Annotated in this window: 80 protein-coding genes, 1 tRNA gene and 2 pseudogenes (1 of these 83 cut by a window edge); 10 read left to right on the plus strand and 73 right to left on the minus strand. The window is 63.7% G+C overall.

The window, feature by feature from the left end:
- Positions 1 to 98 (plus strand): hypothetical protein (locus L1892_RS16130; RefSeq protein ID WP_235724760.1); only part of this gene is annotated, 98 nt, incomplete at its 5' end.
- An 89-nt stretch (positions 99 to 187) separates the two neighbouring features.
- On the opposite strand, the pseudogene L1892_RS25125 reads toward L1892_RS16130, so the two are convergent.
- The 59 genes and pseudogenes from L1892_RS25125 to L1892_RS16410 all read right to left on the minus strand — a co-directional run.
- A pseudogene (locus L1892_RS25125) lies at positions 188 to 1,450 on the minus strand (hypothetical protein); the annotation flags it as partial.
- Positions 1,347 to 2,996: a terminase large subunit domain-containing protein gene (locus L1892_RS16135; protein WP_235724631.1), complete on the minus strand. Its 1,650-nt coding sequence runs from the start codon at positions 2,994 to 2,996 to the stop codon at positions 1,347 to 1,349. The gene L1892_RS16135 and the pseudogene L1892_RS25125, both read right to left, overlap by 104 nt.
- Positions 2,997 to 3,001: 5 nt before the next feature.
- Positions 3,002 to 3,439 carry a phage terminase small subunit gene (locus L1892_RS16140; protein WP_235724632.1) on the minus strand — a complete coding sequence of 146 codons (438 nt, stop codon included), beginning with the start codon at positions 3,437 to 3,439 and terminating at the stop codon, positions 3,002 to 3,004.
- Positions 3,440 to 3,592: 153 nt separating this feature from the next.
- Positions 3,593 to 3,916 carry an HNH endonuclease gene (locus L1892_RS25045; RefSeq protein ID WP_372475132.1) on the minus strand — a complete coding sequence of 108 codons (324 nt, stop codon included), beginning with the start codon at positions 3,914 to 3,916 and terminating at the stop codon, positions 3,593 to 3,595.
- A complete protein-coding gene (locus tag L1892_RS16145) occupies positions 3,909 to 4,106 on the minus strand; it encodes a hypothetical protein (RefSeq protein ID WP_235724633.1) in 198 nt (65 codons plus the stop codon). Before L1892_RS16145 ends, L1892_RS25045 begins: the two co-directional genes overlap by 8 nt.
- Positions 4,106 to 4,651, minus strand: coding sequence for a class I SAM-dependent methyltransferase (locus L1892_RS16150; protein WP_235724634.1), 546 nt, complete (start codon positions 4,649 to 4,651; stop codon positions 4,106 to 4,108). The genes L1892_RS16145 and L1892_RS16150 overlap by 1 nt, the downstream gene beginning before the upstream one ends.
- Entirely contained in the window at positions 4,651 to 4,875 is a 225-nt protein-coding gene (locus tag L1892_RS16155; RefSeq protein WP_235724635.1) for a hypothetical protein, read from the minus strand. The genes L1892_RS16150 and L1892_RS16155 overlap by 1 nt, the downstream gene beginning before the upstream one ends.
- Positions 4,875 to 5,168: a PHP domain-containing protein gene (locus L1892_RS16160; protein WP_235724636.1), complete on the minus strand. Its 294-nt coding sequence runs from the start codon at positions 5,166 to 5,168 to the stop codon at positions 4,875 to 4,877. Before L1892_RS16160 ends, L1892_RS16155 begins: the two co-directional genes overlap by 1 nt.
- The gene (locus tag L1892_RS16165; protein ID WP_235724637.1) at positions 5,168 to 5,839 is read right to left on the minus strand and encodes a hypothetical protein; all 672 of its coding nucleotides are present in this window, start codon (positions 5,837 to 5,839) and stop codon (positions 5,168 to 5,170) included. The genes L1892_RS16160 and L1892_RS16165 overlap by 1 nt, the downstream gene beginning before the upstream one ends.
- Positions 5,840 to 5,874: 35 nt before the next feature.
- On the minus strand, positions 5,875 to 6,084 hold the full coding sequence (locus L1892_RS16170) for a hypothetical protein (RefSeq protein ID WP_235724638.1): 210 nt from the start codon (positions 6,082 to 6,084) through the stop codon (positions 5,875 to 5,877).
- Between the two features lie 487 nt (positions 6,085 to 6,571).
- Positions 6,572 to 7,318 (minus strand): hypothetical protein, encoded by a 747-nt coding sequence (locus tag L1892_RS16175; RefSeq protein WP_235724639.1) that lies wholly within the window; start codon positions 7,316 to 7,318, stop codon positions 6,572 to 6,574.
- A complete protein-coding gene (locus L1892_RS16180; protein WP_235724640.1) occupies positions 7,315 to 7,896 on the minus strand; it encodes a GIY-YIG nuclease family protein in 582 nt (193 codons plus the stop codon). Before L1892_RS16180 ends, L1892_RS16175 begins: the two co-directional genes overlap by 4 nt.
- A gap of 48 nt (positions 7,897 to 7,944) precedes the next feature.
- Complete coding sequence (locus tag L1892_RS16185; RefSeq protein ID WP_235724641.1) at positions 7,945 to 8,145, minus strand: hypothetical protein; 201 nt, start codon at positions 8,143 to 8,145, stop codon at positions 7,945 to 7,947.
- Positions 8,146 to 8,201: 56 nt separating this feature from the next.
- Positions 8,202 to 8,522, minus strand: coding sequence for a hypothetical protein (locus tag L1892_RS16190; RefSeq protein ID WP_235724642.1), 321 nt, complete (start codon positions 8,520 to 8,522; stop codon positions 8,202 to 8,204).
- Positions 8,516 to 8,674 (minus strand): hypothetical protein, encoded by a 159-nt coding sequence (locus L1892_RS16195; RefSeq protein WP_235724643.1) that lies wholly within the window; start codon positions 8,672 to 8,674, stop codon positions 8,516 to 8,518. The genes L1892_RS16190 and L1892_RS16195 overlap by 7 nt, the downstream gene beginning before the upstream one ends.
- Positions 8,671 to 8,847 (minus strand): hypothetical protein, encoded by a 177-nt coding sequence (locus L1892_RS16200; protein WP_235724644.1) that lies wholly within the window; start codon positions 8,845 to 8,847, stop codon positions 8,671 to 8,673. The genes L1892_RS16195 and L1892_RS16200 overlap by 4 nt, the downstream gene beginning before the upstream one ends.
- A gap of 352 nt (positions 8,848 to 9,199) precedes the next feature.
- Positions 9,200 to 9,505, minus strand: a complete 306-nt coding sequence (locus tag L1892_RS16205) for a hypothetical protein (protein ID WP_235724645.1) — start codon at positions 9,503 to 9,505, stop codon at positions 9,200 to 9,202.
- A complete protein-coding gene (locus tag L1892_RS16210; protein WP_235724646.1) occupies positions 9,502 to 9,939 on the minus strand; it encodes a hypothetical protein in 438 nt (145 codons plus the stop codon). Before L1892_RS16210 ends, L1892_RS16205 begins: the two co-directional genes overlap by 4 nt.
- Positions 9,936 to 10,079 (minus strand): hypothetical protein, encoded by a 144-nt coding sequence (locus L1892_RS16215; RefSeq protein WP_235724647.1) that lies wholly within the window; start codon positions 10,077 to 10,079, stop codon positions 9,936 to 9,938. Before L1892_RS16215 ends, L1892_RS16210 begins: the two co-directional genes overlap by 4 nt.
- Positions 10,076 to 10,354 carry a hypothetical protein gene (locus L1892_RS16220; RefSeq protein WP_235724648.1) on the minus strand — a complete coding sequence of 93 codons (279 nt, stop codon included), beginning with the start codon at positions 10,352 to 10,354 and terminating at the stop codon, positions 10,076 to 10,078. The genes L1892_RS16215 and L1892_RS16220 overlap by 4 nt, the downstream gene beginning before the upstream one ends.
- On the minus strand, positions 10,351 to 10,626 hold the full coding sequence (locus L1892_RS16225; RefSeq protein ID WP_235724649.1) for a hypothetical protein: 276 nt from the start codon (positions 10,624 to 10,626) through the stop codon (positions 10,351 to 10,353). The genes L1892_RS16220 and L1892_RS16225 overlap by 4 nt, the downstream gene beginning before the upstream one ends.
- Positions 10,623 to 10,895, minus strand: a complete 273-nt coding sequence (locus L1892_RS16230) for a hypothetical protein (protein WP_235724650.1) — start codon at positions 10,893 to 10,895, stop codon at positions 10,623 to 10,625. Before L1892_RS16230 ends, L1892_RS16225 begins: the two co-directional genes overlap by 4 nt.
- A complete protein-coding gene (locus L1892_RS16235; protein ID WP_235724651.1) occupies positions 10,882 to 11,133 on the minus strand; it encodes a hypothetical protein in 252 nt (83 codons plus the stop codon). The genes L1892_RS16230 and L1892_RS16235 overlap by 14 nt, the downstream gene beginning before the upstream one ends.
- 142 nt (positions 11,134 to 11,275) lie before the next feature.
- Positions 11,276 to 11,680, minus strand: a complete 405-nt coding sequence (locus L1892_RS16240; protein ID WP_235724652.1) for a hypothetical protein — start codon at positions 11,678 to 11,680, stop codon at positions 11,276 to 11,278.
- Positions 11,681 to 11,801: 121 nt separating this feature from the next.
- A complete protein-coding gene (locus L1892_RS16245) occupies positions 11,802 to 12,137 on the minus strand; it encodes a hypothetical protein (protein WP_235724653.1) in 336 nt (111 codons plus the stop codon).
- Between the two features lie 163 nt (positions 12,138 to 12,300).
- Positions 12,301 to 12,675 (minus strand): hypothetical protein, encoded by a 375-nt coding sequence (locus tag L1892_RS16250; RefSeq protein WP_235724654.1) that lies wholly within the window; start codon positions 12,673 to 12,675, stop codon positions 12,301 to 12,303.
- Complete coding sequence (locus L1892_RS16255; RefSeq protein ID WP_235724655.1) at positions 12,672 to 13,016, minus strand: MBL fold metallo-hydrolase; 345 nt, start codon at positions 13,014 to 13,016, stop codon at positions 12,672 to 12,674. Before L1892_RS16255 ends, L1892_RS16250 begins: the two co-directional genes overlap by 4 nt.
- The gene (locus L1892_RS16260; protein ID WP_235724656.1) at positions 13,013 to 13,861 is read right to left on the minus strand and encodes a hypothetical protein; all 849 of its coding nucleotides are present in this window, start codon (positions 13,859 to 13,861) and stop codon (positions 13,013 to 13,015) included. Before L1892_RS16260 ends, L1892_RS16255 begins: the two co-directional genes overlap by 4 nt.
- Positions 13,862 to 13,881: 20 nt before the next feature.
- Entirely contained in the window at positions 13,882 to 14,727 is an 846-nt protein-coding gene (locus tag L1892_RS16265; protein ID WP_235724657.1) for an HNH endonuclease, read from the minus strand.
- A gap of 408 nt (positions 14,728 to 15,135) precedes the next feature.
- A complete protein-coding gene (locus L1892_RS16270) occupies positions 15,136 to 15,282 on the minus strand; it encodes a hypothetical protein (RefSeq protein WP_235724658.1) in 147 nt (48 codons plus the stop codon).
- 507 nt (positions 15,283 to 15,789) lie between these two features.
- A pseudogene (locus L1892_RS25050) lies at positions 15,790 to 16,215 on the minus strand (DNA cytosine methyltransferase); the annotation flags it as partial.
- 100 nt (positions 16,216 to 16,315) lie between these two features.
- The gene (locus L1892_RS16275) at positions 16,316 to 16,717 is read right to left on the minus strand and encodes a hypothetical protein (protein ID WP_235724659.1); all 402 of its coding nucleotides are present in this window, start codon (positions 16,715 to 16,717) and stop codon (positions 16,316 to 16,318) included.
- On the minus strand, positions 16,714 to 16,953 hold the full coding sequence (locus tag L1892_RS16280) for a hypothetical protein (protein WP_235724660.1): 240 nt from the start codon (positions 16,951 to 16,953) through the stop codon (positions 16,714 to 16,716). The genes L1892_RS16275 and L1892_RS16280 overlap by 4 nt, the downstream gene beginning before the upstream one ends.
- Positions 16,950 to 17,234 carry a hypothetical protein gene (locus tag L1892_RS16285; RefSeq protein WP_235724661.1) on the minus strand — a complete coding sequence of 95 codons (285 nt, stop codon included), beginning with the start codon at positions 17,232 to 17,234 and terminating at the stop codon, positions 16,950 to 16,952. Before L1892_RS16285 ends, L1892_RS16280 begins: the two co-directional genes overlap by 4 nt.
- Positions 17,231 to 17,494 carry a hypothetical protein gene (locus L1892_RS16290; RefSeq protein ID WP_235724662.1) on the minus strand — a complete coding sequence of 88 codons (264 nt, stop codon included), beginning with the start codon at positions 17,492 to 17,494 and terminating at the stop codon, positions 17,231 to 17,233. Before L1892_RS16290 ends, L1892_RS16285 begins: the two co-directional genes overlap by 4 nt.
- Positions 17,495 to 17,687: 193 nt before the next feature.
- Positions 17,688 to 17,990 (minus strand): hypothetical protein, encoded by a 303-nt coding sequence (locus L1892_RS16295; protein ID WP_235724663.1) that lies wholly within the window; start codon positions 17,988 to 17,990, stop codon positions 17,688 to 17,690.
- Entirely contained in the window at positions 17,983 to 18,237 is a 255-nt protein-coding gene (locus tag L1892_RS16300) for a hypothetical protein (protein WP_235724664.1), read from the minus strand. Before L1892_RS16300 ends, L1892_RS16295 begins: the two co-directional genes overlap by 8 nt.
- Positions 18,225 to 18,413 (minus strand): hypothetical protein, encoded by a 189-nt coding sequence (locus L1892_RS16305; RefSeq protein ID WP_235724665.1) that lies wholly within the window; start codon positions 18,411 to 18,413, stop codon positions 18,225 to 18,227. Before L1892_RS16305 ends, L1892_RS16300 begins: the two co-directional genes overlap by 13 nt.
- Positions 18,410 to 18,697, minus strand: a complete 288-nt coding sequence (locus L1892_RS16310; protein WP_235724666.1) for a hypothetical protein — start codon at positions 18,695 to 18,697, stop codon at positions 18,410 to 18,412. The genes L1892_RS16305 and L1892_RS16310 overlap by 4 nt, the downstream gene beginning before the upstream one ends.
- Positions 18,694 to 19,194: a hypothetical protein gene (locus tag L1892_RS16315; protein WP_235724667.1), complete on the minus strand. Its 501-nt coding sequence runs from the start codon at positions 19,192 to 19,194 to the stop codon at positions 18,694 to 18,696. The genes L1892_RS16310 and L1892_RS16315 overlap by 4 nt, the downstream gene beginning before the upstream one ends.
- Before the next feature lie 47 nt (positions 19,195 to 19,241).
- A complete protein-coding gene (locus L1892_RS16320) occupies positions 19,242 to 19,853 on the minus strand; it encodes a hypothetical protein (protein ID WP_235724668.1) in 612 nt (203 codons plus the stop codon).
- A 45-nt stretch (positions 19,854 to 19,898) separates the two neighbouring features.
- Positions 19,899 to 20,183 carry a hypothetical protein gene (locus tag L1892_RS16325; protein ID WP_235724669.1) on the minus strand — a complete coding sequence of 95 codons (285 nt, stop codon included), beginning with the start codon at positions 20,181 to 20,183 and terminating at the stop codon, positions 19,899 to 19,901.
- A 150-nt stretch (positions 20,184 to 20,333) separates the two neighbouring features.
- Positions 20,334 to 20,684, minus strand: a complete 351-nt coding sequence (locus L1892_RS16330) for a hypothetical protein (RefSeq protein ID WP_235724670.1) — start codon at positions 20,682 to 20,684, stop codon at positions 20,334 to 20,336.
- Positions 20,681 to 20,965 (minus strand): WhiB family transcriptional regulator, encoded by a 285-nt coding sequence (locus tag L1892_RS16335; RefSeq protein ID WP_268900384.1) that lies wholly within the window; start codon positions 20,963 to 20,965, stop codon positions 20,681 to 20,683. The genes L1892_RS16330 and L1892_RS16335 overlap by 4 nt, the downstream gene beginning before the upstream one ends.
- Complete coding sequence (locus L1892_RS16340; RefSeq protein ID WP_235724672.1) at positions 20,962 to 21,237, minus strand: WhiB family transcriptional regulator; 276 nt, start codon at positions 21,235 to 21,237, stop codon at positions 20,962 to 20,964. Before L1892_RS16340 ends, L1892_RS16335 begins: the two co-directional genes overlap by 4 nt.
- A 158-nt stretch (positions 21,238 to 21,395) precedes the next feature.
- On the minus strand, positions 21,396 to 22,115 hold the full coding sequence (locus L1892_RS16345) for a hypothetical protein (RefSeq protein WP_235724673.1): 720 nt from the start codon (positions 22,113 to 22,115) through the stop codon (positions 21,396 to 21,398).
- Positions 22,112 to 22,303, minus strand: coding sequence for a hypothetical protein (locus L1892_RS16350; protein ID WP_235724674.1), 192 nt, complete (start codon positions 22,301 to 22,303; stop codon positions 22,112 to 22,114). The genes L1892_RS16345 and L1892_RS16350 overlap by 4 nt, the downstream gene beginning before the upstream one ends.
- A gap of 226 nt (positions 22,304 to 22,529) precedes the next feature.
- Positions 22,530 to 22,847 (minus strand): hypothetical protein, encoded by a 318-nt coding sequence (locus tag L1892_RS16355; protein ID WP_235724675.1) that lies wholly within the window; start codon positions 22,845 to 22,847, stop codon positions 22,530 to 22,532.
- A 157-nt stretch (positions 22,848 to 23,004) separates the two neighbouring features.
- The gene (locus L1892_RS16360) at positions 23,005 to 24,000 is read right to left on the minus strand and encodes a DNA-methyltransferase (protein ID WP_235724676.1); all 996 of its coding nucleotides are present in this window, start codon (positions 23,998 to 24,000) and stop codon (positions 23,005 to 23,007) included.
- Positions 23,997 to 24,284 (minus strand): hypothetical protein, encoded by a 288-nt coding sequence (locus L1892_RS16365; protein ID WP_235724677.1) that lies wholly within the window; start codon positions 24,282 to 24,284, stop codon positions 23,997 to 23,999. The genes L1892_RS16360 and L1892_RS16365 overlap by 4 nt, the downstream gene beginning before the upstream one ends.
- The gene (locus L1892_RS16370) at positions 24,281 to 24,523 is read right to left on the minus strand and encodes a hypothetical protein (protein WP_235724678.1); all 243 of its coding nucleotides are present in this window, start codon (positions 24,521 to 24,523) and stop codon (positions 24,281 to 24,283) included. The genes L1892_RS16365 and L1892_RS16370 overlap by 4 nt, the downstream gene beginning before the upstream one ends.
- Entirely contained in the window at positions 24,514 to 24,672 is a 159-nt protein-coding gene (locus L1892_RS16375; protein WP_235724679.1) for a hypothetical protein, read from the minus strand. Before L1892_RS16375 ends, L1892_RS16370 begins: the two co-directional genes overlap by 10 nt.
- Entirely contained in the window at positions 24,669 to 24,983 is a 315-nt protein-coding gene (locus L1892_RS16380) for a hypothetical protein (protein WP_235724680.1), read from the minus strand. Before L1892_RS16380 ends, L1892_RS16375 begins: the two co-directional genes overlap by 4 nt.
- 838 nt (positions 24,984 to 25,821) lie before the next feature.
- On the minus strand, positions 25,822 to 26,049 hold the full coding sequence (locus L1892_RS16385; protein ID WP_235724681.1) for a hypothetical protein: 228 nt from the start codon (positions 26,047 to 26,049) through the stop codon (positions 25,822 to 25,824).
- 301 nt (positions 26,050 to 26,350) lie between these two features.
- Positions 26,351 to 26,692 carry a hypothetical protein gene (locus tag L1892_RS16390; RefSeq protein ID WP_235724682.1) on the minus strand — a complete coding sequence of 114 codons (342 nt, stop codon included), beginning with the start codon at positions 26,690 to 26,692 and terminating at the stop codon, positions 26,351 to 26,353.
- A 107-nt stretch (positions 26,693 to 26,799) separates the two neighbouring features.
- Positions 26,800 to 27,690 carry a phage antirepressor KilAC domain-containing protein gene (locus L1892_RS24900; protein ID WP_235724683.1) on the minus strand — a complete coding sequence of 297 codons (891 nt, stop codon included), beginning with the start codon at positions 27,688 to 27,690 and terminating at the stop codon, positions 26,800 to 26,802.
- A 280-nt stretch (positions 27,691 to 27,970) separates the two neighbouring features.
- Positions 27,971 to 28,315 carry a helix-turn-helix domain-containing protein gene (locus tag L1892_RS16400; RefSeq protein ID WP_235724684.1) on the minus strand — a complete coding sequence of 115 codons (345 nt, stop codon included), beginning with the start codon at positions 28,313 to 28,315 and terminating at the stop codon, positions 27,971 to 27,973.
- A complete protein-coding gene (locus L1892_RS16405) occupies positions 28,312 to 28,587 on the minus strand; it encodes a hypothetical protein (protein WP_235724685.1) in 276 nt (91 codons plus the stop codon). Before L1892_RS16405 ends, L1892_RS16400 begins: the two co-directional genes overlap by 4 nt.
- Positions 28,584 to 28,826, minus strand: coding sequence for a helix-turn-helix domain-containing protein (locus L1892_RS16410; protein ID WP_235724686.1), 243 nt, complete (start codon positions 28,824 to 28,826; stop codon positions 28,584 to 28,586). The genes L1892_RS16405 and L1892_RS16410 overlap by 4 nt, the downstream gene beginning before the upstream one ends.
- 245 nt (positions 28,827 to 29,071) lie before the next feature.
- Here L1892_RS16410 and L1892_RS16415 point away from each other — a divergent pair, with 245 nt between their 5' ends.
- The gene (locus L1892_RS16415; RefSeq protein WP_235724687.1) at positions 29,072 to 29,530 is read left to right on the plus strand and encodes a helix-turn-helix domain-containing protein; all 459 of its coding nucleotides are present in this window, start codon (positions 29,072 to 29,074) and stop codon (positions 29,528 to 29,530) included.
- Between the two features lie 441 nt (positions 29,531 to 29,971).
- On the opposite strand, the gene L1892_RS16420 is transcribed toward L1892_RS16415, so the two are convergent.
- Positions 29,972 to 31,063, minus strand: a complete 1,092-nt coding sequence (locus L1892_RS16420; RefSeq protein WP_235724688.1) for a tyrosine-type recombinase/integrase — start codon at positions 31,061 to 31,063, stop codon at positions 29,972 to 29,974.
- A 137-nt stretch (positions 31,064 to 31,200) separates the two neighbouring features.
- Positions 31,201 to 31,276: transfer RNA gene (locus L1892_RS16425), tRNA-Ala, on the minus strand.
- A gap of 139 nt (positions 31,277 to 31,415) precedes the next feature.
- On the opposite strand from L1892_RS16425, the gene L1892_RS16430 reads away from it, so the two are divergent.
- Positions 31,416 to 32,174, plus strand: coding sequence for a hypothetical protein (locus L1892_RS16430; protein ID WP_235724689.1), 759 nt, complete (start codon positions 31,416 to 31,418; stop codon positions 32,172 to 32,174).
- Here L1892_RS16430 and L1892_RS16435 read toward each other — a convergent pair.
- The 4 genes from L1892_RS16435 to L1892_RS16450 form a co-directional block, all read right to left on the minus strand.
- Positions 32,155 to 33,582, minus strand: a complete 1,428-nt coding sequence (locus L1892_RS16435) for a SepX/GlpR family protein (RefSeq protein WP_235724690.1) — start codon at positions 33,580 to 33,582, stop codon at positions 32,155 to 32,157. The two genes, L1892_RS16430 and L1892_RS16435, sit on opposite strands and share 20 nt — an antisense overlap.
- Positions 33,583 to 33,728: 146 nt before the next feature.
- Positions 33,729 to 34,385, minus strand: a complete 657-nt coding sequence (locus L1892_RS16440; RefSeq protein ID WP_235724691.1) for a GNAT family N-acetyltransferase — start codon at positions 34,383 to 34,385, stop codon at positions 33,729 to 33,731.
- Positions 34,386 to 34,406: 21 nt separating this feature from the next.
- Positions 34,407 to 35,711, minus strand: coding sequence for a molybdotransferase-like divisome protein Glp (glp, locus tag L1892_RS16445; RefSeq protein WP_235724692.1), 1,305 nt, complete (start codon positions 35,709 to 35,711; stop codon positions 34,407 to 34,409).
- 93 nt (positions 35,712 to 35,804) lie between these two features.
- Complete coding sequence (locus tag L1892_RS16450) at positions 35,805 to 36,761, minus strand: UTP--glucose-1-phosphate uridylyltransferase (protein ID WP_235724693.1); 957 nt, start codon at positions 36,759 to 36,761, stop codon at positions 35,805 to 35,807.
- 112 nt (positions 36,762 to 36,873) lie between these two features.
- Between L1892_RS16450 and L1892_RS16455 the strand changes: the two genes are divergently transcribed.
- On the plus strand, positions 36,874 to 37,452 hold the full coding sequence (locus tag L1892_RS16455) for a 5-formyltetrahydrofolate cyclo-ligase (protein WP_235724694.1): 579 nt from the start codon (positions 36,874 to 36,876) through the stop codon (positions 37,450 to 37,452).
- A 43-nt stretch (positions 37,453 to 37,495) separates the two neighbouring features.
- On the opposite strand, the gene L1892_RS16460 is transcribed toward L1892_RS16455, so the two are convergent.
- On the minus strand, positions 37,496 to 37,807 hold the full coding sequence (locus tag L1892_RS16460) for an FmdB family zinc ribbon protein (RefSeq protein ID WP_235724695.1): 312 nt from the start codon (positions 37,805 to 37,807) through the stop codon (positions 37,496 to 37,498).
- Positions 37,808 to 37,995: 188 nt separating this feature from the next.
- On the opposite strand from L1892_RS16460, the gene L1892_RS16465 reads away from it, so the two are divergent.
- Both L1892_RS16465 and L1892_RS16470 read left to right on the plus strand, forming a co-directional pair.
- Positions 37,996 to 39,543 (plus strand): alanine/glycine:cation symporter family protein, encoded by a 1,548-nt coding sequence (locus L1892_RS16465; protein WP_235724696.1) that lies wholly within the window; start codon positions 37,996 to 37,998, stop codon positions 39,541 to 39,543.
- Between the two features lie 130 nt (positions 39,544 to 39,673).
- The gene (locus L1892_RS16470) at positions 39,674 to 39,844 is read left to right on the plus strand and encodes a hypothetical protein (protein ID WP_235724697.1); all 171 of its coding nucleotides are present in this window, start codon (positions 39,674 to 39,676) and stop codon (positions 39,842 to 39,844) included.
- On the opposite strand, the gene nhaA is transcribed toward L1892_RS16470, so the two are convergent.
- Positions 39,831 to 41,081: a Na+/H+ antiporter NhaA gene (gene nhaA, locus L1892_RS16475; protein ID WP_235724698.1), complete on the minus strand. Its 1,251-nt coding sequence runs from the start codon at positions 41,079 to 41,081 to the stop codon at positions 39,831 to 39,833. The genes L1892_RS16470 and nhaA overlap by 14 nt on opposite strands.
- A 289-nt stretch (positions 41,082 to 41,370) precedes the next feature.
- Between nhaA and L1892_RS16480 the strand changes: the two genes are divergently transcribed.
- From L1892_RS16480 to L1892_RS24685, 3 genes are all read left to right on the plus strand, one after another.
- On the plus strand, positions 41,371 to 42,048 hold the full coding sequence (locus tag L1892_RS16480) for an SAF domain-containing protein (RefSeq protein ID WP_235724699.1): 678 nt from the start codon (positions 41,371 to 41,373) through the stop codon (positions 42,046 to 42,048).
- Between the two features lie 163 nt (positions 42,049 to 42,211).
- Positions 42,212 to 42,928, plus strand: a complete 717-nt coding sequence (gene mscL / locus L1892_RS16485) for a large conductance mechanosensitive channel protein MscL (protein ID WP_235724700.1) — start codon at positions 42,212 to 42,214, stop codon at positions 42,926 to 42,928.
- Positions 42,929 to 43,120: 192 nt separating this feature from the next.
- Complete coding sequence (locus tag L1892_RS24685; protein ID WP_268900385.1) at positions 43,121 to 43,246, plus strand: hypothetical protein; 126 nt, start codon at positions 43,121 to 43,123, stop codon at positions 43,244 to 43,246.
- Between the two features lie 108 nt (positions 43,247 to 43,354).
- On the opposite strand, the gene L1892_RS16490 is transcribed toward L1892_RS24685, so the two are convergent.
- The 6 genes from L1892_RS16490 to L1892_RS16515 form a co-directional block, all read right to left on the minus strand.
- Positions 43,355 to 44,059, minus strand: coding sequence for an MspA family porin (locus L1892_RS16490; RefSeq protein ID WP_235724701.1), 705 nt, complete (start codon positions 44,057 to 44,059; stop codon positions 43,355 to 43,357).
- 72 nt (positions 44,060 to 44,131) lie between these two features.
- Positions 44,132 to 44,815 carry an MspA family porin gene (locus tag L1892_RS16495; RefSeq protein ID WP_235724702.1) on the minus strand — a complete coding sequence of 228 codons (684 nt, stop codon included), beginning with the start codon at positions 44,813 to 44,815 and terminating at the stop codon, positions 44,132 to 44,134.
- A gap of 630 nt (positions 44,816 to 45,445) precedes the next feature.
- Positions 45,446 to 46,039 carry a MogA/MoaB family molybdenum cofactor biosynthesis protein gene (locus tag L1892_RS16500; protein WP_235724703.1) on the minus strand — a complete coding sequence of 198 codons (594 nt, stop codon included), beginning with the start codon at positions 46,037 to 46,039 and terminating at the stop codon, positions 45,446 to 45,448.
- Positions 46,040 to 46,083: 44 nt separating this feature from the next.
- On the minus strand, positions 46,084 to 47,562 hold the full coding sequence (locus tag L1892_RS16505) for a S1C family serine protease (RefSeq protein WP_235724704.1): 1,479 nt from the start codon (positions 47,560 to 47,562) through the stop codon (positions 46,084 to 46,086).
- 160 nt (positions 47,563 to 47,722) lie between these two features.
- Positions 47,723 to 49,192, minus strand: coding sequence for a sensor histidine kinase (locus L1892_RS16510; protein WP_235724705.1), 1,470 nt, complete (start codon positions 49,190 to 49,192; stop codon positions 47,723 to 47,725).
- A gap of 47 nt (positions 49,193 to 49,239) precedes the next feature.
- Entirely contained in the window at positions 49,240 to 49,926 is a 687-nt protein-coding gene (locus L1892_RS16515; protein ID WP_235724706.1) for a response regulator transcription factor, read from the minus strand.
- A 279-nt stretch (positions 49,927 to 50,205) separates the two neighbouring features.
- On the opposite strand from L1892_RS16515, the gene L1892_RS16520 reads away from it, so the two are divergent.
- Positions 50,206 to 51,286, plus strand: the beginning of a protein-coding gene (locus L1892_RS16520; RefSeq protein ID WP_235724761.1) for a bifunctional nitrate reductase/sulfite reductase flavoprotein subunit alpha. It continues 3,038 nt past the right edge of the window; 1,081 of the gene's 4,119 nt are visible here — the first part of the coding sequence; the start codon lies at positions 50,206 to 50,208; its stop codon lies off the right edge, out of view.

A 51,286-nucleotide genomic window follows, 5' to 3' on the forward strand; every position in this document is an offset into this window, starting at 1 on the left:
CCCGCGTTGCCTTCGGATTCAGGTCTCCCGAGGCTCTCATCGCCTTGGCCATGCTCAACCTCGGCGGCCACCGACCAGTCCTCCCCGGCCGGTCATGACCCACGGATCGGTCAGGAGAGCCATATTTCTCCGACAACGACACGTGATCGGGTGGCTCCCACGAGATGGCGATCGTCTCATCGGTCTCGATGCCTTCGATGCGCAGTGCCTTCGACATGATCGCCGAGATCGCCGTATCCGCTACATCCAGCCGGTCTTTGGCCTTCAGGATCAGTGATTCTTTCATGGCCGCCGACCCGGTCGCGGACTGGTTCTGCGAGCCGGGAAGCATCCCCGGCAGAGGTGTCGCGGACACTTCCATCAGTTCGCGAAGGTCATCCTTCACGCCCTCCAAGAGGGGGCGGATGTCGGTGGGTTGCGACTCCCAGATGTCGAGGCCCTCGGGGATGTCCCATAGAGCGCCTGGGGCTGGCTCGAACACGGCAGCCCAGTCAATATCGTTGCCATCCGCATCCTTCTGCGGAAGCCCACCCTTCAACGCGCGCTGCCGCCACGCCTGCATCGCAGACGTCACACGCCGCTCCAGAATCCCCGCATTGATACGTGTGATCAGGTCGATGTGTGGTTCGAACTCGCCATAGCCTGACGGGTTGTCCAACACCACAATCGGTGGTGCTTCCCCAGTGATCTGGAAGTCACCGGCAGGGTCCCACCTGCCGGTACTGGCGCGATTGTTGCGGATGCGCCGGTCAACAGCCTCCATCGGGTTAATCCACACCGACCGCTTGAACAACTGCCAACCGATCTGACACCACACGATGGCGTAATCAGTTTCCGCATCAGAGTCGCGCCACCACTTGATAGCGGCACGAGCCTTCCACGGCTGCAACGGGTCGGTAGAGGCGTACATCATCTCGGGAGTGTCCGCCGTGATGATGGCATGCCCATTATCACCGGCCCACGCCGTCATATAGCTGGTGCGGTAGTTCAACATCAGACGGATGGCCTCTTTGACCACCACACCCTTCATGCGGTTGTCCCGCCAGATACGTTGAGCTGCCGCGACAGCCTCCGCATCGGTATTCGCACCGATGTCGATCCCGTTCGGAATCAACCGTTCAGCGACAGCGGAGGTGATTTTCACCGCCAGGTTGGCGCGGGATTGCTTCTGGAACCGCTGCCACGACGCCCGCACATTCTTACCCATCTCCGGGAGCGGGGCGTCACCGTCAACATGTCGGCGCAGCATATTGATACGCGGTTGCGCCGCGTCCAACCGTGCTGTGAGGATCGGTAGCCATTCGGCCGGCGTAACCGGTGTCAAGCACACCACCCCCAATAGGTTTTCAGTAGATACGTCGCGGCATGCCCACCGGTTGTGGTGGTCTCGCACCGGATTTCCGGGCGTCCAAACATGCCTTCCATGACAATGCGGCCGCCATCGCGGCATCAAACTTCAGGTCGGCTCGGCCGTCCTGCTTTTGCATGACGTCCAGCGGTTTTCCCTCATCGTCAGCGAGTTTCAGTTCCTTGCGGCCAGCGTTACCAAGGTGGCGGATCAGATCGTTGTGGCTTTTCTCGCCACCTCCGAACGTGACAGAGCCTGAGTCGATCGCTTCCCGAAACTCGCGCAGCGTGTACGCCATCGGCTTAGTGCGGGCCGTCCACCATTCCTCAACCCGGTCCGGCCACCGAGCCGCCCACGACCCGACAGTCTCAGTCCAATGCGGCGGGTCGGCGTACATCTTCCACACCGCGAACCGTGTCATCGCGTCAGCGACAACCGCAGTGACTTCGTCCTCGTCGACTTCCCACTCATCGACCTCGTCATCATCGGGGCGTTCCCACAACCCGAGAAGTTCCTGTAACCCCGACTCGACGCCCGTCGCAACAATCGCGGTGGCGTCACGAAACCGTGCCCCGTCAAAACCGAGAGTGACGAACTCGCCCTTCGGTAGCCGCTCCCCGCTCCGACACAAACCGGGCTGGATCTTCTTCATGTCGAACGCCTGATCGCCCTGACGACGCCAACGATTCAGCCACACACGCTCCAAATACGGGCCATCCGCGCCAGGCCGATCCCACTTCGACGCAATCTCATCGAACTGCCCTGGCCCGAACTCGCCTATCGGGCCGGTAGCCTCGCCGATCGCCCGAATGCGTTCATCTTTGTCCGACAGATCACGATCAGGATCGTCATCCGTGCGATACAGGTAGAACAAGTCCGGCCGCTCGATCTTGCCCTCAGCGATCCGCAACGCCTCGACGTGGATTTCCTCAGCCACCGAACCCTGCCCCGGTTGACCAGCGGTCCCCACATACAGCGACCACGGGTCATCCAACGGGCGCTTCGGCAGATTCGCATCCATCGTCTGATGCGCCTTCAACTGCCGCGGTAAATACAGGCGGTGAGGTTCGTCGAAACAGTTCAAAGTTGTACGCGCACCGTCACGCGAACCCGGCGAGTTCGCCAACGGCACCGCTTTACCATCAGCCCTGCCGCGCTCATTCAGGCGAACAATGCGTTCAAGAGTCACATCGAACAGATCCGCGTCGGGACCTTCCTCGATGATGTACTTCAACGCCCCGTAGGCGAGTTCCTCGACCTGGTCGACCGTGACCGCCAGCATCGGAATGTACGGCGATTTCACCGGACGTCCCACCGGATTGCCGTGAGCATCCCACCCGTCGAACCGTGTCGGCCCCTCCGGGTGAAGCTCGCAGAACGCGATCAACGCCTGCTTCTCGGTCTTCGCCAAACCCTTACGAACCGACAGCCCGACCCGCTTGAAACGACGCCGGCCGGCCCACTCATGGCCTCGCGGGTACACCTCGAAAGCACGGTAGATGAACGCCCGAAACTCGGGGTCAATCTCGTACGGCTCCCCCTGCAACGAACCCGGACCATAGATGGCGCGATCCTCGATCAGATCGCAAATCTGAGGTCCAAGCGTCGGCCAGGGTTCCGGATCTTCACCCGGAACAACCAGCAGCATCTACGTCACACGGCATACAAGCCGGAACGCGGATCATCCTTCGCCGCGGGCGGAGCCTGCGAACGTTCCGACCTACGCCGGCCACGTTCCTTCGACTCCTCCGCCGTCTCGATCGTCCACTCCAACCGGCGACGATCATAGGGAGTCAACCCGAACGCCTGCCGCTGCAAACGAATCTCAGCAGCCTTCGACGTCGTCGGCTCCTGCCAAAAATCGTCCACCAACGCCGCCAGAATGAACAGAGCATGCCGATCCGACGAGTGATACTCGGTAGCCATCGGCGCAGACCACAAATCGGTCCACCACTGCAACGTCTGCGGATGCCAATCACGCGACTCCGGCAACTCCGGACACTGCACCTGATGGTCATCAGTCAACGTCGCAGCAGTCGATGCCTTGTTCGCCCGAGCACGAGCACTCGGATCCTTCTTTCGCTGGGGCATGGGGATTCTCTCCATCCATTTCGGATGCGGCCCCACCATTTCGGTAGGGAGGTTCAAGAGCGCCAGATTCCTGGGGAACCGTAGGCAGAGGATTTAGCAGTGCCTTGCGGGGCCGGTTTGACCCCGGGGGCGGGGGTTGGGCCGGGAGGGGTCTCAGCGGCCTGCTGTGGCCTCGCGGCGAGTCTTCGGTGCGTGGCAGTCGGTGCAGAGTGTTTCGAGGTTGTGGAGGCTGTCAGGGCCTCCTGTGGCCCGGTTGTGTTTGTGGTCGGCGTGGAGTGTGCCGTCTCCGGGGAGTCCTCGGTGTCCGCAGCGTTGGCAGGTGTAGTTGTCGCGGCGGAAGCATGCGGTTTGTAGGCGGTGGGGGACGTTGCGTCCCCGGTTGGTGGGCCAGGTGATGCGGTGCTGGTCGCAGTAGGTGGTGCCGATGACCCGTGTGGTGCAGTCGGCGCGCCCGCACTTCTTTGGTGCCCTAGGCATGTTCGTGGTGTTCGCGGCCGTCGAGTGAGTGGTGGGTGATGACCCAGCCGATGCTGCCGTCTGGTCGTTCGACGGGTTCGGTGGTGGGTCCGCAGGTGCAGGTGTCGTTCTCGTCGTGGGCGGTGAGGTCGTCGACGGGTAGGACGTGGACGTCTGCGCCCGGTGTGGGCTGTGTAGCGAGCCAGGACATCAGGCGGGTCGGGTGATGGCGAGGCGTTCGCCGATCTTCTCCACCCACACCAACCGACCCTCAGCGATGAGGTGGTCGACGGCTTGGATGACTTGCTTGCCTTTGTCGCCGCCGTAGTCGTCGAATGCCACCACCGCATCCTCGGCGAGGTGTGGAGCCCACGCAGTGTAGTCAGCCAGGACGGAATCAAAGCGGTGTTCGGCATCGATGTAGAGACACCCGACAGGCGGCCCGTCGTACTCTGCTGCCGCTTGGATGGTGGTGTTGTGGATGAGAGTTGCGCCCTTCGCCACCCGGGCAGCCACCCGCTTATCAGTCAGCCGGTAGCGGTCCAGCATGTGCGGGCGACCCCGATAGATATCGCCCTGACCCCAAGCATCCACCCCGAACACCTGGACACTGTCAGATGCGCCGGCCACCAAATACTTGAGCGACCCACCACGATACGTGCCGAGTTCAACGATGGCTTGGCCTTCGGGGACGCAGGAGGCGGCAACCTCCAACCACTCAAGTGCTTCGGGTTCGGTCAGGGTTTCAACAGGCATCAGAGGTCCACGTCTCCAGACTCGATCGCATCGGCTGCGGCACGCAGCATGTCCACCACCCCAGCGGTCAGTGACGACGAACTGATGGAGTACTGGGCGGTTGCGCTGTCGCCGCCCACTCGGACGACGTGGATGGGTAGGTCACCTGTGCCTAGCTCGATGCGTGAGAACGCGCCGACACTCTCGATGGAGAGTGTCGCCTGGATGCTTCCGAGTGCTGCCATCAGGCGGGGCCGCCCTCGGTGTACTGGGCCTTCAGCGCGGCGAGGCGTTCGTCGTACTCCTGTCGAAGTTCGAGTGCCCGCCGGTCGTAGTCGCTGCGGGGCCTGCCGATCACGTCGACGTTGTGGCAGATGAAGAACACCGGCACATCGACGATCGACAGCCCACCATCTTCTGCGGTGACGGTGGGTGCTGCCTCGCGGATCGGGTACGGGATGGGTTCGCCATCCACGAGTACCTGACCTTTGGCGTGGTCGATGACGATGCGGTCAACGTCGATGTACTTGCCGTCCATCACTGCCTCTCGTATCGGCTGGGTGTCGGGTAGTCGTGGGCGAAGCGGGCAGCGAAGTGATGCCAACTTCGATCCTCCGTCGAATGGTATGGAGTGTGGATGTCGCCTGGCCCGTACATCTTCCCGTCATGATGCCGTGTCCCACCAATGCTGTGCATCGACCCGTACAGGCTGCGCCACTGCGGAGGATTGTCTGGTGTCACATGTTGGAACAAGCGCAGTGTGTCAGCCATCTTCTGGGTGTCGATGACGAACGGGGTGTGCAGCTCGTACGAGATGGGGTCGGCGATGCCGTGGGCTTGCAAACAGATCAGTGTGGTTTCCAACGATGTGGGCCACCACTGTCCTTTCGCCTTCTTCACCCTCGGTAACTCCAGATGCTCACGCAGAGTGGAGCGAAACCAGGTGGGTGGAGTATCCACCGGTTCAGTCACGTAGATGTCGTCGTTGAGCACGACTGCTGTCGGGGAGATGTCGGGGTGTTCGCAGGCAGCGAGGATGTTGCGGTACACATTCGCATGCCCGGTCGGACCTGTGTTGCCGGGAATGAACTCGACGTTCGTTACCCACGATGGTTTGTCGCCGACAATCCAAATGCGGGCGTGCGGTAGATGCTGCTCCCACGTCCGGAGCGCGAACCGTAGCTCGTCGTTGTCATCTCCCGGTCGCACCGGACATATCACGTCCATGACGTCGACAGCGGTCGTCACTTCGACTTCCGGCGGTCAATGGTGGGATCAGCAATCAACTCGGGATCAACACCATGCAGATCAGCGTTCTGCACCTGTTCGGCCTTCAACACTTGGCCGGGTGACATGCGGAGGAGTTTCTCCACCTCACGGTATGGCCAGTCGTTGACAAGCATCCGCCACACACAGCACGGTTCGACGGGGACGGGGCCGTCAGGCAGGTTCATCCTCAACCCACCACGTGCGGGGAGTGTCAGGATGGTCGGGGTCGAGGCGGCAGGTGCGGGAACAATGGCGGTGGCGTTGGCGTCCGCAGTCAGTGCACGTGAACACGATCGGCCCCCGAAACGCGCGGTCAGCCACGGCAGTCCTCCAAATGCTCCACACACCACCGACACTCCTGCGATGCACACGCCGCGCGAGCCAGGATCGCTGCCGCCGCCCGCTCGGTGTGGGCGCGCTGACGGTCCATCCACCAATTCACCGGCACATCAAACACACGAACCAGCGCAGACAGGACAGAGTCGATGACGACCATCAGCGGCCTCGATTCAACGAAAAAAGATGTGCGCGTGGTTTCGACCTTGATGCCAGAAGGTGTGAATGGACCGTCGGATGCGCGCTACCCCGCAAGAATGACGGAAGGCCGAGCCCCGGAACGGAACACGCCTTACAGGCGACAGCCTAGCACTAACCCCTGACGTAACGGGTGGATCATGACGCCTTCTTGCGTCTCGCGTGTCGGTGGTGCGCATCGAGGACATCACCAAGTCGGTAGAACTGGGTGCCATCCTCCGCGGGCACGCCGTTGGGTTTGAGCTTCCCGCGCTCCACTAGTGTCCTCACACGGCGGGCGTTGAGACCCTTGCCCATGTCACCGAGTCGTCGTGCCACGACCTCAACCGTTCCTGTCGTGACAAGTTGATGATTCGCCTGGGCGACACGGCTGTAGTCGATGTGCACGTAGTCATCCGGTGGGAGGTCGATCACCTTCATCAGGCGCTTCGCGGCAACCTCAATGGAGTCTGCCCACTCGGGTGAGCCTTCAGTCATGGCGAAGCTGATGAGGTGCTTACGCAGCCACTTCACCAGGACAGCCAGAGTCGACTCGTCATATCCAGGAGGAACGCGATTCTCTCCCGGTAGGAGTGGGCCAATGAACTCACCGTGACGGTGGGTGAATCCTACGGGAATGAAAGCCACGGCCCGGTACTCGCACGTGTGCCGTACGGCGGTGTGCAGGGAGTTATGTAGCGAGTTCGCCACATCCTGCGCCCCCTCGTCGACTGGAGGCCTGGATCGGAGCTTTTTTGGGCGTCGGTGGCTGTTGACATTCTTGCGGGCGGTCGATGCCTGGCGGGTGATGGTGTCCGCCAGGTCGTCGAGGTGGGCCTCGATCGAGTGGAGCGTGTCACGGAGTGTTGCTTGCCCGTGACGGTCCAGGAATGCGTTGTCACTCATGCCTTGTAGCTCCTTCTGCTCGACCACCGCGGTTTGAGGGTGTCGGTGTTGGTGCTGCGGCGATTGGTTCGGCCGATGTCGGCGAGGTCGGAGCCGTGCTTCTCCCGTAGCTCATCAACCAGCTTCTTGATGGGGTAGGACTCGCGGAACCACTCCTGCCCGAACACCAGTGAGTGGTTGAACTCCTTGTGTCGCGCCTTTTCGAGCTTCAGGTCACCCGGCTCGACGGCGAGCAACACGGTTCCGGGAGGGTACTGCTGCATCCGATTGCGGACATTGGTGGCGTACCCGATCTTGATGTGCTCTCCGACGCGGGCGTAGTACACCCAACCCGGCCGGTCGCCACGCTGTTCGTTACGGGCTTGCGCGCGGCTGCGAGTTGAGCGGCGGCGGCCGTCGGCGCGTGGGGGCATCGGGTCGCCGGCCTTGAGCCCGAGCGCGGTGCGGTCAACAAACTCGGTTGCTATGGCTGTGTGGGTGAAGCACAGGTACCACTCTTCCACCCGGTCCTGGACGAGCGCTTTTCCGTCGCATTCAGGCCAGCAGCAAGGGTGTTCGGCTTCGACCTGTCCGGTCATGTGCACCTCGTGGTCCGAAAGGCATGTCACAGCACCCATTTTACCTGCTCAATCCGTGTTTATCGTGTCACCACAGGGCTTTTCGAGGACCGCATTGACGGGTATTCCCGCATAAAACGGAGCGAGGATGTCGTCGATCGGCTCGTAGCCGTAGCGCCGCAACGTCCCATCGAATGCGGCATCCCCGTACAGGGTGATCATGATGTTCAACCAGCCGTCGAGTCCGTACTTTTCTATGTCAGCCAGCATCCGGTCGGTTCCTGAGTTTCGGGGGCGGAGTGTGGGTACACGATTCACAACACGACTCACGACCGAACCTCAAGAACCTTGTCCAGCTTGTACCGGTCCACCCACGAATAACCGGTCTCTACCGACACCGACTTTGCGTTACCCCGCACCACCTTGTGCCACCCCACATCGGTGCGGATGTACTTGGCGGACTTCAACTGTTCAGTGGTGAATGGGACGGGCTTGTGTGCTTCACGGTATGCCGCCAACTTCTGCCGATCCTGTTCGGCCTTCTCGGCTTCGTGTTTGGCGACCTCGGCTTTGGCTTCGGCGATGGTTCGGTTAATTTCTTGGGCTCCGCGGCGTGCCCATGCGCTGCGCTGGCTGAGTGTCAGCACTTCTTGTCCTTGCTGTAGATGGCGATGTATTCGGTTAGCGCTTCGCGGATGACGTCGGAGAGGGTTTCGCCGCGTGCCTGAGCGATGCGCAATGCCGGGTCCCAGATGTTGTCTGGGACCCGGACGTTGCGGTTGGGTGTTCCTCTGCTCACCGGCCGACCCATTCGGGCTTGGTGACTTCGGTGGCTTGTCCGGTGGCGATGGCGAGTTCGGCTTCTGCGAGGGGGATGCGGAAGGATCGGAATGCGGCGTGGCTGAAGTACCAGGCCATGCGGCGGCCGCTCTTGGTGGTGGTGAACCAGATTTCTTTGGCGTTGGTGTTCATTTCGTGTCCCTCTCTCTTGGTGTAATTACACTCTAGCACGGTGTACTTACACCACGCAACCCCTACGCGGCTTCTCCCGTGCATCGTTGAACATGGGTACGGAAACGCCGCGGGAACTCACGGGCGGTGGTGAACCACCCACACGAACACCACGACGTAGCCAGATCAGTACGGGACAGGTGATGCCCGCAGGTGAAACATGCGGGGGAACACAACGGCAGAAACGACGGCGACTTCACCCGCTCCACCCCTGCATCGAATGATTCCCCGCACGCTGTGCACGTCACCTGGACTTGGCCGGCGCAGTTGGAGTCCAACGGATACCGGCGACGATCGATCGTGTAGTCAGCCATCAACCGAGTCCTGTCCGTCGGATCGGATAGTCCGTGACGATGGGAGTGCCATCCGCGTTGGGGCCGCTGCGGGAGACGGTGACGAACTCGGTGCCGATATGCACATCCACTACCCCGTACGGGTCGATACCCATCATCTTGAGGGCTTGGTAGATGCGGCCGGAGGAGATCGACGCCTGAAGTTTCGGGGTGGGTTCTGGTTCTTCCATGCTGGTTCCTTCGTCTTGGGGTGTTCCGAACATCCAGTCGGACAGCCGCATGTGGAAACGGTCGATGTGGTGGATGACCTTGTCGCGGCGGTTCACGTGTTGCCTCCGAACACGCGGGTCTTCACTCGGGCGTCGCCGATCTGCGATGCCCATTGTTCCGCCTGCACTGCCAAGCCAATTCGGTTGTAGGCAGTGCTCACGGAGACCCAACTGGCAACACTCCGGTATGGCGGGTACACAAGCACTTCCCCGTAGGGCTTTGGGCGCGGGTTGTTCACCTCTGACTGGGTGCGCTCCTGCTCCATCTTCGCCTTGTAGGCCTTCAGCCCCTGCTCCCACTCATCGAGAGGGATGACACGACCGACCCCGTCGAAGGTGATCTCCTCCACCTCACAGAGCACGCCGTACTGGTCAACCACCGCGGTATCGGCTTCATAGCGCATCAATTCGAGGTCGTAACAGTCCGTGATGTCGTACTCCTCACGGACTTCGGTGCTGCCGTAGCGGGAGAACCACATCAGGTATTTCATGCGTTGTCTCCGTCTATGAGGTAGGGGGCCATCTGATCGCAGGCATCCGCAAACCCCTCGTGATACGCCTGAGACTCAAGAGTGGGGGCATCACACAACACTTTGCCGATGAACACGGTGATGGCGCGCAGGATGTTCATGACGGCCATCCGATGCGTTCGCGTTCCCCGTATTCGGTGACCAGGTTGATGACGCAGTGCTCGTGGTCGACGAGGAACCGCAACGCGTTCCGTAGGTATCGGTTGTCGGGGTAGTCGACCATCTCGTCCCGCAGCAGGGGGATGATGGTGTCGCGTTTGCGCACCATGTCCCGCACCTGGTCGAGGATCTCGGTGCCGGCGTGCTGCTCCACCTCGTCGTCGGATCGTAGGGGCGGGTTGTGGCAGGTGCATTCAAGGTAGTGGTAGGTACTCACGGTGTCTCCGATCCGCCCCAGCCCCATTCGCTGGGGAACTCACCGCCGACGATCTCTTGCAGGTCCCCCGCCACGCCGATCAATGTCTTGTCTGCGACCGAGTATTCGGAAATCTTTCGCACGATCGCTTCTAGTTCTCGTATCCGAGACACCAAAGCAGGAACATCGGCTTGCGATCGGGCAACGTCGTCCCACGGGCGTCCGCAGTAGTCGATGGACACCCATGCTGATGCTGCCCGCAATTCGACGGCAGCCAAATCGATATCGGTCACTGTTCCTCACCGCCGTACATTCCGATCAGGCGATCCACCTCTGCGCGAGCTTCGTCACGTTCTTTCGCCCAAAACTTGCCGTGCTTCACCGCCCGTTCGGCTTCGCGCTGCCAACCCTCCGCGTAGTGCTTGTGCCGCTCCACTCGCCTCCTGAGGTCGCGTACTTGTGCCACCAGAGCAAGGACATCATTGCGAGCATGGGCGATGAACCGTTCATCTGTGTCCCGGGTTGCTCGTGCTTCGATGGCATCCACATCAAGATCGGACATCGGCGATCCCCTCGAAGACCTTCCGCAACTCGACCATCTCGCCCTTGCGGCAATGGTTAACGCACACCGGAGTCGCGTGATAGCTGCCGTCGTGGGCATCCACCCATCGCAAGGCCACAGCAGGCTTGTCACACGGCTGTGCCTCTCCGCCCCGCGACACCATCATCGGGCAGGTGTCGGCGAACCTCTTCACCGTGTCGTGGTCGTAGACGTAGCGCCGCTTGATTCCGTCGCTCATTGATGGTTCTTCTCCTCGTTGTGTTGTTGTGTGTGTCTCGCTATGTCAGCCATCCACCCCACCAGCCCGAACCCGTTCGACCCCTGCACCACCGTGTACGGGCAGTCAGGGCACTCCCACACCTGAACATCGACAGCGTCAGTCATCGAGCCTCCTGTCGTAGAGCTTTCGATGTGGTGTGCCAATACCCACACGGACACAAGTAGGTGCGGCTGGGTAGCGGCTTGCCCTGTTTTCGGGGGCTGCGCCAAACCTGGTGCATCTCACGTTCCGCCTTCTCCTGCGACTTGAACCGATGCTTACCCGGTGTCGGGCACCGCTTCCGGTCGTTCTCCTGCTCGTCTCTCCGAAGGTTGACGTGGATGCGGTTCCACACCGTCACCGCGTCCAGCTTGCTCGGCACCCCACGCGCGTGCTGCCACCCACAGGTGCAAGCAGGCTGCCAGTGTTCCCCTTTCCTGTAGTCGGGGATCTCACTGATGGTGCAGACATGGCCGGGGATGGCGAACTTGTCGATGAGGTTGCGTATGCGTGCCGACTTGGTCATGTCTCCTCCTCGCATTGGGGTCCACACCCTTCCGGGGTGTCCCGGTCATCGATGCGGTCACACACCCAGCAGTAGCGATCCACGGTGGGTACCTCGGGAGCCTCATCAGGCACATACGGATTCACAGCGGATCGTCCCCGTCGAGGAAAATGGTCAACGCCTCCACGGCGCCAGCCCTCACACCGTTCAGGTAGTCCCACATGTCGTGGAAGCTGTGGATTGATTGCCATGTTCCGAGTGTCAGCCCGTACATGCGGGGTACGTCCACGCCGTTGCAGGACAGCCGAGAGTGGTCATCGAGCGTGATACGCAGCGGCACACCGGCATCAGCGATGACCGCACCGGCATGCCACCGCAGTTTGTCCATCTCCGACCAGTCCGGGTCGAGTGGTGGTTCGATGTGGCTGCCTCCCACGTAGCGGACTCGGGTTACCGTCATCGGCTCGTACGTACTCATGCTGCGTTTCTCCTGCTCTTGTGTTTCACCGTGATCCTGTAGTGGTCTTCCACATCCAAAGCCACATGCGTCCCTAAATCCGGGTGCCGTGGAGTCCCGAACATCCACGTGTGGATGGAGGAGGTCAGAAACTCGTGCAACGTGGCCGCCGGAGGGTCCAACTTCATGACCGTTCCTCCACGATGGCGTCGTGGTCGCCGTACCCGCAGTCACACAACAGCCGCAGCAGATCGTCCAACGGCATCACCGCCAAATGGAGCGGAGGACGCCCACCAGAGCCGCGACGCTTCACCACCAGCACTCCATGCGCGGCGCGGGCTAAAAGTCGCTGAGCGTTCAACTCAGCCAGCCAAACACGCCATCTAGTTTCGCTCTGGTCCTTGCACTGGACGATGACCCCCGGTGCGAGGTGAATATCGCCCTCATCCTCACGACGCCCCGGACGAGTACGTTCCGCGAACGGAAAACCCGAACGGCGGGCAATCGCCAGAACATCCCGCTCGTACTGGTCACCCTTGGCTTTCATGCGGTTCGTCACGCCACACCATCCACCGACTTGCGATCCGCCAACTTCCGAATCTCAGCCATCAACTCGGCGCGACGCTCCGCAGACGCCGGCGGAGCCGCATCCAACGCCAACACATCCGAAACGGGCGCGGGCTGCCGAGACACCAGCCGCAACCGTTCGGTGATGTGACCGGGCATCAACCACTGCGACGTCTTCGCGTAATGCTCGTGCAGGGCATCCAACGCTTTCGGGAACGTCCAGCCTGCGCGGTGGGCTGCCTCCGACCACGCCACCACATCGCCCTCGCCGATGGTGCGGCGATCGTAGGCGGATGCGGCCGTGAGGAGATCGATCACTTCGTTGCGGTTCATGCGTGGCCTCGCAGTTGCAGTTGGTGGACGTTGTCGTCGGGGTCTTTGAGTGCTTGGGCGGCAGCGATGCGGGCATCGGTGGTGGATTGGGGGGCCGCTCTGGACTGCGGTCTAGGTCTGGCGTTCCTGATCCAGTTGCGCCACGTTCGGTTCCAGTCGACTTTCGTTGCGTCCTTCCCCGACTTGGACATCCAGTAGTCGACAAACTTGCGGTGCTCTGCTTCGAGGTCGATGTTCGGGCATTCGCCACGCATCTCGTCGATGACCGACTTCTCGGGCATCCATTCCTCATGGAGTCGTGTGCCGCGGTTCCGCGGCACAACTGGAGTACTCGTAGAGGTGACTTCACTACGTTTAGTAACCCCCTCCCCATCCCCATCCCCGCAAGGTTCGAGAGGGGTTCCCGAAGGGTTAAAGGGTTCAGGAAGGGTTTCAGCGTTGTCCGGAAGGATTCGAGAGGCCGCCTCGGAGGCATCCGAACGGCGCAGCGAATCCAGCTCCGCAGCCAGAGCTTTGCGCAGGATTGGAGACTCAGTCTGCTCTGCCACACGCAGAGCGTTCTTCATCACGTTCGGCTGCTTGATGATGCCGTCGTTGCGGATGAAGGTACGAATGAACAACTCCTCTGTGTCGGTGTCATAGCAGAGGAATCGGTGCGCCTGGAGTTCGTCGAGAGCGCGAACGATGTCGTCCTCAGTAGTGTCCGCGCACGCCCTCGCCCACTTGCGGATCATCAGCGGTTGCACGCCGGCATTGTTGATGTCCTTCTGCGCCAGCAGCATCATGTAGCAGCGTTGCGCCTCAACACTTCGGGCAACGAACTCCTTGTTGCGCCAGATGGACACGAGGATTCTTCCGTGTGATCTCACGCCACCTCCACATGGTCGCCTGATGGCAGAGTGGAGGCGACGCCCAGTATTCGAGATGCTGCACTGACCGTGCACACTGGATCGCCGCATACCGCTTCGTCGCTGTGTACACAGCGCGAGTACTTCGCTATCACGTCGTCCACTGCCGCCCCCCAGCGATCCGCCAAGGTCTCGGTTGCATAAATCCATAGATCTCCGACGTGATTCGGAGTCCACCAGGTCTGGATCGTCACTGTCTCTGAATCATTGGACTCGGCAACCTCGTCGGCCGCCATCATCTCGGCAACCTGATTCTGAACCTGTTCGATCCGTCGCCAACAGCATCCGCAGAAGTACTTCCAGGGGTCGCGGGACCTTGACTCCATTGCTACGTCGACCAACTCGTCGAGGTCGTCTAGGTCAAGGCCGGACGCGAGGAATCCGTCGACGCTAGTGCGCCAGTCGTTGGGAAGGTCGAAGTGTGCATTCTTCGATCCGTAGGTCCAGCGGTGCCACGAGTTGTCAAGGAACGAGGTGTGGTTACGTCGCCTCTCGTCGCGGGCGGAGGCACGTTGCGCTGTGACGATTTCGATTGCCTTTGCCCACCGCAGCGCGTCGGCGGCCACCTCGTCCACGAGTGGTGCGTCGGGGCTTGAGGATGTCTTGCCGGCGTTGCAGTCCTTGCACGCAGCTACGAGGTTGGACGGGTCGTTTGAACCGCCGAGCGCGACGGGGACGACGTGATCTACCGTAAGTGCCACATCAGGCGCGGAACCGCCGCAGTATCGGCACTGGTGGTTGTCCCGGCGCAGGACCTCATACCTGAGGCGCTTGGAAACAGGCTTCCGGGTATTATCTGTCATCAGTCGAACCTCCTATGTTCGGCGAGGCCCCGGGTCCACGGTGTTCCAGCACCGCCGGGGCCGACTCATCTGTACACCCCATCCTACCAGCGTTTATGTCTGAAACAGGTTGCGGCGGAACACAACGCAAACACCTCCGCCCCCACACATTCATCGGTGCACCACAGTCGACACACTCAGGCATAGCCGCCCCCTGTCCTCGTGTTGTGCTCGCACGGGCGGGCATTCGACACACGCCCCACCACATACAGGGCAACCACCAGAAGCGTCACCACAGTGACAACGTTGAGAATGTTCATGCGGTGTCCTCGTGTTCGCGGCAGTGTCGGGCGACATCCGCCTGGTGTGCTGTCCGGTCGCCGGTCTGCTCGATGCGATGCCCGCACCAGCGGGTCCAGATGTGTGGGTTCACGCGGACACCCCCAACGCGACCGGATGCAGCAGCGACATCGCATACGCCGCCTGCTGAGGCACCACACCATTCCCGAGCGCCTTCAACTGCTCATTGCGGGAGATGTCCACCCCGGTCACCCATCCGGCGGGTAGGCCCATCATCCACTCCACTAGAAGAGGTGACAGTCGTTGCCCGTTTCGTCCCCGTTCGGTGGGGTGGGGTGCGGGTCGCCCGATGATGTGTTCCCAGCGTTCGATTGCGGGTTTGTAGTCGCCCCAATCGACTTCGCCACCCCCGGCAGTAGTAGCTCGTTCGACCTGGCACCCGATCTCGTGAGGTGTCCCCCCATGCCGTCCGCAACACTCGGCGTCGGGAGAAGGTATTGCGGCCCAGCGATCTCGCCGATCAGCACCAGTGCGTCCGTCAGTGTCACGCCCGTCGAATGGCTTGAGTTCGGATTGTTCCGCCGCGACGTGCAGTTGCGGGTTCCGGTCGAGTCCGTGACCACTGGCGTGGGCAGTAGGTGCTCCACTTCGTCGGCCAGCGTCGGCCCATGACCGCCCGCCTTCCGCTTGTCGGGGTGTTGACTCCCGCCATTGATCGCCAACTGTGAGGTCGGCGTCTTCAACAACAATGAACAGTCGCTCTCGCCTGTGGGGTGCTCCGATGTCGGAAGCTCGTACGCTGACCCATCGCGCATGTAGCCCGTCTTCGGCCAGGTCCCCGAGTACTCGATCGAACCCCAGAGACCGGTGTCCGGCCACGTTTTCCAGGACTGTGTATCGGGGTCGTAGGTGGCGAATTGCTTCCCTGACGTAGGGCCAGAGGTGTCGTTCATCGTTGGTTCCTTGTCGTCTGCCGGCGGCACTGAACGGCTGGCACGGGTAACCGCCGGTGAGGATGTCGACCGGTTCGACCTGCGACCAGTCGACAGTGGTGACGTCGCCGTGGTTGGGAGTGTCGGGCCAGTGGTGGGCGAGGATCTTCGACGGAGCCTGGTCATATTCGACGAACCATGCTGTCTCCGAACCGAAGGCCGCATTTGCTGCCATGTCCAGGCCGGCGTATCCGGAGAAGAGTGACCCTGTTTTCATCCTGGGTATCCTCCTGACCGCCACATGATGGCGGCGATGGTGGCGATGGAGCCGAGGGCGGCGAGAACGGTGAGGGTGGCGGCCTGCGATAGTCGACGGGTCATGACGGGCCACCATCGAGGATGCGGAGGAGGTCGGCCACCTTGACCGCTGGCCAAGCTCCGGCGTAACAACTCGGACCTGACGCCAGCTCCCGCACCTGCTGGAGAGTGGACAGGGCGGCATCACGCTCGGCAACAACGCCCTTAGCGAGTTCCGCCACGTCGTGGTGACTCCATGTCGTCAGTGGCGGCGGATCGCCCTTCATCGCATTCACGGCATTGGTGAGCAGCGATCCCTGCCGATTGATGAGTTCGTGGTACCCCGACTCGACCCGTTCCAGTTCGGCGAGCAACCCGTCGACGAGCGCAGGGGCCACATCGTCGATGTCGTGTGATCCCGAGACGCCGTACTTCTCCCAGTGCGCGAGCGCTTGTCGGGCCTGTTCCCGTATGTCGGTCATGGCAAGTCCTCCAGTAGTTGAGCGGCGAGGTCGCCGAGGTCAGCGGCGTGGTCAAACCGGCTTTCGGCGAACGTGGGGACGTTCTCGGCCAGCCATCGGTTCCCCCGGCCAATCTCGGTACGCACACCGAGTGCCGCAATCCGGGCGAGCCTGACACGCACGTCGTTGGGGAGGCCCGCGATCTGTTTTGCCCGCGCCGGCGGGTCGAGTGCGAGGAGCTGGCCGTTGCTGGTCATGTCAGTTCCTCCGTGCTGTAGACGAGGCGAGCGGTGGCGCATGGCCACGGCTGATAGGTGAGTTCGTAGCTGCCGGTGACGGGCATGTGGCAGCACTCGGTGCAGTAGTGTTCGCCGCCAGCGGTGCGTTTGCGATGCAGCTTGCGCAAGGGTGCGAGGGCTTCGCGGGCGGCTTCCTCGGCGAAGTCGAACACGGTGGAGTACATGCCCGCACCCATGTAGTCGCCTTCGTCGTCAGTGCCCGCCCTCTGTGCGGCAGCGATGGCGGGATCGGTGTTCACAGTTCCTCCTCGGCGTACAGCAGTCGGTCGGTGCCGGTGGGCCAGTCGGCGTGTGCCCCATACCCGTCGCGGCACGAGGTGCACCGGTAGCTGCCGTCGGGGCGCTGCACCTTGTGGTGCTTGGCGCGCAGTGGTGCGAGGGCTTCACGGGCGGCGGCAACCATCGACTCGGGCACGTTGCGGTCCGTCCAGCCGTCCATGCGCCCAACCCATGCCCTGCGTGCGGCTGCGATGGCCGGGTCGTGGCTGTCGGCGGTCACTGGGCACGCTCCTCGGCATAGAGTTCGCGGTAGCGTGCGACGTACTCCTCCGCGTCCTCCCTGGTGGCGAAATGCCAACCGTCTGAGTAGAAGCGGGGTTGACCGGGGATGTCTACCGCCCAGCTTGGCCCAAGAGGCGCAACGCCCAGTGGGTGGCCATCGCACTTTCGGATTATCACCTCTGGCATATCGCTCATGACTGGTCTCCTTGCTCTTCAGCGGCACGGGCAGCAGCAAGGAGAGATGCGGCGACATTGCGCGCCTCAGTGCTGTTGATCTCGTACACATACTCGAACTTCGCTCCGACGAAGATGTCCGTACCCTTCTGCACCACGAATGGGTAGTCGTTCCAGTGCGCTCCGTCGGGTGAGAACTCGCCGGGCTTGGGGAGTTTCACGACCTCGTAGCCAGCCTCACGCAACCTGTTGACGCACTCGTCGGTGATGGTTTCCGCCGCTTCGGCGATCACATGTTCAGGGGTGTTCGGGTCAGACATCGGTGGGCTCCAAATCGGCGAGGAAGAGTTCGTGTGTGCGGCGAAGGTTCTTCGCGTTGAGCACCCGGCGGAACGCCTCGTCGCGCTCTGTCGGTGTCGCGAGCCATGCCTCGTCTGCGCTCATCTCGGCGATGACCGGGTACGCCGCCACCATCCGAGCCTTGTAGTCCACGGGGAAGTCGGCAGGGTTCAGGGTGTTCGGGTCAGACATCGGCGTCTCCTGACGTTTCTCGGTCAGGTCATCCATCGTGTGATTCCTTTGCGTTCGTCCTCGACACCACGCCGATACCCACGCGAGTAGGCGACGTCGAGGGGATGTTGTTTGCGGTCATACAGCCACTCATCGACCACGTCAGCGGCGGCGATGACGTTCCAGAAGGCGCCGAGGATGAGTTCGCCGATCATGTTGCGCAGGCGAGTCATGAGGTGGACTCGTCGAGCGTCAGTTGCGGGTGGAGCTTCCGGTTACGGCAGTCCTCGCACCGTCGGTACGGCAGAGCCGGTTTGGGGTGGTCCCAGTCGTCACGGTCGTCGTTGGCGAAGTCGGCCCATTTGACCGCGAAAAACGTTTTGCCGGTCGCAGTCCGGTGACATACCGAGCATTGGACAGTGGCGTTTGGCCGGTCGTGGGCGATAACTCCGGACACCTTGCCTTCCATCGTGGGTAGTGGACGGCCGGGATCGGCGATGGTGACTGCGCTCCTCATGTGTCACCGCCTGTCAGCATCCCGACGTCGTCGAGAGCACGAGCACGACCCCGATACCGCCGCCGCAATCCGCTGTAATCGTCGAAGGCGTCCCACGGTTCGCCGCCGCCGTTCTTCACATCGACCGCCCGGAGCACCTGCGCTGCCTTCTCGATGCGTTGTTCTCGTTCGGCGGACTCGGACCGCTCACGCTCCAAACGATCAGCCTCGTCGATCAGGTCATTGACGAGGTGGTAGTAGTCGCGGTCGTCCGTGCTCGCGTTGGACAGGCGGTTGGCGGTTGCCCGGAGACGCCACGACAGACTGGGCTCCGGCTCCGATCGCTCTGCGTACGACGCCTCCACCTGCGCCCGTAGTTCGGCGATGAGGGCGGCATCCGCGTCATGCTGGGCCACAGCCTCATCCCGCTCGGCCATGTAGCGGTCGCAGTCGGCAGACAGACGGTCGATGGTGGTGTTCGCCTTGTCCAGGTCCGCTTTCGGCACGAACTTCGTCAACGAACCATCCGCGTTTTCTACGCCGGCGACTCTGACGCTCTGACACATCACTCCGACACCTCCGCTTCACGCATGAGGTGGAAAGCGCTCAGCGGCAGGCGCGTCCACAGGTTCGCGTCGACGACGAACTCTCGGCGGCCCTCCAGTCGGTCAGGGTCACCGCCAGAGAATGCCATGAGACATGCCTCGCCGCGGCGAATGTTGGTGCCGTAGATGTGACCTGGAAGCCACATCTCACTCGGCATACCTGGAGTCGACAACTGCGGAGACGCCCGCAACTCGTCGAACCGCTTGTTGGCGTCGCTCTCGCGGTCGGCCTTGGTCTTCCGGCTCGGCACCAGATAGCCCGACTTCGAATCGATCCGCCACCCCTCCGGCACTGGCTTGTAGTCGGGATGGTTCTTCCACTTGCCCATCCCACGTGGGGGGTCGAAGCCGCGAAGCGCGCCTCCCATCCCAGAGGTGAACCATCGCTCGCAGCCCAGTTCGTCGCCGAGGTCGGCCACCTTCTTCTGATGTTTGAATTCGGCGTCAGACCATTCGTCGAACAGTCGGATCACTTCGTCGTCGGTGCTGATCCACCATGCAGCGGGAACACCACCACCGGGGAGTTTGTCGCCGATCAGCTTCGTGAGTTCGGCATGTGTGTAGTCGCTCATCAGTACAGTGCTCCGATCTTGGCGACCTGGCCGTCACAGTTCTTCTCACGCATCAATGACCACCACCGCAGCCTTCAGCAACTCCACACGACGTCTCGCAGCCCGCACCGCATTCGACTTCGTGTCATACGTTTTCGGGGACACCGCACCCACGGTGCCGCCGTAGTAGTTGCGTTCCTCCCACTGCCAGCCCTTGCGGGTCTTGAACACCCGCACCTTCACATCAGGATTCACCACGCCGCCGTTGGCGAACTCGCACGAGCCGGAGTTAACCGCGGCCAATACGCCCTTGCGGGCTTCCGCGTACTTCTTCGGAATGTAACTGGTCATTGTTCTGTCTCCTCTGGTTTGGTCCGTGCCACACACGGAAGTCTTTTCGACACCCCACTGATGGGGTTCACACACAGTTCGCCCACACGGGCAGCACACTCCACACAGTCACGAAAAATCGCATCCCACTCCAGGTAGGGGCGAGGAATATCAGCCGACATCGCGTTCCTCCTGACGTTCAAACCCGCCGAAGTCGTCCAACCACAGTCGCTGCTGCCGCCACACCACCGACTCCTGAGCCGGAGACAGGGCCTGCGGCACCCGCCACCCCTTCTCCAACGCCACCAACGGATGGGACTCAATGAATGAATGACACGGCCGGCAGACCGCCAAGCCGTTCGACGCGTAGCTCGTTTCAGGTCTCTTCGTTCCACCGGCACCCCTGGCACGCCGATGCTGAATCTCCACCGCCTGGTAAGTGCAGCACGGCAACATCACCTCACACATGCCCGACGACCGCGCCAGGATGATGTCCTGCACATCTTTCGGGAAGCCGGTCACGCCGCCTCCCGACGTTCAGCCGCCAGCATCCGCAACTTGTCGCGCTGCAAATGATGCATCCGATTCCCGGAGAAGGCGATACCCGCCCACACACCCCACGGATACAGTTGCCCCAGCGCCGTGTTAGCGCACTCGGCGATCACCGGGCACATCAAACACACCTGGCGGGCATCTTTCGTCAGCCGTTTCATCGCGTGCTCACGCGGTTTCGACTCCACCTCGTCAGGGGAAAACATGTCCGCTCTCCCCAGGCACAATGCGCGGTCACGCCAATGACTCATGCCGCTCTCCCATCACGGCGCATCCGGGCACGTTCCCGCACAGACTTTCCCCCCCAAACACCATGAGGCTCGTTGTTGTCCAACGCATACGACAAGCACTGCTCCACCACCTCGCAGTTGCGGCACACCGCTTTCGCTGCCGCAGCGGAATTCTTCTCCGGGAACCACGAGTCGGGGTCGGCCGCACCACAGCGACCCAACGCCATCCACTCCGGCACACGCGGCAGACTTTCCAGGATCGCTGCCATTCGGGACTCCACCGAACTGGCCATGCCAGCACCACGTAACCTCAGGCCGGTTGAGTACGCTTCGTCGGCGGTGGTGCGAGCGTGACGTTCACTCGCGATACGGGCACCTCCGACGCGGTGCATTCCGGCGTCCCCACGTTCAGGTTTCCCCGCAACTTGGTAGTAGGCACCATAAAGCTCGCTCATTGTTGTTCCTCCGCTCCGATAGCATCCGTAAGAGTCGCTTGCGCCGCATCGTGATCGGGTGCGCCGAGGATCGACGACCCTTCGTGTTCCACCCGCCGCGTCAACTCGTCCAACTTCTTCACATCCGTGCACTCACGAATGTTGAGGCCGGGGCCTTTCGCTGAGATAGCCCAGTCGGCGAAGTCTTTTGTGCTCATGCCAGCGTCGTTGACCGCGGCAGCGAGGTCACTCAACGCCACCTGCAAAGCCGACGGTTCCGTGGTTTCGCCGCGTTCCTCAGCCGCATCATGCAAATCACCTTTGTGCCACAAGTCGAGGGCGGCACCGAACCTCATGCCCGCATTCCGCAAAGCATCACCGATGGCTTCCTTCACCGCGTTGCCGCCGTTCTTACCCGGAGCATCCCCATACCCCAGGCGGGTCACCCCGGCGACGGTGAGTTTGATCCACAACCCTCCGTTGCGGTCGAACGCCGGCAACCCGTCAGGCCCGTAAGCGAGCGGTTCCCACGACCATTCGGGGTCGGCATTCAACAATCGGTCGGTGAGGGCGGCGTGACCCACATACTCCAGGTGCACAGCGGGCAGACCGTGGTAGCCGCCGCATTCGCGGCACTGACCTTTCGGTGAGTCCTTTTTGTACGGCTTGGGGAGGGTGGAGATTTGGTTGCCGGTGAACGGTTCCCGCAGTTTCGTGAGGGCTGTTTTGTCGGTCATGCGGTCACCCCCGCACCGAGGGCGAAGACCACAACCGCCAGAATCGCGGCCAGCAGAGTGCCGATCAGCGCTGCCCATGTGACGCGTGCCGGTTCATCGACGGAAACAGGGACGCCCACGAGGAGCCCAATGAACGCAGCGATGGCGCTGACCACACCGAGGCCATTGAACAAGACTTGAAGGTTCATGCGGCGGCCTCGATTCGGAAGTCGCCGGCCTCACACACAATCCGATCCCCAGGGAAAGCGTTCAACAACCCCTCAGGAGTAGGAACTTTCACCACAACCCGCCCCACCTCGACGAGGGCGATACCACCACACCACTCCCCCACCGCAGTCAACTCGGCCTGCGTCATATCGGGGTGGATGGTCCAGACTTGTTCGGGTTCGAATCTTCTGATCTCCGGGAGTCTTCTCATGACTCTTCCTCCACCGGAATCCGAGCCACCCCAAATATCTCCCCGTAAGCCTTGAGGTCAAGCATCGAGAGGATCGTGGGGCAGGGCCATAGTGCGTCGTTGAGCGGCCCGTATGTGTGGTGTTCAGCGGTTCTGCATGTGCGGCAGCGCAGTACGATCAGGCCATCCGTGTAGGGGGCTTTGTCGACGCTCGTCACTCGGTGGACGTAGGGCTGGTGCTCGAGGAATACGTTCCTTTCGCGTTCATGGGCGGCATCCGTGAGTTTCCTCTGTCGGTCGAGGAACTGTCTCAGCTCGGTTGCTTCGTCTTTCATGCTGTTCTCCGTTGGCAGTAGCAGGTGGGGAAAGGGGTTTCGTCGCCGCACCGTTGACACAGGTACGGGCCGCCCGGTTCGATGTCGTCGGGATCGGGAGGGGAGGTGTCACCCCACCCCGGAAGGTCGACAGGGAAGCGGAGGGAACGTTCGTGCCTCATGACGCATCCCCGAAATCGAGGGTGGGTTCCGAGAGTCTCGTCCTCAGCGACAAGTCGAGGTATTCGCGGCTCAGATCGATGCCGACGTAGCGGCGGCCGTGGCGGGCTGCGGCGAGCCCCGTTGTGCCGCTACCGCTGAATGGGTCGAGGACCGTCCCGTCTGGTTTGCATCCGGCTTGGATGCAGCGTTCGGCCAACGCAAGTGGCATGACGGCGAAGTGCGCGCCGGGGAACGGGGTGGTGGGGATCGACCAGACGTCCCCGGGGTTCCGGCCGAGTTCGAACTGCGAACTGTGCCGTGTCCCCGTGGGGATCATGTTGGTTTGCGGCGACTGGCTAGGGGGAACCGCGTGAGACTTCCGCCGCCGGTCCGACTTGCCGTTCGCGCGATAGCTAGGATCGGATGGATCGAGAGTCGAGCACGGTTCACGGATCGGGTCGAGGTCGAACCAGTAGCGCGCCGACTTGGCGAACATGAATACGTGCTCGTGCCGCTTCGACAGCCGGTCGGTGATGCTCTCCGGCATGCCATTCGGCTTCGACCAGATCACCTCGTTGCGGAGAATCCACCCGTCGTTCTGTAGCGCCAGCGCGACCCGCCATGGGATGCCGAGTAGACTCTTTGGCTTCGCCCATTCCGCGCCCGGATTGTCGAGCACTCGATCCGATGGACGCCTCGCCTCGTTCTTGAGGTCTGGTTGCGTCGGAGATCCCTTGCCGCTGTAGTAGCTGTCGCCGAGGTTGAGCCACAGGGTGCCGTCGTCGGCGAGTACCCGGCGAAGCTCCGCGAACAGCGCCCGCATCGTCTCGACATACTCGGCGGGAGATTCTTCCAGTCCGTACTGGCCTGGTTCGCCGTAGTCGCGCAGCCCGAAGTACGGCGGCGAGGTGACGATGCAGTTGACTGATTCGGATTCCAGCTGCCGGCCGATCCGTAGCGAGTCGCCAAGATGGAGCGTGGCCGTGTCGTCTTGGTAGTAGGGCTCGGTCACGCTTCCTCCCTCAGGTAGTCGAGGAAGTCGCGGGCAATCTGCTCACCGTGGTCCACGGTGGTCCACGGACCGCACCAGCAATGCACCACCCGCACCAACAGGTCATCCACCCCACACTTACGGGCTACGCCCCGAATGTGTTGTGCGGCTTCCTTCGCATCGGTTTCGGAGTGGAACACCATCGGCTCATCCGTGGGAATCAGGAACGGATTCGGGGCCAGGTCGGCCCTGGACGCCAGCTTGCCGTTAGGGAGTTGGATAGCGAACTCACGACGCAAACTCATGACTGCACCCACTTCGCATCAATCCACCTGACCCGCTGCACATGCACGAAATCTCCGTGATCCCGCCGCATGTACAACCACCCATCAGCACGAGTCTGGTTGCCGGCCTTCTGCTCCCGATCCAGGATGCGGCGACGGTTCACCGCATGATCGGCCCGCCGATACACGCGCCGCCACTGGTCGTCATCCACACCTGCCCCGTTGTCGAATCCCTCCTCGAGGATTTGGATCAGTCGCATGGGTCGACCTCCCCCTTGCGGGCGTGAACATAGAGGGCGTCGTGGTAGGCGTCCCACCATGCCCAGAAACAGGGCTCTTCAGCGCCGACGTTGGCGATATGCCAACACCCCTGCACATGCCGATACACGCGCGGCTTCTGCGATTTCATGCGTTCTCCGCTTCCAGCCACGCCACCAACAACTCCACGGCGGCAGCCCGTGACGGTGCGGACACCCCGTGATAGCGGCGGCCACACGCCGACACCTCACCGTGATAACGGCCGGAACGGAAATGCAACGCCACGTCGTAGCCGTGGCCAGAAGCTAACGCTTCGAGGTCATCCCACGCGCTGCGTTCGGCTCTAGCGTCCCGCATCGCCACCCATTCGGCGGTGGTGCGGGTGTTCAGGTTGATGACCTTCGCCAGTATCTGGTCGGCGTCACGGCGGTTACGTCTCCGAGGTAACGACTCCACACTCATGACGCGATCCTGAAGTTCACGCCGCGACGGCAGCGTTTGCACTTTGGACGCCGACATTTATCTCCACCACACAGGCGCATCTGCGCCATCAGCGACTCAACCAGCCTGGGGGTCACGGGGGTTGTGCTCATGCTGTTGCTCGTTTCTGTTCGTAGTAGCGGGAAGCGCACGGCCGGTCCGGGGTTTCGTGCACCAACCGTTTCGGTCCTCCGTGGGTGGCGGGTTCAATCCACGCCACCAAATGCCCGACCCCGGAGGTGGGGGATGGTTGGATGGCTGTGCGGCACAGGGGGCAGCGGCCAGGGAACCGGGCAGGAAACGCCATCAGTGGGTGTCCTCCCACCGTGTTTGACGGTCCTCCGAAATCGGGGACAGAGCGTTGTAGTACTCATCCGGGGACGGAGGATCACACCGCCTATCCACTGTGAACGCGAACCCGCAAAACCCGACCGCCGCAATCACACCCGCATACACGATGATGTGTTCCAGACTGGTGGGTGGGTATTGGGACCAGGCGAATCCGATGGCAGCCCACATCGGCACAGCGAACAACAGGCCGTTGACGATGCCCCTCACGACGCCCTCCGCATCCGCCGCGACCGAGGAGACACACCCGACGCCGGCAACGCCTTCGGCTCCCGAGGCTTCGAGAACTCTACATCCAACGCCGCCTGCACATCCGCCGCCGACATGTACCAGCCATGCCCGATTTTGCGTCCCGGCCAACGCTTATCCCGCAACCGCTGTTTGATCAGTTCCGGCGTAATCGGTCGACCATTCTTCGGGGAGATGAGCACAGACACCTCCTCCGGGGAGAGGAGTTGAAGGTTTTCCAAACTCATGCCGCAACCTCTCTTCTTCTGCTCATGACGTCGATGTGTTCGGACAACAAATCCCGCAACACGATTGCTTGCTCCCGGGATAGGTGAATGTCGTAGCGGTCCTGGTCGTGGCACACGATCGACACGGACTCGTCGCCGGTGGTGGATTCGCCGAGACCGATGTAGATGTCGCCGTGACGGGTCCCCACCGGGGCCGGTTCGGTATAGAAACTGAAGTGGCTCATGCGGCACGCTCCTCGGGCCAGATGATTTGGGATGATCGTTCGACAACTGCTGTCGCGCCGTACGATTCGAGTAGGTCCGCGCGTTTCTTCGCGGTTGAGTGTGACCCGTAAACCTTGTTGGTGACGGGCCACACGAACTCGTCGGTGCCCATGATCTCGATGTAGCGTCCTTCGGGTCGCCACCCAGGTGGGTGCCAGCCGGGGACAGGGACCATGAGATCGTCGTCCCACTCCGCATGCTCGTGCGAGCCATCCGGATAGGAAGTCACACGGACGCGGTACAGGTAGTCGCCGGAGAATTTCATTCCACACCTTCCTCGCTTAGGAGAGATTCGACGTGGTGTTTCAACTCGTCAGGCAGTGCGGACAGACGAGCGTCCTGCAACTTCTTCGTCTGGTCTCGAACGAGGTCTTGGAACTCGTCCCAGTGCTTCGCGGCAAGCTCTTCGAGTGCGGCCCGCTCCATAGCTGGCTCTTCTTTACTTGGCTGTGAACCGGTGAATCTGGCTGCGAGATGTCGTAGGCATGCAACCTTGGTCATGACCTTGATCTCGGGTCGCCCCCGGTAGTCAGTTCGGGTGGTGACGTCTTTGACCACCGCGACGGGGATGTCACAAGGCGTCGACCGCTGATTGAGGGCCATAGAGCAACGAATTCCATCACCCGGACTCCATGCCCGTACGGAAGTCTCACGGACGGAGGAGCCTCGTCGCTCGTGCTGCGGTGTCGCCCACCACTCTTCGACTGTCGTCATGCCGGATCACCGCCCCGCAGTTCGCGTGGGAGTTCCAGCGAGCCGTACTCATCAACGTGCTTCGTGATGCGTTTCCACGCATAGTCCTGACCACGGGCGGTCAACTTTCCCGTCGCCCAGGCATACCCGTTCTTGGCCGTCCCCTTATCGGTGAACGCCAACCCCCGCTTCATCGCATCAGCCGTGGCATGACCCGTGTCGGTGCGCTCCCCACGAATAAACAGTCCGATGTGGCCCAGGAACCGCATCACCTGCTCTTGCTTGATCGTCAGGTTCTTCTGCCGCAACCCCCACGTGATGACTTCGCGCGCGAACTCCTGACGGTGAACCGCCGAGTCGGAACCGGTATGCGCCTCAGCCTTCGCGACCAAGGGGGCATCCTTCTCGATCCGCGCGGCGAGGGCCTTCTTCTCGTTCTCGACCACCACCAGCTTGCGGGCGGTGTCGCGGAACATGTCGGCCATTGCGAGGACGCCGTCGGCAGTGGAGATGTCCGGGATTGCCGGCTGGGCCACTTCCGCCTCGCGGGTCCGGATCGCGAAGTACGCGAGGGCGGCGGCGACCTCAACCTTGCGGGGGTCACCACACATCGCAACCTGGTATGCGGCAAAGCGGGTCAGTTCGACGTCGGCGAGTTTTGATCCGCCGCCCTGGCTTCGCTGCACCACCTTCGTGGCGTCACGAAAGTGGTGGTCGTGGTCGCTGCCCTGGGCGTCGACTGCGATCTCTGCTCGGGCGATCGCCCTTGCGAAGTTCTCCCACCGGTCGTATCCGAGGAGCGGCATCAGGTCGCGGGCCGACCAGTACTCGCGGCCTTCGGGGGTGGTTCTTCTGATGGCGTCGAACGGTGAACCTTCACCGTCGATGGGGGTGATATTCTGGGTCACGAACTTTCCTTCCTCTGGTTGTTCACGGGCCGTCAGGTGTTGTCCGCACCTGGCGGCTGTTTTTATGTGCGAGGTTTGGTGCCCGACGCTGACGAGGCGTCGGGCTGTGCAGGCTGTGAGAGGGGATCGGCCTGCACGCTCACGCCCTGACAGCAGCCCGGACGCGAGTGGTCTGTGAATGGGGTGTCGTCGATGCGGGCGAGGATGCGGTGGAGGCGTTGACGTCGCATCCGCCGTGACGGTGCGGGTTCCGGCATCTGCGCGTAGAAACTGGCGGCGGTCACAGGTCACCGCCAAGGATTCGGCGCAGCATCTGGAGCTTTCCGTCGTACTCTCCGTTTATCCGGCGAAGTTCGGACGCGTAGAGGTCATGCACGTGGTAGTGATCGGGGAATAGCAGGTCCATGGCGGGGATCTCTAGCGCGAGTGCGATGACCTTTATCTGAGCCAGCGTGAATCCCGTTGTCACACCGGTTTCTATCTTCGAGATAGTGACTCGGTGGACGTGGAACCCCAACTCGGCTGTTCGGTCAGCTAGGCCCGATAGGGTCATCCCCGCTTTCTCCCGGGCCTCTCGAATCGCCTTACCTGTATCGCGCGCCCAGCTCTCCATGTCGGCGGTCACTCCGCACCGCCCATGATTCGGCGCAGCATCCGTCCCGCTGCGGGCGTCATGTCGCCGTTGGCGACACAGTCACGGCCGAACGCTTCGAGTTGCCGCGCAAGTCGGCCACTTCCCGTGCGGTCGATTTCCGCGTAGGCGCGGTCCAACTCGGCGAGCATCCCCTGCACCAACACGACGGCCTGCGACAGCTCGCAGTGGTCGTGTAAGCAGCCGGGGCTGCACGGTTCGGCCGACGCGATGAAGGCGGTGGCGTTGTCTCGAATGTCGGTCATGCCGCCGTGTCCTCGTCGTCGGGGACCACGACGAACAGGTCCGTGAAGCAGTCGCCGCCGAACGCCTCGACGCATCCAGCGATGAACCGGGGGCCGGGTGCGCTTTTTCCGGTGAGGACGCGGGAGACGGTGCCTGCGTCGACATGGATCTTCTGGGCGAACTCTTTGTCGGTTGTGGTCCCGGTTAGTCGTCGGACTTTTGCGAGGCCCGTGCGGTTCACCTGCAATGTGGCCAACACCGCTCACCTCTCTCTTTCTGGGTTGTGACCTGCTCTCTTGCGGTCATGCCGTCGACTGTACGCATGACTAGGCTTGTACGCAATCACCGAAGGTAACGATTTGATAACCGGGTAGAATTGAGTGGGCGCACCCCGGTTAACGTGCTGAAAAACAGCGGTGTAATTCGTCAACCAGTACCGTTGCGTGTGCGCAACGCTGTTTGAATGGTTGGCGAGTAGGCGCGCGTGCAATAACGTTGCGACCTGTGACAGAGAGCTACTGGGAATACCTAGTGCGCATCACCGACGGCGCATCAGGGGTTGCAATATCGCGAGCCGCGCAAGTGGACGCAGGGAACATCTCGCGCTGGAAGTCGGGTAAGACCAGGCCCAGCGCGGAGGCGGTCGTCAAGATCGCACGGGTATGGAAGCGCCCGCCCGTGGAAGCACTCGTCGCGGCTGGCTACCTCACAGCCAATGAGGCCGGCGGAACGGTCGAGATCGCACAGAGCATCGCCGACCTCGGCGACGACGAACTACTTACTGAGATCAGGAAACGGATGGAGGCACGTCATGGCGTGGAAGCTACGCAGGAATCGAATGCACCGGGCGAAGAGGACCAAGACCAGAAGAGCGGCCTAGACCAAGCGCAGGACGCGGCCGGAGACCTGGCGGCTGGATTGTTCAGCGACCAGCCCCTCGAGGTGGACCGTCAGCGCAAGTAGTTGATTGGTGCTGAGTTGGTGGATGTCGATGTCACGCAGGGCGATGGCCAGACAGCGGCCGAGTTCGTTGCGGTCGAACTGGTCGGCGATCTGACGGTTCCGCATGTGTCCCCCTACATCTGACAACGGGCGTTGATTGTTCGTACCACGTGCCAGGGACACCGTGTGATGGGTAGATCGGACACCGTGGGTATCGGTGGCCGGTTCGTGATTGTTGGACGGAAGTACCAATTCAGGCATGGGGGAGAACACATTTCACTATCAGGACTGGCCAAAGGTTCGTTGGCCAGTCGTTCAGCTGGAATACACGCAACGTATCGGCCATGTCCGACATCTAGTTACTTCTGACTCAACGGTAAGGGACTTTGGTCCTGAAGATTCACCCATCGGTGCGAGTTGCAATGAGGTTGCCTACCAACGGGTTACAACGGGCGTTGAGAATCAGGTGAACAGTTTCCCGATCGCGTCGGCGGCCTGCCTGAATCCATCCCGATCCAGATGCGTGTACACCTGCGCGGTGGTGGTGATGTCCTCATGCCCCAAATGGCGGGACACCACCACCAACGGCACACCCGCCGCGATCATCCACGACGCGCACGTGTGCCGCAGATCATGCACCCGCGGCTTCTTCCCCTCCCCCGCCTCATTCAGCAGGACTTTGCGGGCCTCACCCCACGCCTGGTTGTAGAAGTCCTGCGGCCCGACTGGGTTGCCGGCGAGGTTGTGGAACAGCCACTCCCCGCCCTGGCGTCTCTGCGCGATCTCCACAGCCTGTGGGGGGAGGTTGATGGTGCGGTCGGAGCGTCGGGTCTTCGTGGTTCCCAGGACCCGTTTGTATCCGCCTGAGTACTTCCATGACCGCGAGATCCGGCACGTCCCCTCGGCGAGGTCGACGTCTCCGGGTTGCAGGGCGGTGGCTTCACCGAACCTCATGCCTGTCGACACCAGCCACAGTGCGAGGTCTTTCCACAGGTCCCGTTTGATTGCCCCGTGAATCTGGTCGAACTCGGCCTTCGACAGGAACACCATCTCCGTCTTCAACGTGCGGGGGAGGCGTCTGTTGTCGCACGGGTTGCGGTCGATCCGCCCATCCCGGACAGCGGCTTTCAACGCGCCACTGAGGAAGGCGTGTTTGTTCTGGAGGGTTTTACCGGAGGAGGTTGATTCCATGCCGGCCACCCACCGCCCGATGGTGGCTTCGGTGACCGCCGAGAGTGGGAGGGTGCCGATGGTGGGGGCGATGTCGTGGTCGATGTAGGAGGTGTATCGGTCACGGGTGGCCTGCTGGATGCCGGTCAACTCTTGGGTGTGGCGTTTCAACCATTGGGTGAGGGTGAGTTCCCGGCCGACAGTGTCGACGAGGTCGAGCACCCGGTACGCCTCATCAGGGCCGTGGAGTTCCAGGTTGGTTTTGAACTCTTCGGCGGCAGCTAGGTCCCAGAAGGTTTGGTTCTTCTGGTCTTTGCCTTCGCGCCACAGCACCCGCCATCGTGGGGTGCCGTCTTTGAGTGGCCGCGACTGGATAGACGCCATCAGATGTTGCCGTTGCGGGGTGTGGTATTCCCCGCTTCACCTGCGGTGTTGGGGTGCGGCTGTTGCCGTCCGATGTTGCCTCGGAGTGTTGCCATAACCGGATCGTACCGTATTCACCGGGTCTGACCTGCGGTTTCTGGTGGAGCTAAGGGGAATCGAACCCCTGACCTACTCGATGCGAACGAGTCGCGCTACCAACTGCGCCATAGCCCCGGGCGGTCGTGTGACCGGCCGTTGGCCACTCTAGCAGCCCACACCCCGCTGCAACCAAACCACCGCACCGCCACGAAACCGGCTCGCTCACGGACTCGGCGAAATGTTTGCCGGCCCGGGAGCGGGCTAACCTCGCGGCATGGCGAAAATGTCCGATGACCAGGTCGCGGGGGTGCTCGACCGGGCCGTGGCCGGTATCAACCCGGTGCTCGACACGCTGTCCCGGCGCGACCCACTGGGGCTCAAGAAGCACACCTTCCACGACGACCCCCACCCCGACTCCCGAGTACAACGCGCGCTGCATCTACTCGCCCAGGGCCTCGACGCCGCCGACTGGCCGGGCACGCAGGGCTGGACGCGCCGCTCGATGCACGACCGCGCCGATTGGTGGGTCAATCGGATCGGCACCGTCAACACAGTGGCCGTGGCCTACCCCGGCGTCTTCGGCGGCTGGACGCGTCGACTTACGTTGGCCTCCGTGCTCGGCTTCGCCAATCAGGCCATCGTGCTCATCGCCATCGCCCGCGAGTACGGGGTCACCGACCGCGCCCACCAGGTGCAGCTGCTGGCGTCGGTGCTGTGCAACCGGGAGATGTCGGCCACCACGGTCGACCACGCTGCCGATCGCGCCGACACCGACGCGCACGACGCCGACCAGCACCACGGCGCCACGCTGATCGGCGCGATCTGGGAAATCGCCACGATCCTGCGCGGTCTTTCCGACGAGTTCGATCGACGTCCGCAGCCCGTCCTGCCATTGCGGATGCTCGCCTACATCCCGGTGGTCGGGGCTCCGGTGACCTATGTGGGGGAACGCCTCGCGTTGTCGCAGGCAACGCGTCGCGGCCGCAAGTGGATCGCCGATCACCCTGCGGCGATCAGCCGGCGACCCGCCTGAGGCCGTCGTCCTCGCGCATGATGCGCCGACGCTGGAACGGCGGCAGATGGTCGAAGACCGGGTCCTCGTCGTCGATCTCGAGAACTGTGGCACCCCCGGGTCGCCGCAACCGGGGCGGCGGCGGTGCGGATTCGAACGCCGCCGCCGCGTCGGCCCGACGCCGACGCGACGCGAGTTCACGTTCGGACCGGCGCGCCCGGGCGGCCCGCTGAGCGCGAATCTTCTGCTCCAGCGCGACGGTCCGGCGCAGGTAGCCGAGGTAGGCCACGAGCATCACGGCGAGGACACCGGTGGCGATCCAGCCGGGTAACCCGACGAAGAAGCCGACGCCACCGGCAATCACCAGCAGCGTCAGCAATCCGATCAGAACACGCTGACGTTCCCGGTAGCGGAGTTCGGACTGGCGGGCATCCGGCGAGTACACCGAACGTCGTCGCGACCGCGAAGCGGTATCCGCGCTTCGCGGTCGGGAACGGGCGGGTGCCTCGGCCACACCGTCGCGGTCGGTCTCGACGTCATCCGCCAGATCGTCGTACTCGTCGGCGTCCGCATAGTCGTCAGCGTCATAGTCGTCGGCGTCATGGTCGTTGGCGTCCGAGTCGTCGGCGTCCGAGTCGTCGAACCCGGCCTCGTCATACTCGTCGTCGGCGCCATACTCGTCGTCCACGTCGTAGTCATCGTCGTAGTCATCGGCGTCGTCGGTCGCGAACTCGGAATCGCTGTCCACGAACTCGTTATCGTCAGCCGAGTCCTCCAGGTCACCGTCATCTAGGTCGGCCGGCTCGTGCTCCCCGGTCGCCATCTCCTCCATCGAGGCGATCTCGGCATCCTCCACGTCGTCGAGTTCCTCGTCGACGTCGTCACGCTCGGCGTCGACGAATTCTCCGTCGAGGGTGATCTCCTCGTCGTGATCGGCATCGTGGTCCGCGTCCGACTCGTCTTCCAGGTCGCAATCGGCGGAGATATCGGAACCGTCGGTGTCGTCGACGCTCGGCGCAACGGTGTCGGCCACCCTCGCGCGCCGCATCGTCGTCTGGACTGCGTCGTCGTCGGCGTCCGCATCGGCAGAGATCGTGTCGTGGTCAGCGTCGAACCGATCGGAATCGACGTTCTCGACGTCGGACTGGTCGCCTTCGGCCCGCTCGTCATCCTCCTCGTCGAGGACCGTGGTGGCCGACTCGGCGCGGTCGGACTTCGCGCGCCGCGACGTCCACGACGGGTCATGCGGGTGAGATCCGGCCGAGCGTCGACGGTCGCTGCGGGTTCGCGTCCCGCCGCGGTGCAACAGACGCGTCTCCTTCGCGGCCACTGTGGATTTCCGCATCTGCGGTCGGCCCTTGATGACCATCGGAACCAGCACGAAAAGCCATACGGCCACGAGGCAGACCCACAAGACTGAGTTCGGCATGCGACTCTCCCTTCTTTCACTCTGGTTACACGAGGCCACCTCACAATTTAGGCGCACGGACAGTGCACCCAGCGCAGACGCGCCGAGGCCCATGAACATTCGACGGATTCACAGGGCGCTCTCAGCCCGCCGCGCGCGAGGGGGGCTCAGTGAAAGGAAGCGCGCCCGGACCGGACGAGTGTCTCTGCGGCACTGCCGGTGACCTCTTCGGCGGTCAACGCGAACAGGATGTGATCACGCCAGCGCTTGTTGACGTCCATGTAGCGCTCCAACAAGCCCTCGCGACGGAAGCCGACCTTCGTCAGGACCGCTTGGGAAGCGACGTTGGCGGGTTGCACGGTGGCATCGAGACGATGCAACCCGACCTGACCGAAACAATGATCCACACCGAGCGCCACTGCCGCGGTGGCGATTCCCTGGCCGACATGTGATGCGTCGACCCAATACCCGATCCACGCGCTGCGCACCGCACCGCGCTGCACATTGCCGATGGTGAGCTGCCCGATGTAGACGCCGTCCAGCTCGATCACGAAGGGCAACACACTGCCGCGTTTGGCCTCCGACCGGAGCACCGAGTACAGCGGTGGCCAGGCACTGGGTTGGTGACGTTCGGCCCACGACCCGATCCCGGTCGGCTCCCACGGCATCAGCGTGTTCTGGTTTCGGATGCGCAACGTGCTCCAGGCCTTGGCGTCGCGCATCTTGACCGGGCGCAACATCACCGCGCCCGCCTGCGTATGCAGGGGACCCAATGTCGCGGGCCAGCCAGGATTGATCTGCGCCCCCGACAACCACCTCAACACGAGAGTGAGTTTATGTCCGCGTCAACCGCGCTGCGCCAGGAACGCGACCTCGACCTCATCGCCGATGGCCAGTTCCTCCACATCCGGTTCGACGATGATCAGACAATTCGCCTCGGCGAGTTCGGCGAGCAGGTGGGAACTGCCCGTGGGCGACGCGCCGATCACCTGCACCAGGTACTCACCGGAACGCTCGTCGCGCATCAACTGGCCGCGCAGATAGCCTTTACGGCCCTGCACCGAGGCGATCGGTCCGATGGTCCGGGCGGTGATGACCCGTCGCATCGGCTGACGTTTGCCGAGTGCGATCCGGATCAACGGGCGCACCATCACCTCGAAGGTGACCAATGCACTGACCGGATTGGACGGCAACAGGAAGGTCGGCACCTCGTCGCGCCCGAGACGACCGAATCCCTGTACCGACCCCGGGTGCATCGCCACCCGGAGGATCTCGAGCTCACCCAGATCACTCAGCGCCTCGGCGACGGCCCGCGACGCACTGCCTCCCACGGCCCCGCAGATCACCACGATCTCGGACCGGATCAGTTGCGCCTCAACGACTTCCCGCATTCGGGAGATCTCCCGTTCGGCGATGCCCACCCGGTTGACGTCGGCACCGGCGTCGCGGGCCGCGGCCGCCAAGGCGTAGCTGTTGACATCGTAGATCTGTCCCGGCCCCGGCGAACGATCGATGTCGACGAGTTCGCTGCCGATCGAGATCACCGACAGCCGCGGCCGCGGATGGACCATCACGCGCGCCTGGCCGACCGCTGCCAGCAGACCCACCTGCGCGGGCCCGATGATCGATCCGGCACGCACCGCGACGTCGCCGGGCTGCACGTCGTCGCCGATCCGGCGAACATAGTCACCGCTCTCGACTGCGTGGCCGACCTTGACCTTCTTCTCGCCGCCGTCGGTCCACCGCAGCGGGACGACGGCATCGGCCAGTGTGGGCATCGGCGCGCCGGTCTCCACGCGGACCGCCTGGCGCGGCTGCAGCCGGGTGGGTGTGCGTGCGCCGGGTTCCACCGACCCGACCACCGGCAGGGACACGATCATCTCCGTGCCGGGTTCGAGATCCACCAGCTCCGCCCCACCGGGATCGAAGTCCTCGATGTCTTCGGGTGCGATCGTGCCGGCCAGGTCCACATCGACCGCCCGCACCGCATAGCCGTCGATCGCGGCCTGGTCGAAGCCGGGCATGGGCCGTTCGGTGACCACCTCTTCGGCACACATCAGGCCCTGCGCCTCAGAGATCGCGACACGCACCGGCCGCGGCGCCACCGCGGCAGCGGTCACCCGGGTCAGATGATCTTCGACCGAACGCATCTCACCTCTCGCCCCATCTCGGCTGACAGACTTGACCAGACATTAGCCGGAGGTTGCCGCCGAATGGCGCAGGCGCGCTGTCGTCGCCGTCGGTCAGCTGTCGGCGAGGCGCTTGCCGAGCCAGTCGCGGAGGTCGGGCCCGTAGTCGTCGCGATCGAGCGCGAAGTCAACCGCGGCCTTCAGGTACCCGCCCGGATTGCCCAGGTCGTGCCGCGTCCCGTGATGGACCACGACGTGAACCGGCTCGCCCTCCTCGATCAGCAGCGCGATCGCGTCGGTCAGCTGCAATTCCCCACCCGCGCCCGGTTCGATTCGACGCAACGCGTCGAAGATCTTGCGGTCCAAGATGTATCGCCCGGCGGCGGCGAGATTCGACGGCGCGTCCTCGGCGGCCGGCTTCTCGACCATGCCCTTGAGCCGCTTGACGTTCGGGTTGTTGGCGTCGGGCAGGTCCTCCACCTCGAAGACCCCGTATGCGCTGATGCGATCTTCGGGCACCTCGATCGCGCACAGCACCGATCCACCACGACGTTGTCGCGTACGTGACATCACTTCCAGCACCCCGCCCGGCAGCACCAGGTCGTCGGGCAGGAGCACCGCGACGGCGTCCTCATCGTCGTCCAGGTACGGCTCGACACAACCGACCGCGTGTCCGAGTCCGAGTGGCTTCTCCTGAACCACCGACGCCACCTCGAGTAGAGAGGGAGCCTTGCGCACCTTCGCGAGCATCGCCGCCTTCCCGCGCGTGGCAAGGGTGTTCTCCAGCACAAGGTCTTCCACGAAGTGCGCGACCACGCCGTCCTTGCCCGGTGAGGTGACGATCAGGAGTCGCTCGGCGCCCGCCGATTTCGCCTCCTCGGCGACGAGTTCGATTCCGGGAGTGTCCACCACCGGCAACAACTCTTTGGGAACGGTTTTGGTTGCTGGAAGAAACCGCGTACCCAGACCCGCTGCGGGAACCACCGCGGTTCGCGGGATCGGTGGGGTGTTGGGCACGGATTCGTATTCGGTGAACACGTCGGTATTCTGGCTCACGTCACTGGTGCTCATGCGACCACCCTAGTGCTGTTTGCCGGCAACATCCTGTCGTGTGGCCAGCAGATTCCCGGGTGCGATGTTTCACGGCGTGGTCCGACGAGGCGGACGAGGAGAGGGCGGTCGGGTGCGATCCACCAAGAGACGTTTGCGAGCCGAACTCGAACAGCGCCGGGTGGCGCGACCGTTCGCGGCACGCAAGCAGGCGGCCGACAACCTGGCCGGATGGGTCTCATCGGCACCCTTCCGGCTCGAGTACGACGTCACCGTCGCCGCCTATGTCCCGTTCGGCGCCGAGCCCGGCTCACCGGGTCTGCTGGACGCGCTCATCGACCGCGGGGTGTCCGTCATCGTGCCGGCGGTACCGGCAGGCGAACCCACCGCGCTCGACTGGGTGCGTTACGACGGCGCCGAGTCGTTGGCGCGTGGACGCTGGGGGTTGTTGGAACCGATCGGACATCGATTGGGCTCCGACGCCGTCGAGGCGGCGTCGGTCATCTTCGTGCCCGCCTATGCCGTGGACAAGACGGGAAACCGACTCGGCCGCGGAGCCGGGTATTACGACCGGACGCTGACCGGGCTGACCGCCGAGATCATCGCGGTGGTCTACGACGACGAACTCGTCGAATCATTACCCGCCGCGCCGCACGACGTCCGTGTCCGGTGGGCTCTGACACCCGACGGTGGGTTCCGCGAGCTGGGTTGACCCGTCGTTGCGTTGTGCCGCGCGGAGCGGGAAGCAGGTCAGGTCAGGACGCGGCCGGCGCCGCGGCCGACGTGCTGTCGGACTTCGCCGACGAACTGCTCGACGAATCCGAGGAGCTGCCGGACGACGAGCTGCTCGACGATTCCGACGTCGACGACGATTCGCTCGCCGACGACGACTTGCGCGAATCCGTGCGATAGAAACCGCTGCCCTTGAACACGATGCCGACGGAATTGAACAGCTTGCGGAGTCGGCCAGTGCACTGCGGGCACTCGGTGAGTGCATCGTCGGAGAACGACTGCACGATGTCGAACTTGTTGTCGCACTCCGTGCACGCATACGAGTAAGTGGGCACCGATAACCTCCGGAAGACTAGTGATCGTTGCACAGTGTAACCGATTTTGGCACTCCGCCATTCCGAGTGCCAACGATGTCCGTTCATCGTGCGGCCCGCCGGTCGACATGCGATTGTGTTACGCACATGAACTCCGGGTGCGGGGACCCGGGACCGGTCATCTGACTCCGAGAGGGCGGACTCCGCCGATGAGCGATTTTCTCAGCGATATCAACGGCTACATCTGGAGCAACGCACTGGTGTTCCTCTGCCTGGCCGCAGGCGTCTTCTTCTCGATACGAACCCGGCTGGTCCAGGTTCGTCAGATCCCGGAGATGATCCGGCTGATGTTCCGCGGCGAGAAGTCACCGTCGGGGGTCTCCTCGTTCCAGGCACTGACCATCTCCCTGGCGGGCCGCGTCGGCACCGGCAACATCGCCGGTGTCGCCACGGCCATCGCCTTCGGCGGTCCGGGTGCGCTGTTCTGGATGTGGGTGGTCGCCTTCCTCGGTGCGTCCACGTCGTTCGTGGAGTGCACCCTCGGCCAGATCTACAAGACCAAGGACCGACTGACCGGCGAGTACCGCGGCGGTCCGGCCTACTACTTCAGCCGGGCGATGGCCCACACCAACGCGAGCGGCGCATTCAAGGTCTACGGCCTGGTCTTTGCCGCGGTCACCGTACTCGCCTGCGGACTGCTGCTGCCCAGCGTCCAGTCGAACTCGATGGCGGTCGCCATGAACGAGGCCTGGGGACTTTCCGAATGGGTCGTGGCGGTCGGGTCGGTGATCGTGTTGGCGTTCGTCATCATCGGCGGGGTCAAACGCATCGCCAGCTTCGCCTCGATCGTGGTGCCGTTCATGGCCGTGATCTACATCTTCTTCGCCATCATCATCGTGGCTCTCAATGCCTCGGAGGTTCCCAACGTCATCAGCACGATCTTCGCGAGCGCCTTCGGAGCGGATGCGGCGTTCGGCGCCATCGTGGGCTCGGCGATCATGTGGGGCGTCAAGCGCGGTATCTACTCGAACGAGGCAGGTCAGGGCACCGGCCCGCATGCAGCGGCCGCCGCCGAGGTCTCACACCCGGCCAAGCAGGGACTGGTCCAGGCGTTCGCGGTCTACGTCGACACCTTGTTCATCTGCACCGCGACCGGGTTCCTGATCCTGTCCACCGGCGCCTACCGGGTGTTCGAAGGTGAATCCGCCGACGGTTCGGTCATCGCCGAGGGCGGCATCCTGCCGGCCGACGTGGCAGTGGGCCCGACCTTCGTCCAGACCGGTTTCGACTCGTTCTGGGGCGGCGCCGGTTCCTCGTTCGTGGCGATCTCGCTGCTGTTCTTCTGCATCACCACGATCATCGCCTACTACTACATGGCCGAGACCAACCTGCGGTTCCTTATGGGCAAGGCTGCGACGATCGAGATCAAGCCGCTGCGTAGCACGCTCGGCGCCAACCTGACACTACTGCTGCAGGCGCTGATCCTGGTGTCGGTGGTCATCGGATGCGTGTCGACCGCGTCGGAGGCCTGGACACTGGGCGACATCGGCGTCGGGTTGATGGCCTGGCTCAACATCGTGGGCATCATCATCTTGCAACAGCCCGCCTTCAAGGCGCTTCGCGACTACGAGCGTCAGCAGAAGTTGGGCCAGGACCCGACCTTCGATCCGAAAGCGCTCGGCATCATGGGCGCGACCTTCTGGGAGAACTACGACCCGGTCACGGGCAAGACCCGCGAGACCGCCGACGCTCCCTGAGCGCCCAACGGGCCATCGACCGACGAATCAACGGCCGTCTACCTCACGAGGTAGACGGCCGTTGTCGTTGCGGGACACGGTGAGGACCTGCGGCAGTTCGATGGTGGCTCGTCGTCGACGGTGCAGGCATGTGGGTTCCGTCGACGCAATTGCAGGTTCGGTCAACGGCATGGTGGGTTCCACCGGCGCAGCCACGGGTGCCGTCGGCGCGGCCGCGGGTGCCGTCGGCGAGAAAGAGGGTTCCGTCGGCGAGAAAAAGGGTTCCGCCGGCGCGAGCCGGTGGGAGGTCAGCCGCCGATGACGTCGATGTTGCGGTCGGGCACGTTGTCCCGGTTCATATCCGCCGCACGTGTCTGCCGCGCGTCCCACCGCAGCCACAACGCGGCCAAGGTCGCCGCGACCAGCGAGCCGACCAGAATCGCGGTCTTGGAGGCTTCGGCGTGCGGATCGGTGTCCACGAAGGACAGCTCGTCGATCAGCAACGCCACGGTGAAGCCGATCCCGGTCAGGAAACCGACCGGCAGCAGGTCACGCACCCCGATCGAGTCGGGCAACCGCAGCGGTGTGAACCGAGTCATCAGCGCGGTCACCCCCATCGCACCGATCAACTTGCCCACCACGAGGCCGAGGAAGATCCCGATCGACACCGGCTGGATGAGCTCGGCATCGGTACCCACCACGGTGACCCCCGCGGCGAGGAAGGCAAAGATCGGCAGCGCCACCGCCGACGACACGGGTCGTACCGCGTCGTCGAACCGGTGCGTGCGCGATTCCTTCTCTCCGTGCACATATTTGGCCGGCACCACGAAACCGAGGAGAACCCCGGCGACCGTCGAGTGCACGCCCGAGGCGTGCATGAATCCCCACGCGGCCACTGCGACCGGGATGAGCATCCACCAGTGGGTTTTCCGCATCCGCACGAGGAACGCGAACACCACGATCAGCGCGAGCGCGATCACCAACATCAGGAAGTCGATGGTCTCGGTATAGAAGGTCGCGATGATGGTGATGCCCAGCAGATCGTCCACCACAGCCAGGGTGAGCAAGAAGGTACGCAGCGCCAGCGGCAGCCCGCGCCCGAAGATCGCCAGCACGGCAAGCGCGAAAGCGATGTCGGTTGCCGTCGGGATGGCCCAGCCGTTCAGTGCGTCGGGGTCGCCGACGCCGACGATCACGACGTAGAACAGTGCGGGCACCACCATCCCACCCAGAGCCGCAGCGATGGGCACACCGGCCTGTTTCGGTTGGCGGAGGCTGCCCATCACGAATTCTTGTTTGAGTTCCACTCCGACGACGAAGAAGAAGATCGCGAGAAGTCCGTCTGCGGCCCACTCCTCCAGCGACAGATGCAAGTGCAGGCTCTCCGGCCCGAACTCGAATTCGGCGAGGGAGTGATATGCCGCCTCCCACGGTGAGTTCGCCCAGATCACCGCCACGACCGCGGCGATCAGCAACAGTGCCCCACTAGGGGTGTCGAGGGAGATCCACCGACGGAAGCGATCGGCGGCGGACGAATGTTGGTCACCAACTGTGGACATCAACTCTCCTGGTCATCGGTCGCAGGCCGGGCACACATGTATTACATCCCTGCCCTCTCGACGACAGGAGCCGACCAGACTTCCCGGCACACCGTTCGGTCATTCTCCCCGAAGCCTGCAACCGGGTCCAATCGGCCCACGACCCCGATGGGTATCGGCGTCGGGCTGTGACCATCTCGGTGTGCGCGCGTCACCTGATGGCGGCAGCGAGCTGTGAACGGTGCGGCCGCTGTCCACAGATCACTGTCGAGCCCGCGGGTCGCGGGACCGGCGGGCCTACCGTGACCGCATGCCGGCCTTGTTCCGCAGCGAACTGTCCCCTCGCCTTGTCGACCGCGTACGACATCTGACGCATCCAGGGTGGGCTCGGTCGATCATCATCCGCAGGGCGGTGTCGACAGCATTGGTGATCGCCGCGATCATCACGGCTGTCGTGGATCATCGCAGCGACGAATCGCGCGCGGTGGTGGTGGCGGCTCACGATCTGCTCCCGGGACACACCGTCGCTCCCGAAGACCTGACCGTGACCAGCGCGCCGGGTGGACTGGTCCCGACAGGCGCATTGCGAATGACTGCCGACGCCATCGGTCGCACCCTGGTGGGGCGTGTCCGCGGCGGCGAGATCCTCACCGACGTCCGACTCCTGTCCGCACACCTGCCCACACAACTCACCGGACGGCGGGACGCGCGGCTGGTGCCCGTCGCGCTCGCCGACGACACGGTCGCATCGTTACTACGCGAAGGCGACGTCGTGGACGTACTCACCGTGCGCGACAACGACTCCGCGCCGAGCGCTGTGCTCGCCCGTGGCGCGATCGTCGCCCTGACCGTCGGGCCGGGCAGCGCCAGCGCACTCTCCCCGGGGAGCGGACCCGGTCGACCCGTGTTGCTGGCCATGGACGAGGGCGACGCCCACCAGGTCGCCGCCGCCGGACTAGATGGCCCGCTCACCGTCGTCGTGCACTGACCTGCCAAAACGGCGCGCTTCCGGCGAAACAGTGCAATGGTCGTTTACGATCCTGGATAGGTTTGCCGAACGCGGCCTGCGTCTGGCGCACTCATGACCGTTGACCTGCAAGCGAAGTGAATACCGGACAGAGCGGGAACTGAACACGAGAGGACCGCACACCGTGCTCAAGGGCTTCAAGGACTTCATACTCAAGGGCAATGTCGTCGAGCTGGCCACCGCGGTCATCATCGGAGCGGCTTTCACTGCGATCGTCTCCGCCTTCACCGATCAGATCATCCAGCCGCTGATCAACGCGATTCCGATCGGGACCGACGCCGCCGAGGGTCTCGGCTTCCAGATCACCGACAACCCGTCGACCTTCGTCAACATCGGCGCCCTCATCACCGCGGTCATCAACTTCCTGATCATCGCGGCCGTCGTGTACTTCCTGATCATCGTGCCGTACAACAAGCTCTCCGAGCTCGGCGGATTCGGGAAGAAGTCGGAGGTCAGCGAGGTCTCGTTGCTCACCGAGATCCGGGATCTGCTCGATCCGGAAGGCACATCGAAGGCCAAAGAAGAGGCCCAGAGCGATCTGCCCGAGCATCTGCGGGAGCCGGGCGCACCGTCTGATCGCGCGGAACCGGGTGCGACACAACGACTCACCACTCCCCCGCCGGCAGCCGTGGAAGCCCATTCCCGCCCGGCCACCAATCCGCCGTATCCCACACCGCAACCCGCACCGGGGTCGTATCCGCCGCCGGGCAGTTTTCCGCAGGGCAACTACCCTCCCGGCGGCTATCCGCAGGGCACCTACCCGCCGGGAAGCCATCCGCAGCAGGGACAATTCCCCGGCGAGTACCCGCCGCCGGATGCACCGGGACGTCACTCCCGCTGAAACCGCAACGACTTCGGGCCGCGCTCTCCTCGAGCGCGGCCCGAAGTCGTTGCGGGGCAGCCGCATCGGCTCCCAGCTCATTGACAGCCGATCCGGCAGCCGACGACAAGGTTGCCTCCCTACTGTCGCAGGAGTCGACGGAGACATCCGCCGACACCGACAACAAACAATCGACACGGAGGTTGCACCAGCATGCCGCACAAGCCGGGCCAGAAGGGCCGCACCAACAATCGCTCCACACGTCGCACGCCGAGCCCCCAGCCGCGTCGTCGCCAGCAGCCGCAGCCCTTCTTCCCGTTCCCGTTCTTCGGGAGCTGATCTGCGCCGGAAGTCCGGCAACGCACACGCGCAAGGGGCGGGATCGGATTACCCGATCCCGCCCCTTGCGGAATGTTGTGGTGTCCGCGATCGCGGACCCCTATGCGATCAGCCCAGGCTGAAAGGCTTGCCGTAGAGGGTGACGACACCCTTAACAGCGGCGGTGTCGACTGTGACGGTCACCTTGGCCTTTGCCTCGGCGAAGCCAGCGCACTCGGAGATCTTGAAGGTCTCCTGGCTGTAGGCCACACCGCCGCTCCTCCCGGAGAACGTGTAGTCATTGACGGCGTCATCATCGTCGTCGGTCTCCTGGATCAGCGGGACATAGCCGGCCTGGCCGGGCCCCAGGGTGAACGATCCGCTCGCGCCCGGGGCGCCATAACCGTCGTCATCCCAGCCGAAGCTCGGACCGCCAGGCGCGTACTCATCGCCGGGGGCAGCCGTGTCGCCGAAGTCGTATCCGCCGGCGATTCCGCCGCCGACGCCACCACCGACGCCGATGTGGACCTGGCAGCCGACGATGTAACCGGCGGCGATGGTTCCGCCCTCCGCCTCGCCGCCGACGGTCACCTTGACCTTGCCGGACGCCCAGACCTGACGATCAAGCGCCGAACTGACCAGCGCCTTGTTGACGGTGACGTTCTCGTCGAACAGACGAACGGTGACGGGAGTGCCGTCGACCAGCGTCTTGCTCACGTACCCGCCCGGCAGCGGACCGGCCGCGGCACCACCGGCACCGAGGCTGGTCAGGCCCATCACAGCGGCACCTGCGAGGCCGACACCGGCGGCCACGCGAGTGTTGATCTTCTTCATGATTCCCCTTCGTGGAAAGTATTTCTGCTCGCGAGCAGATAAGTCTCAGAATTGCTGGTTATCTGCTGCCGCTCAGCTCACAAAGAAGGGCTGGCCGTACAGGGTGGACTGGATGAAGGAACCCTCGCCGGTGACTGTGTCATCGTCGTCGCTGACCTCATAGCCCGTGGCCGCGACCGTCTTGACCATGGTTCGCGCGGAAGCGTAGCCGCCGCAGTTCGGGAACTCGATTTCGTAGTCGGACAGCTGGATGGCAGCGGTACCACCCTCCGCGATGTCCTTGTCGGTCACCGAAACAATTCCGGCCTGGCCCGGGGCGATCGGGATCGAGATGCCGCCGCTCAACGAGACACTCGGAAGCAGCGACAGCGGATTCGAAGAGATAGGACCAAGCGAGAGACCGGAGCCGCCACCGATATTCAGATCACCCACGTCGAGCTGGCACCCGGCGACGATGAAGACCTTCAGTTCACCGGAAACGCCCGCGCTGGCCTGGGACCGGTAGACACCGGACAGCAGAGCGGTCCGGCCGAGGCCACCGTTGTAGGCCACCCGCGCAACAGAGTACTGCGATTCGCCGGTACGCCAGGTCTGTACCCGCTCGCCGTCGACGCCGGAAGCGGACTTGTAACCGTTGGCCAGCGGAGCCGCCGCTGCGCCGCCCGCCCCCATGCTGGACAGGCCCATGGCCGCCACAGCGGCCAAGGCACCTGCACCGACCATACGGCGCAGCCCAAGCTTGCTGAACTTGCTCATTCGTTCCCTCTCACAGGATTCGGTTGTTGCCCCGCAGCGCACACCTCTGTACGCACGGGTCGACCCTCGTGGGCTGCGGACCCCCGCCCCGCAACCGAACCCATGTCGGTTTCGGTTCGCTGGAAGTCACCTTCCGCACACCCCTGGTCACTGCTGCGTCGTCACTCGCGACAGATCGCAGGACTCCCCGTCGGTGCCCCCTCGAGTGCACCGCGCGCTTCGTCGTTGCGAACGTTATCGGAGCGATATCCAGCGGGGCAACAGCTACGTTCAGCCGTGTCTCAGGTTCCACAATGCCGATCTTGAACTTCACATTCGCCATCGCTAGATATGAGAATGTTAACGGAGGGAAAACACGCTGGGTCGGCTATGTCGCAGGTGGCTCGCTTATTCCCAATGAGGGGGACGATTCACCTCATACCAATCGCGCGTTACCCCCTTGTGACCTTCCTCACACTCGTCGGAAGTCACGTCCGGGAGATCGGTACCGAACACGTCGTCGATCCGCCGACGGGCACGCCAGCCGGTCCGGCGACGTGGTTCATCGCCGGAACCGCCGGTCTCTTGGGGATCCGGTGACTGTTCCACATCGCCGTTCACGGGTCTGGACAGGAAGAATCGGCGTCGACTCTAGAACTCGCTGATTTCCTCGATCACGTGCTTGGCCAGCGGGGCGACGGTCGCCATCCCGTCGCGGACGGCGGCGCGCGAGTTGGACAGGTTGACCACCAGGGTCTGACCGGAGATGCCGGCCAACCCGCGGGAGAGCCCCCCGTCCGCGGAACCCGCTGCCAGACCAGAACTGCGCACCGCTTCCTCGATGCCGCGCAGACGCCGGTCGAGCAGCGGCTCGGTGGCCTCCGGCGTGACGTCGCGCGCACCCACGCCGACCCCGCCGACTGACACGACGAGATCCACGCCGCCGATCACCGCGGTGTTCAGCGCATTACGGATCTCCACCTCGTCACCCGAGACGGCGACGGTGGCATCCACGTGGAACCCGGCCTCGGCCAGCAACTCACCTACGAGTGGCCCCAGCAGACTCTGCTCCTCCCCGTGCGCTGCGCGATCATCCACGACCACGACCAGTGCGCGCCCGATCTCGTCGCCGCTCTCGGTGGGCCGGATGTCGTCGTCACGATGACGGGCGACGAACTCACGGGCGGCCGCGTCTGCGGCGACCACATCGTCGGGGTCGATGGCGGTGGATCCGGTGTCGCTCATTGTCTGCCTTTCTGCTCCCGTTCAGAAGAATCGTGCTCCGGGCGTCACCCGACCTGCAAGGTCTCCAAGGTGACCTGAGTGGTCTTCGTCTGGCCGTTGATGACGTAGGTGATGGTGACCGTGTCACCCGGGGCGTGCGACCGGATAGCCGCAACGAGTGCATCGCCGCTGGGGACGTTGCGGTCGTCGACCTTGGTCACCACCGCGCCCTGCGGTATTCCCGCCTTGTCGGCCGGCCCCCCCGCGGTCACATCGGAGATGTAGGCGCCGGGCTGGTCGACCTCGGTGTTGGCCCGCACCGACACGCCTAGGCCCGCTTGCGTGGCCTGGCCGGTCTCGGTCAGCTCATCGGCCACCCGCTTGGCCTGATCGATGGGTATGGCGAATCCCAGGCCGATGCTGCCGCCCTGCTGCTCGGCGGACGCCCCGAGGGTGGCGATCGCGGTGTTGACTCCGATGAGCGCCCCTTTGGCGTTGACCAACGCGCCACCCGAATTGCCAGGGTTGATGGCCGCATCGGTCTGGATCGCGTCGATCACCGATGTGGTACCCGATTCGCGCGAGGTCGACACCGGCCGATTGAGCGCACTGATGATGCCGGTGGTGACGGTGCCCTCCAGGCCCAGCGGCGCGCCGATCGCGATCACGTCCTGTCCGACGGCGAGGTTGTTGGATGTGCCCACGGTGATCGGCTTGAGACCGCTCTTGTCCACCTTGATGACGGCGATGTCGGAAATCGGATCGGCGCCGAGAACCCGGGCCGGTGCACGCGTGCCGTCGGAGAAGATCACCAGCACCTGACTGGCGGTGGCGGCGCCGGCCTCGGAGACCACGTGATTGTTGGTCATGATGACCCCGTCCTCGGACAGGATGACCCCGGATCCGCCGCCTTCGGCATTACCGGACCGCACGATGATGGACACCACCGACGGCAACACGTTGGCCGCGACTTCCTGAACCGATCCGGCCGGGGCCGGCACCACGCCCTGGTCACTGCTGTTCGGGTCACCACCCAGCGGGCCGTTGTGCGCCGACGACGAGCTGTCGTCGAGGACATTGGCACCGACCACACCGCCGATCCCACCTGCCACCAGTGCCAGCACCAACGCGCCGACGACCAGTGCCGCCTTGCCGCCTCCGGACTTCTTCTCAGGAGCTGGTCCCGCGGGCGGCGATCCGCCGACCCCGGGGCCGGGATACGGCTGCGCAGGCAGCTGACCGGTCCTCGGCTGCGTGTACGCCGGCGCAGTGTAGGCCGGTTGAGTGTAGACAGGTTGGCCGTATGGGTTCTGCTCATACGGGTTCGTCGGCGGCCCGCCATAGGGGTTCGTCTGCGGGGAGGGCGCGGCGGCGTGGTGCCCATAACCGCCCGGGTCCTGCGCGGCAGGCCCATACGGCGACGGTGATGCGTACGGCCCGGCTCCGTATCCCCGGTCGGGATCAGAACCCGGAGCGGCGTGCGCCCCCTGGCCCGAACCGTGTCCGGTGCCATACGGATCGCCATGCGAACCGCCACTGGTCATGTCCTGGTCCTCAGCTCTCTCGTACCTCGCCGCGGCGGCGGGTGTCCCGATCGATGTGCAGGTCTCGGCTCGCGACGACCCTGGCCCTCAACCCTAAGTGATCGAGGTGGTGGGTCGATGACCGAATGCCGGTCGGTCTGCGCGGCCGCGACCGTCACCCTTATTGACGAACGATCAGCGGAGAAGGTTCCTCAGGGGTGGGACTTCCCGGCAAGGTCATCCGGATCAGGGTTCCGCCCAGATCGGACTGCTCGGCCCGCACACTTCCGCCGTTGCGAGTGACCACCTGACGAACGATCGCCAGGCCCAGACCGGAACCGGGCATCGACCTCGACTGGGTCGATCGGTAGAACCGTTCGAACACCAATTCCCGGTCCTCCTCGGGGATCCCTGGCCCGGCGTCGGCCACCGTGAGTTCTGCTGTGTTCGCGTCGATCTGACTCAGGCTCACCAGCACTGGCCGACCACGCGGACTCCACTTCGCGGCGTTGTCGAGCACGTTGAGCACTGCCCGATTGAGGCCGTGTTCTTCCCCGAAGACGAACCACGGCGTCACCGTCGTGTGGAAGTCCACGTCGGTTCGGCGGCGACGCACCCGGTCCAACGATCGCGTGATCACCTCGACGAGATCGACCTCCTCGTGCACCACCTCCGGCGCGTCCTCACGGGCGAGGTCGACGAGATCTCCTACCAGCGTGGACAGTTCCTCGATCTGGGCCATCACATCCGAGCGCAGCTCGATCATGTCCTGCGGCGGCATCGCGGGTGCCCCCGGCTCACTCGCGGCGATCAGCAGCTCGAGATTGGTCCGCAGGGAGGTGAGCGGCGTTCGCAGCTCATGACCCGCATCGGCCACCAGCCGGGCCTGCCGATCACGTGAATCGGCCAAGGCGCGCAGCATCGTGTTGAAACTCTCGGTCAGGCGCGCCAACTCGTCGTTGCCCGAGACCGGGATGGGCGTCAGATCCTGCGTGCGCGCGACCCGCTCGGCAGCGCGGGTCAATCGGGCCACCGGTCGCAGACCGGCCCGCGCAACGGTGGTGCCAGCCAACGCGGCCAGTGCGACTCCACCGCCGCCGACGACAAGCAGCACCCAGGCCAGCCGCTTGAGGACCCGATCGGTGTGCAGCAGGCTCTGCGCCAACACCAAGGTGTTGCCGTCGGCGAGCTTGCGGGCGAGCACCCGCTGGTTGTCCACGGTCCGTAGGCTCTGCATGTTGTTGACCGGCCGCGGCGTCGACCGCGCGATGCTGCGCTCGACGTCTTCGAAGGGCACATCCCCGATGAGGTAGGTGCTGCCGTCGGGGTGCACGAGCGCCAGGGAGATGTTGGTGGAGAACACCGTGCCGGTGACCAGCGATTCGGGTCGTTCGTTGAGCAGGCCGGTCTTGGCGAGTACCGTCATGCCGTCGGCGCGGCTCTCCAGTTGCGAGTCGACCTCGTTGTACATCGCGCGGTAGACGACGAAGTAGGCGGCCGCGGCCATCAGGCTGACCGAGACGAGCACGACGGTGGCCGACAGCAGAGTCACACGCGTCGTCAACGACACCGCTCGGGTCAGCGGCATCGGCGCCCGCATCTCCTTGCGGTCATGCCGACGTATTCGGGCGATGGACCGTCGTCCCGGCATCGTCGTCGGTGCCGACCGAGGGGTCGAATCCGATGCGTCGGGGACCACTACGGCGGGGTCTCCCGCAGCACATAGCCGACGCCGCGCACCGTGTGGATGAGCCGGGGCTCACCTTCGGCTTCGGTCTTGCGCCGCAGGTAGCCGACGTAGACTTCCAGGGCATTGCCCGAGGTCGGGAAATCGTAGCCCCACACCTCTTCGAGGATGCGACTGCGGGACAGGACGCGGCGCGGGTTGGCCATCAGCATCTCGAGCAAAGCGAATTCGGTCCGAGTGAGACTGATGCTGCGTTCACCGCGTGCCACATCGCGGGTCACCGGGTCCAGCGTCAGGTCCGCAAACGACAGTTCCTCCGACTCGGCCGCATCGTCGGGACTGGCACGTCGCAGTAGCGCACGTAGCCGCGCGAGCAGTTCCTCCAGTGCGAACGGTTTCGGCAGATAATCGTCTGCCCCGGCGTCCAGACCCGACACCCGCTCGGAGACGGTGTCCCGTGCGGTGAGCACCAGAATGGGCAGGTCGTCGCCGGCCGACCGCAGCCGACGACACACCTCCAGCCCGTCCAGACGCGGCATCATGACGTCGAGAATGGCCACGTCCGGACGCTCGGCGACGATCTTCTCCAGGGCCTCGAGACCGTCGGCCGCGATATCGACGGTGTAGCCGTTGAACGACAGCGACCGACGTAGCGACTCGCGTACCGCCCGATCGTCGTCGACCACAAGGATGCGCATGCCTACAGTCTTATCGCGAACTGCTGAGATGTGTCTGAGGACGTACCGCCGTGTCCCGCGTCGATTGCTGCAGGTCGGGGCGCGCCGAGCCGAATGCAACGCCGCCGGTCGCGTCCGCGACCGGGCTGCGCACATGTGCGACCCACCCCTGTGAGGTCAAGTTGATAGGCGTGTAACTGGCCGATTCGCATCAGGAAACACACCCCGTCGAATGTGGAGATCGTGAAGTCCGTCGACATCGTGCATTCGCTGTGTGCCTACTGCGGGGTGGGCTGTGGAATGGACCTGGCGCTCGGCGCCGACGGTCAGGTCGCCAAGACCGTGGGCCGCAAGGATCATCCGACCAACTTCGGTCGGTTGTGCACCAAGGGTTCGACCACCGCGGACATGCTGGCCGCCGGCGGACGCCTGGTCACGCCGATGGTGCGCGACGAACGCGGCGCTCCAGCGCGGCCCGGCGACATGGATCAGGTGATCACCGAGACCGCGGCACGACTACGCGCCATCGTCGACGAACACGGACCGGACGCCCTGGCCCTCTACGTGTCGGGGCAGATGTCGATGGAGGCGCAGTACCTCGCGACCAAACTCGCCAAGGGCTACATCAGGACCACGGCGATCGAATCGAACTCGCGGCTGTGCATGGCAAGCGCCGGCACCGGTTACAAGCAGTCCCTCGGCGCCGACGGTCCGCCCGGTTCGTATCAGGATTTCGATCACGCCGACGTGTTCTTCGTGATCGGGTCGAATATCGCCGACTGCCACCCGATCCTGCACCTGCGCATGATGGACCGGATCAAGGCAGGTGCGAAGCTCATCGTCGTCGATCCGCGCCGCACTGCCAGCGCCGACAAGGCCGACCTGTTCCTGCAGATCACACCCGGTACCGACCTGGCACTGATGAACGGGCTGCTGCATCTGCTCATCACCGGCGGGCACACCGACGACGAGTTCATCGCGTCGTTCACCGACGGCTTCGAACAGATCCCCGAGTTCGCCGCGCAGTACCCGCCGGAAGTGGTCAGCGAGATCACCGGCATCCCGGCCGACGACATCCGCCGTGCGGCGGAGATGATCGGGTCCGCGCAGAACTGGATGAGCTGTTGGACGATGGGCCTCAACCAATCCACACACGGAACCTGGAACACCAATGCACTGATCAACCTGCATCTCGCCACCGGCGCGATCTGCCGGCCGGGCAGCGGACCGTTCTCGCTGACCGGGCAACCCAACGCCATGGGCGGCCGCGAGATGGGGTACATGGGCCCCGGCCTCCCGGGACAGCGGGCGGTGATGTCCGACGACGACCGTGCGTTCGTCGAGGACGTCTGGGGGTTGGCGCCCGGAACCGTGCGCACCG

It is taken from the genome of Gordonia tangerina (genome assembly GCF_021556435.1).
GTDB lineage: Bacteria > Actinomycetota > Actinomycetes > Mycobacteriales > Mycobacteriaceae > Gordonia > Gordonia tangerina.

What these genes read in the sequence shown, in the direction of transcription:
- L1892_RS16135 (WP_235724631.1), bottom strand. Translation starts at nt 2,996, where the DNA reads ATGCTGCTGGTTGTTCCGGGTGAAGATCCGGAACCCTGGCCGACGCTT.
- L1892_RS16140 (WP_235724632.1), bottom strand. Translation starts at nt 3,439, where the DNA reads ATGCCCCAGCGAAAGAAGGATCCGAGTGCTCGTGCTCGGGCGAACAAG.
- L1892_RS25045 (WP_372475132.1), bottom strand. Translation starts at nt 3,916, where the DNA reads ATGCCTAGGGCACCAAAGAAGTGCGGGCGCGCCGACTGCACCACACGG.
- L1892_RS16145 (WP_235724633.1), bottom strand. Translation starts at nt 4,106, where the DNA reads ATGTCCTGGCTCGCTACACAGCCCACACCGGGCGCAGACGTCCACGTC.
- L1892_RS16150 (WP_235724634.1), bottom strand. Translation starts at nt 4,651, where the DNA reads ATGCCTGTTGAAACCCTGACCGAACCCGAAGCACTTGAGTGGTTGGAG.
- L1892_RS16155 (WP_235724635.1), bottom strand. Translation starts at nt 4,875, where the DNA reads ATGGCAGCACTCGGAAGCATCCAGGCGACACTCTCCATCGAGAGTGTC.
- L1892_RS16160 (WP_235724636.1), bottom strand. Translation starts at nt 5,168, where the DNA reads ATGGACGGCAAGTACATCGACGTTGACCGCATCGTCATCGACCACGCC.
- L1892_RS16170 (WP_235724638.1), bottom strand. Translation starts at nt 6,084, where the DNA reads ATGAACCTGCCTGACGGCCCCGTCCCCGTCGAACCGTGCTGTGTGTGG.
- L1892_RS16175 (WP_235724639.1), bottom strand. Translation starts at nt 7,318, where the DNA reads ATGAGTGACAACGCATTCCTGGACCGTCACGGGCAAGCAACACTCCGT.
- L1892_RS16180 (WP_235724640.1), bottom strand. Translation starts at nt 7,896, where the DNA reads ATGACCGGACAGGTCGAAGCCGAACACCCTTGCTGCTGGCCTGAATGC.
- L1892_RS16185 (WP_235724641.1), bottom strand. Translation starts at nt 8,145, where the DNA reads ATGCTGGCTGACATAGAAAAGTACGGACTCGACGGCTGGTTGAACATC.
- L1892_RS16200 (WP_235724644.1), bottom strand. Translation starts at nt 8,847, where the DNA reads ATGAACACCAACGCCAAAGAAATCTGGTTCACCACCACCAAGAGCGGC.
- L1892_RS16210 (WP_235724646.1), bottom strand. Translation starts at nt 9,939, where the DNA reads ATGAAATACCTGATGTGGTTCTCCCGCTACGGCAGCACCGAAGTCCGT.
- L1892_RS16215 (WP_235724647.1), bottom strand. Translation starts at nt 10,079, where the DNA reads ATGAACATCCTGCGCGCCATCACCGTGTTCATCGGCAAAGTGTTGTGT.
- L1892_RS16230 (WP_235724650.1), bottom strand. Translation starts at nt 10,895, where the DNA reads ATGTCCGATCTTGATGTGGATGCCATCGAAGCACGAGCAACCCGGGAC.
- L1892_RS16235 (WP_235724651.1), bottom strand. Translation starts at nt 11,133, where the DNA reads ATGAGCGACGGAATCAAGCGGCGCTACGTCTACGACCACGACACGGTG.
- L1892_RS16240 (WP_235724652.1), bottom strand. Translation starts at nt 11,680, where the DNA reads ATGACCAAGTCGGCACGCATACGCAACCTCATCGACAAGTTCGCCATC.
- L1892_RS16245 (WP_235724653.1), bottom strand. Translation starts at nt 12,137, where the DNA reads ATGAGTACGTACGAGCCGATGACGGTAACCCGAGTCCGCTACGTGGGA.
- L1892_RS16255 (WP_235724655.1), bottom strand. Translation starts at nt 13,016, where the DNA reads ATGAACCGCAACGAAGTGATCGATCTCCTCACGGCCGCATCCGCCTAC.
- L1892_RS16265 (WP_235724657.1), bottom strand. Translation starts at nt 14,727, where the DNA reads ATGACAGATAATACCCGGAAGCCTGTTTCCAAGCGCCTCAGGTATGAG.
- L1892_RS16270 (WP_235724658.1), bottom strand. Translation starts at nt 15,282, where the DNA reads ATGATGGGCCTACCCGCCGGATGGGTGACCGGGGTGGACATCTCCCGC.
- L1892_RS16275 (WP_235724659.1), bottom strand. Translation starts at nt 16,717, where the DNA reads ATGACCGACATACGGGAACAGGCCCGACAAGCGCTCGCGCACTGGGAG.
- L1892_RS16280 (WP_235724660.1), bottom strand. Translation starts at nt 16,953, where the DNA reads ATGACCAGCAACGGCCAGCTCCTCGCACTCGACCCGCCGGCGCGGGCA.
- L1892_RS16295 (WP_235724663.1), bottom strand. Translation starts at nt 17,990, where the DNA reads ATGTCTGACCCGAACACCCCTGAACATGTGATCGCCGAAGCGGCGGAA.
- L1892_RS16300 (WP_235724664.1), bottom strand. Translation starts at nt 18,237, where the DNA reads ATGGATGACCTGACCGAGAAACGTCAGGAGACGCCGATGTCTGACCCG.
- L1892_RS16305 (WP_235724665.1), bottom strand. Translation starts at nt 18,413, where the DNA reads ATGACTCGCCTGCGCAACATGATCGGCGAACTCATCCTCGGCGCCTTC.
- L1892_RS16310 (WP_235724666.1), bottom strand. Translation starts at nt 18,697, where the DNA reads ATGAGGAGCGCAGTCACCATCGCCGATCCCGGCCGTCCACTACCCACG.
- L1892_RS16320 (WP_235724668.1), bottom strand. Translation starts at nt 19,853, where the DNA reads ATGAGCGACTACACACATGCCGAACTCACGAAGCTGATCGGCGACAAA.
- L1892_RS16325 (WP_235724669.1), bottom strand. Translation starts at nt 20,183, where the DNA reads ATGACCAGTTACATTCCGAAGAAGTACGCGGAAGCCCGCAAGGGCGTA.
- L1892_RS16335 (WP_268900384.1), bottom strand. Translation starts at nt 20,965, where the DNA reads ATGAGTCATTGGCGTGACCGCGCATTGTGCCTGGGGAGAGCGGACATG.
- L1892_RS16340 (WP_235724672.1), bottom strand. Translation starts at nt 21,237, where the DNA reads ATGGCCAGTTCGGTGGAGTCCCGAATGGCAGCGATCCTGGAAAGTCTG.
- L1892_RS16345 (WP_235724673.1), bottom strand. Translation starts at nt 22,115, where the DNA reads ATGACCGACAAAACAGCCCTCACGAAACTGCGGGAACCGTTCACCGGC.
- L1892_RS16350 (WP_235724674.1), bottom strand. Translation starts at nt 22,303, where the DNA reads ATGAACCTTCAAGTCTTGTTCAATGGCCTCGGTGTGGTCAGCGCCATC.
- L1892_RS16355 (WP_235724675.1), bottom strand. Translation starts at nt 22,847, where the DNA reads ATGAAAGACGAAGCAACCGAGCTGAGACAGTTCCTCGACCGACAGAGG.
- L1892_RS16365 (WP_235724677.1), bottom strand. Translation starts at nt 24,284, where the DNA reads ATGAGTTTGCGTCGTGAGTTCGCTATCCAACTCCCTAACGGCAAGCTG.
- L1892_RS16370 (WP_235724678.1), bottom strand. Translation starts at nt 24,523, where the DNA reads ATGCGACTGATCCAAATCCTCGAGGAGGGATTCGACAACGGGGCAGGT.
- L1892_RS16375 (WP_235724679.1), bottom strand. Translation starts at nt 24,672, where the DNA reads ATGAAATCGCAGAAGCCGCGCGTGTATCGGCATGTGCAGGGGTGTTGG.
- L1892_RS16380 (WP_235724680.1), bottom strand. Translation starts at nt 24,983, where the DNA reads ATGAGTGTGGAGTCGTTACCTCGGAGACGTAACCGCCGTGACGCCGAC.
- L1892_RS16385 (WP_235724681.1), bottom strand. Translation starts at nt 26,049, where the DNA reads ATGAGCCACTTCAGTTTCTATACCGAACCGGCCCCGGTGGGGACCCGT.
- L1892_RS16390 (WP_235724682.1), bottom strand. Translation starts at nt 26,692, where the DNA reads ATGGCCCTCAATCAGCGGTCGACGCCTTGTGACATCCCCGTCGCGGTG.
- L1892_RS16405 (WP_235724685.1), bottom strand. Translation starts at nt 28,587, where the DNA reads ATGACCGACATTCGAGACAACGCCACCGCCTTCATCGCGTCGGCCGAA.
- L1892_RS16420 (WP_235724688.1), bottom strand. Translation starts at nt 31,063, where the DNA reads ATGGCGTCTATCCAGTCGCGGCCACTCAAAGACGGCACCCCACGATGG.
- L1892_RS16430 (WP_235724689.1), top strand. Translation starts at nt 31,416, where the DNA reads ATGGCGAAAATGTCCGATGACCAGGTCGCGGGGGTGCTCGACCGGGCC.
- L1892_RS16435 (WP_235724690.1), bottom strand. Translation starts at nt 33,582, where the DNA reads ATGCCGAACTCAGTCTTGTGGGTCTGCCTCGTGGCCGTATGGCTTTTC.
- glp (WP_235724692.1), bottom strand. Translation starts at nt 35,711, where the DNA reads ATGCGTTCGGTCGAAGATCATCTGACCCGGGTGACCGCTGCCGCGGTG.
- L1892_RS16450 (WP_235724693.1), bottom strand. Translation starts at nt 36,761, where the DNA reads ATGAGCACCAGTGACGTGAGCCAGAATACCGACGTGTTCACCGAATAC.
- L1892_RS16465 (WP_235724696.1), top strand. Translation starts at nt 37,996, where the DNA reads ATGAGCGATTTTCTCAGCGATATCAACGGCTACATCTGGAGCAACGCA.
- nhaA (WP_235724698.1), bottom strand. Translation starts at nt 41,081, where the DNA reads ATGTCCACAGTTGGTGACCAACATTCGTCCGCCGCCGATCGCTTCCGT.
- L1892_RS16480 (WP_235724699.1), top strand. Translation starts at nt 41,371, where the DNA reads ATGCCGGCCTTGTTCCGCAGCGAACTGTCCCCTCGCCTTGTCGACCGC.
- L1892_RS24685 (WP_268900385.1), top strand. Translation starts at nt 43,121, where the DNA reads ATGCCGCACAAGCCGGGCCAGAAGGGCCGCACCAACAATCGCTCCACA.
- L1892_RS16490 (WP_235724701.1), bottom strand. Translation starts at nt 44,059, where the DNA reads ATGAAGAAGATCAACACTCGCGTGGCCGCCGGTGTCGGCCTCGCAGGT.
- L1892_RS16495 (WP_235724702.1), bottom strand. Translation starts at nt 44,815, where the DNA reads ATGAGCAAGTTCAGCAAGCTTGGGCTGCGCCGTATGGTCGGTGCAGGT.
- L1892_RS16500 (WP_235724703.1), bottom strand. Translation starts at nt 46,039, where the DNA reads ATGAGCGACACCGGATCCACCGCCATCGACCCCGACGATGTGGTCGCC.
- L1892_RS16505 (WP_235724704.1), bottom strand. Translation starts at nt 47,562, where the DNA reads ATGACCAGTGGCGGTTCGCATGGCGATCCGTATGGCACCGGACACGGT.
- L1892_RS16510 (WP_235724705.1), bottom strand. Translation starts at nt 49,192, where the DNA reads ATGCCGGGACGACGGTCCATCGCCCGAATACGTCGGCATGACCGCAAG.
- L1892_RS16515 (WP_235724706.1), bottom strand. Translation starts at nt 49,926, where the DNA reads ATGCGCATCCTTGTGGTCGACGACGATCGGGCGGTACGCGAGTCGCTA.